Below are 49807 nucleotides of genomic sequence, written 5' to 3' on the forward strand. Positions count from 1 at the left end.
CGGATTGCTGAGCGCCGTGGAGGTACAGCCCCTGACCTATCTTCAGCTCGTATTAAGTGTCGCCGTCGCAACAATCTTCTTCGACGAGACCGTGACGTTGAACATGGCAATCGGCGCTGTCATCGTTGTCGGCGCCGGCCTGTTCACCGTCTGGCGAGAACATCGCCTCGGCATCCAGGAAGGTCGTTAAGTCCGCCCGGATGGATCGTACCAACGGCGGCAAAGGGCGATCAATGACCTGTCTTCACCCGGCTTGATTGTCTGAAATGAGCATTTCGATCGCCTTGACCGCGACCGGATAGCCCCTGGCACCGAGACCCGCCATGACGCAGGTTGCCGTCATCGAGACATAGGAACGATGATAGATCGGCTCGCGCCTGTGTACGTTCGAAATATGGAACTCGATGATCGGCCCCTTGAACATCTTCAGGGCGTCGAGCAGCGCAATCGAGGTGAAGGTGAAAGCGGCGGGATTGATGATGATTGCCGACCCTTCATCGATGGCCTCGTGGACCCACTCGATCAGCCGCTCCTCGCTGTTGGTCTGGCGAAACTCGACCGGCCGCTTTCCGGCCGCCTCGCGGCACCAGCCTTCTATTTCCGAAAGCGTGGTGTGCCCGTAGATTTCGGGCTCGCGCTTGCCCAGCCGGTTCAGGTTCGGACCATTGAGAATGTAGAGCGGCTTTTGGTCTGTCATCATGTTCTCGTTTCTCAGCCCTGGTATCCGAACAGTCTCGGCAACCAAAGGACCATGTCGGGTACAAAGGTGATGAGGAAAAGGCAGGCGACCATCCAGAAGAGGAAGGGCAGCGCGTCACGGATGATGTCCTTGACCGGAGCGCCCGAGATGTTCGTCATGATGAACAGCAGCAGGCCGTAGGGTGGGGTCACCAGCCCGAGCATGATGTTGACGACGACCATGACCCCGAAATGCACCATGTCGATGCCGAGCGCCTGGGCGGTCGGAATGAACACCGGCACGATGATGAGCAGGATTGCGGTGCCCTCGAGCACGCAGCCGAGCAAGAGCAGGATGACGTTGACGAGGATCAGGAAGCCGGTCGGCGACAGATCCCAGCTGGTCAGGATCACGCGCAGGCTGTCGGGAATGTTCTCGACGGTCACGACATAGTTGAAGACCAGCGATCCGGCGATCAGCATGCCGATGGAAGCCGTCGTCTTCGAACTCGCCTTCAGCGCATCGTAGAAGGCGGCGAACGAAATGCTGCGATAGATGACAACGGAAATCAGCAGCGCATAGGCCGCGGCCAGAGCGGCGGCCTCGGTCGGCGTGGTGATGCCCGAATAGATGCAGCCAAGCAGCACCACCGGCATCATCAGCGCCGGAAACGCCCGCCAGGTGATCATCGGGACATCGCGGAGCGGAACCGGCTCTTCGATGGGGAAGTTCTTGCGGCGTGCCGTGATTGCCACCTGCACCATCTGCATAGCGGCCATCAGCAGGCCGGGCACCATGCCGGCGAGGAAGAGATAGCCGATCGAGGCATCGGACACGAGCGCATAGATGACCATCGGGATCGACGGCGGGATGATCGGCCCGATCACGGCCGTCACGGCCGTCAGCGCTGCGGCATAGCTCGGCGTATAGCGGCCATCCCTGGTCATCATGTTCTGCATCATCTTGCCGCTGCCGGCCGCATCGGCGATGGCCGAGCCGGACATGCCGGCAAAAATGATGCTCTGCACGATGTTGACCTGCGCAAGCCCGCCGCGGAACCGGCCGACGAGCACGTTGCAGAAGGTCAGCAGCCGCTCGGTCATGGAGCCGATATTCATGAACTCGGCCGCCAGCACGAAGAGAGGCACGGCAAGGATGATGTAGTTCGAATACATGCCGTTCAGAAACTGCTCGGCGACCGTGCCCATGTCCGCGCCGGTCAGGAAGAGGTACAGGATGGAGCCGACCATCATCGAAAGGCCGATGGGCAGGCCGAGAAACGCCAGCGCCGTTATGGCAACGATGGCGAGCGAGAAAGGGCTGGTCAGGTTCATACGCCGGAGCCCGCCTTGGTGGGATCGAAGGCATCGGGCGCCTTGCCACGGATGGATTGTACGCCGAGCCACATATAGCGCACGATCATCGCCACGGCGAAAACCACGTAGATGGAATAGAGATAGTCGAAGCGGATCTTCAGATAGGCCGTCTTCTCGACCTTCATGAAGCTCACATAATCGATGACCGCCGGCAGCGAGACGCCGAACGCCACGATCAAGGCGGCAGCCATGATGATGGTCATGACCCGCCGCGACCGATCGGAGGCACTGGCCCAGAAGAAATCGAAGCGGATTTCCTCGCTTTCTCGCACGACGAAAGCCGAGCCGAAGAGCACGATCCAGATCCAGAGCGCGACGCTGACTTCATGCGTCCAGCCGATCGACAGGTTGAGGCCGTACCGGAAAAGAATCTGCAACAGGAACACCGCGAACATGCCGAAAAGCATGGCGGAAAGAATGTTCTCCGCCCGATTTCGCAGCCATTCGCCGAGCGCATTATATTTTCCGGACATGAATTCCTCCCCTGTTCGCACCGCCCGCCCGGCCGCCTAGGCGGTCGGACAGGTGCTTTATGATCATGCCCTGCCGTTCCTCAAGGCAGGGCATGGGACCGTATTAAAGGCCGGCAACCTTTTCGAGAATGCCCTCGGGCCAGGACTTGGCAAGATCGGAGGCCAGGTACTTTTCCTGCGCGTATTTGCGGAAGGCAGCGAGATCCGGCTCGTAGATTTCAAGGCCTGCAGCCTTGAATTCCTCCATCAGCGCCTTTTCCTGCGCAAGGTGCTGTTCCTGGCTCCAGGCCATCGCCTTGTCGGCGGCCGCCTGGAATTCCGTCTGCTGTTCCGGCGTCATCTCGTTCCAGACCTTGCTGGAAATCGTCAAAAGATCGTAGCCGATGAGATGCGACGTCAGCACGATCTGCGACATGACTTCATAGAACTTCATATTCTTGACGTTCGGAAGCGGATTGTCCTGCCCGTCGATCGCGCCGGTCTGGAGACCGGTATAGACTTCCGCATAGGCCATCGGCGTCGGGTTCGCGCCGAGTGCCGTGCCGAGGAACTGCCAGGCGTCGCCACCCGGCATGCGCAGCTTGATGCCGGCCATGTCTTCCGGCGTGGAAATCTTCTTGTCCGTCTTCAGGCCAACCTGTCGCGCACCGAAATAGGTCGGGCCGAGAATGTGCACGCCGAGCTGGTCTTCGGCCATCTTCTTGAATTCAGCGCCGGTCTCGCTGTCGAAGAAGGCGGTCACATGGGCGGCATCCCGGAAGAGATAGGCCGATGTCAGCACCGACCATTCCGGGATCTGGTTGGAAATATCCTGCGGCGCGATATTGCCCATCTGCAGATTGCCGCGCTGGAGCGCCACGAGTTCCGTGCCCTGCTTGAAGAGCGTTCCGCCGTAATAGGGCTCGAGCGTGAAATTGTCCTTGATCGCCTCGGCAAACGACTTGGTCATCTCCGCGCGGATGTCCTGCTCGGAGAACACCGCCGAGAATTTCAGCGTGGGTTTGTCCTGCGCGAAGGCCGGCAGGCCGAGCGTCATCGAGGCGATAACTGTCGCTCCCAAGAAAAATCGCCGTGTGAGTTCCAACGTCATGTGATTTCCTCCACTGAGCCGTCCGGACTTGCCGGCGGCGCTCCTCCAAAGACCGATTTCCCTCCCGGAACTCGGCATGCGAAATATTGTACGAAATGGTTCGTTTAGGTCAAACGAACGAATATCGGTGCTTTCTGCGCTGACTTTCTCTCGCCTGTAATGTCCTGTCAAATATCTTTTGTCATAGATTTTTTTCTTTATCGGATATAATTCACCTCGCAGGAGGAGCCATGTCCCGACACGAAACAGACCGGCTGGAAACGGCGGGAGAGCTCGCTTTCCGCCTCATACGCCAGGATATTATCGCCGGAACCCTTGCGCCCGGCCAGAAGCTGAAGCTCGACCAGTTGAAGGACCGCTATGCCGTCAGCGTCTCCACGCTGCGCGAAACGCTGTCGCGCCTCGCCTCCGAGAACCTCGTCACGGCCGAGGGGCAACGCGGCTTCGAGGTCGCGCCGGTCTCGGTCAAGGAACTGGAAAATCTCGGCGACCTCCGCCTTCTGCTCGAGAGCCACGCCGTCGGCCTGTCTTTCGCCGCCGGCGATCTTGATTGGGAGGCGCGCATCGTCGCCGCCCACCACAAGCTTTCCGCCGTCGAGCGCCATCTGCTGGAGGGTGACCTCCAGCGCACCGCCGATTGGGTGCGCTACGATTGGGAATTTCACCAGGCCCTCGTTTCCGCCTGCGATTCCGCCGTCCTCATGGGCGCCCTGTCGTCCACCTTCGATCGCTTCCTTCGCTATCATCTTCTGGCGCAGAGCTTTCGTGGCAAGCCGGTGACCGACGATCACCGGCATCTCTTCGAGCTGGCAATGCGGCGCGACGTGAATGGTGCCCGCGCCATGCTGCAGCAGCATGTCAGGAGCGGTATCGACCACGTCCTGAAGAGCGGCCGCATCCCTTGAAGCAGAAGCCGGCACGGCGCTGTCAAAGCGCATTGATGCGCTCCAGCATGCCATCAGGCCAGGCGGCCGAGAGCGGCGACTTCAGATACTGCTCCTGCGCATAAGCCCGGAAAGCAGCGACATCCGGCTCGTAGACCTCGAGCCCCTCTTCCTTGAAGAAGGCGACCAACTCCGCCTCCTGCTTCAGATATTCCTCCGCACTCCAGGCAAAACCCTTTTTCGCGGCATCCCGCATGCCCTGCTGTGCTTCGGGCGAAAGGCCTTCGAATATCTCGGAACCGACAAGTAGCAGGCCAAAGCCGATATTGTGCCCGGTCAGCACGATCTGGTCCGTCACTTCGTGGAACTTCATCAGCTTGTTGTTCGGCAGCGGATTGTCCTGTGCGTCGATCGCCCCGGTCTGCAGGCCGGTATAGGTTTCGGCATAATCCATCGCGATCGGGTTCGCGCCGATCGCCTGCCCGAGGAACTGCCAGCTTTCGCCGCCCGGCATGCGAAGCTTCACGCCCGCCAGATCTTCCGGCCTCATGATCTTCCGGTCGCCCTTCAGGTTCACGTGGCGGGCACCGTAGTAGGCGGGCGCAAGGATTTCGACACGCAGCTTCTCGCGGGCGATCCGGCGAAATTCCTCGCCGACATCGCTTTCGAAGATGGCGCTCAGATGCGCCGCGTCACGCACCACATAGGCCGCGCCGAGAATATCGAATTCGGGTGCCTGCTTGGCGAAGTCGGAAGGCGGCAACATCGCCATTTCAAGATTGCCGCGCTGCACGGCGACCAGTTCCGTGCCCTGCTTGAACAGCGTGGAATTGAAATAGGGCTGGAAGTCGTAGTCCGCGCCGATCTCCTTGGCGAAGATATTGACGAGCGCTAGGGAACGCGGAGCATCGGCCGTGGTCACGTCGGCAAAGCGCAGACGGGTCGCGGCGAAGGCGGACCGCTGCGATGCGCAAAGTGCCAGCGCGGCGGCGGAACCCGCCAGAAATTTCCGTTTCGTCAAAAGCATCGTCATCCTCCCAGATGGCGCGTCGCGCGCGCTTCCTCAATTCAGTGTCAGATCGCGAAACGGTTCTCCGCAACCCCCTGTGCGACGCCCTCGACGGCAAACAGCCCGCCCGCCAGCGGCTGGGCGGCACGTTGTTTCGGCGTCAGGAATTTGGCGGCGGTGGTGATGTAGAGGGTGCGGAAGTCCACTCCCCCGAAACAAACGCAGGTCGGATTGCTGACGGGCAGCCGAATGACTGTGTCGATACGCCCATCCGGTGCATAGCGGACCACGCGGCCGCCGGCGAAAAACGCAGTCCAGAGGCCGCCGTCGACGTCAAAGCAGGCGCCGTCCGGCCGTTCGCCCGTCGCCGAATAGTCTGCAAATAACCTCCGGTTCACAATCGCGCCATCGCTCGGGTCCATGTCGAAGACAAAGCTTTGATGCCGCCGCGTATCGGTGAAGTGGAACCGCCGCCCGTCTGGCGAAAAGGCAATCCCATTGCTGACGATGACGTCGCCAAAGATGCGCTCGACTCTCCGGTCGGGATCGATCCGATAGAGCGCGCCATTCGGCCGGTGCAATTGGTTGTCCATCGTCCCGATCCACAGCCGGCCCCAGGGATCGACGCGCCCGTCGTTCAGCCGGTTGTCCAGCCCGGTCTCGACCTCGGCGAAGGGCGCCAATGTCCCGTCCGGCGCGCGCAAGAGGAGCGAAAGATCGCGCGCCAAAATGTGCCCGCCGGACGCCGTCAACGCTTGGCTGCCGAGATAAGTCGCCTCGCGATCCGGAAAGATTTCGTGGAACCGCGCGGATGGATCGAAGCTCTGGAGCTTGGGTTTCTCGATATCGAGCCACCAGAGTTTTTGCGTGCGGTCGCACCACAAGGGAGTCTCGCCTAGTTGGTCGGCGGGGCGCAGGATGCACTCCACCTTTTCGCTGGCGATCGTCCTTGCCATCCTGCCATCCATTGATCAACTCCTCGGCAGGCCGGCGGGGCGCAGGTTCTTCTTCAGCGCCGCGATGCGGAAGATGGCGTTCGCAGCACCATAGCCGCGATAGTTGCGCCGCTCGACGATCTCGAAGAAGAAGCCTTCCCCATAGGTCGAACTGTAGAGCTGGAAATACTCGCCGTGCTCGTCCCGGTCATAGAGGATGTTCTCCGCCTTCAGCCGCTCGGTGAGGTCCGGATCGAGCCCGAATCGCGCCTCGACATCGTCGTAATAATTGGGGGAGATGTGAAGCGGCTGGAAACCGTTTGCCCTGAGCGCCGCGGCGGTCGCGAAAATGTCGTCCGTCGAAAAGGCGATGTGCTGGACGCCCGAGCCGAAATTCTCGGCGATGAAGTGGCCGGCAAGCGTGCGCCGGTTCTCCGCACCGTTCATGGTGATACGCAGCGATCCCTCGCCGTTCTGGATCACCTGGCTGCGCACGACGCCGGACGGGTCGATGATATCGACGACAGGCGATTTCTCCGCCTCGAAGATCGAGGTATAGAACAGCAGCCAGGTCAGCATCTCCTCATAGGCGACCGTCTGGGCGATGTGATCGACCCGGGAAAGCCCTGCCGGCGCGACGTCCCCGTCCACTTCGAGCGGCACGAAATCGATATCCCAGATGCGACCGAGATCGGCTTTGTCGTCGAGAAGATAAAGCAATCCGCCGCCGACCCCGCGGATCGCCGGCACATCCACCTCGCCGGCTCCGACCGGCTGGCTGAAAGGTTCGGCGCCGAGCGCCACGGCACGTGCCATCGCCTCGGCCGCATCCTCCACCACAAGCGCCATTGCATAGGCGGAGGTGCCGTGCACCGCATAAGCCGCGTTGGCAAAGCCGATATTCTCCGTGTTGACGAGAATACGTATGCCGCCCTGCTCGTAGAGATCGACCCGCTTGGAACGATGCCGCGCCGTGCGGCTGAAACCGAGCGTCCGCAAGAGCCTGGCGAGCTCGGCCGCGTCCTCCGCATTGGCCGAAAACTCGACGAAACCGATGCCCGACACGGCAACGCGTTCCGGCATCGGCGCCAGCGTCAGGCTGGAGGACGCCGGGCGGCGGCGCACCTGATCGCCTAGATAGACGAGCGACCGCTGACCATCGGCAGCGATCGCCTTTGCGGAGCCGCCGCGAAACTGGTCGTTGAATATCTCCAGCGAGAAATAGCCGTCATAGCCCGTCTCGGCGATCGCGGCTGTGAAGTCCGTTACGGCAAGATCGCCTTCGCCGGGCATATTGCGGAAGTGCCGGCTCCAATAGAGCAGGTCCATGTCGATCATCGGCGCGTCGGCGAGCTGGACGATGAAGATGCTTTCCTTGGGGATCGAGCGGATTGAATTGATATCGATCTTGCGGGCGAGCGAATGGAAACTGTCCAGGATAAGGCCGATATTAGGGTGCTGCGCTCGGCGCACGATCTCCCAGGCGTCACGGTGGTCGAAAATATGCCGCCCCCAGGCCAGCGCCTCGTAGCCGACCCTTAGGCCGCGCCGGGCGGCCCGCTCACCCAGTTCGTGGAAGTCGGCGGCGGCGCGGTCTATACCGCCGAGCGAGACCGGCGAGACGTTCGAGCACACCAGAACCAGATCGGTACCGAGCTGCTGCATGATATCGAACTTGCGTTCGGCGCGGTCGAAGGTGCGGGAGCGATGCGGCTCCGGCATGCCCTCGAAATCGCGGAACGGCTGGAACAGCGTGATCTCCAGCCCGTGGTCGCGTACCATCTTCCCGACGTCTGCCGGGCTGCCGTCGAAGGCAAGGAAATCGTTCTCGAAAATCTCGACGCCATCGAAACCGGCCGCTGCAATCGCCGCCAGCTTGTCGGGCAGTTCACCGCTGATCGAGACGGTCGCGATCGAGGTTTTCATCCCACAGCCCCCGGACGAATGTCGCCAGCCTCGCCGGTGCCGGTGAGCGCCATGAAATGGCGCATCATCCGCCCGGCATCCGCCTCGCAGCCCGTGAAGAGACCGAAGGCCCCGACCGCCTGAAACACCGCCATGCCGCCGCCGTCGACCACCCGGCAACCGCGACGCCGCGCCTCGGCGAGAAGTTCGGTCTCGAGCGGAAAATAGACGATCTCGGCAACCCATTGGCGGGCATTCAGGAGATCGGCATCCAGCGGCAGGCCGGGATAGTTCGCCATGCCCGTGGGGGTCGCGTGGATCAGCCCGGAAGCATCCGCCATCGCCGCCGCAAGATCGCTACCGGCGGAAATCCGCGCGGATGGAAAGCGTTTCTTCATGGCAGCGACAAGAACCGCGGCACGGCCTCCGTCGGGGTCGAAGATGGTCATGGCATCGGCCCCCAGCATCAGGATCGCATAGACCGTCGCAGCCCCCGCCCCGCCGGCACCAAGCTGCACGACGTGGCGAAGCTCGGCATCGGGCAGACGCCGGCGGAAGGCCTCGGCGAAACCCCACCAGTCGGTGTTATGGCCGTGGCGCTTGCCGTCCCGCAGCACCACGGTGTTGACGGCGCCGAGCGTCGCGGCATCCTCGGAAAGCGTGTCGAGCAGCGGAATGACAGCCTGCTTGCAGGGATGTGTGATGTTGAGCCCGACGAAGCCGTCTGCCTCCGCCCGCTTGATCAACGCGGAAAGACGCTCAGTCCCTCCACCGAGAAGATCGAGGTCGAGCAGGTCGTAGCGATAGGCAAAACCCTGGCTGCGCGCTTCCGCCATATGCATGGCAGGCGTCAGCGACGCCTGGATGCCGGAGCCGATAAGCCCGGCGCGCATGATCTTGGAAGTTTCCATCCTTGTCGCCGCACGCCATGCCGACAGCTCTCGCGCCGGCACCGCTTGCAGCCCTTCCCGTCTTTCCGGTCGAAACCGAAGCCTCACTCCATGGATCGGAATAATGTACTAACTAGTTCGTGTCAATTGCACACCGTTGAAACGATGCCCGGACCCGCCTATGAACGGTGGACAAGCCTGCATGCCGGGCCTGCATGCCCGGGAGGGTGAGCATGCAGGCCCCCGACTGGACGCCCATCTGGATAATATCGACATGCCGAGACAAGAGCGCAGTACGCGCAAGAACGACCCGGAAAAGACGAAAGAGGACATTCTGAGCGTCGCAACGGAAGAGTTTGCCGCCCATGGCCTGTCGGGCGGCCGGGTGGATGCGATCGCCGAGCGCACACGCACGTCCAAGCGGATGATCTATTATTATTTCGGCAGCAAGGAGGATCTTTATCTCGCGGTCCTAGAGAAGGCCTACCGCAAGATCCGCTCGCTGGAAGCCGATCTTGAACTCGGCGACATGACGCCAGTGGTAGCGCTGAAGACGCTCGTCGCCAGCACGTTCGACCATGACGAGCGCAACCCGGATTTCGTCCGGCTGGTCAGCATCGAGAACATCCACCAGGCCGCGCATATGCAACGGTCCGGCGAGATCAAGGATCTCAACGTCTCGATCATTCGCACGCTTGAGGGAATTCTCGAGCGCGGCAAGAAGGACGGCAGCTTCCGGCGCGACATCGACCCCATCGACCTGCACATGCTGATCAGCGCCTTCTGTTTCTTCCGCGTGTCGAACCGACACACCTTCGGCACCATCTTCCGCCGCGACCTCTCCGAGCCGGCGCTTTACGACCGGCACAAGCAGCTGATCTCGGACGCTGTCATCAGCTATCTGAGCACGCCGTAACCAGGCGGCATTCCCGAGGCCATGTCAAACGCCGGCGTCATCCGGGCTACCGCCGGACCGGCCATTGCCTATGCGCTGGGAGTGGCTGTTCCCCTGGCCATTGCCATTGCCATTGCCATTGCCGTGCCGATACGCCTGGAAACGGGGCGTGGTCGCTACAGCGTGACCGTCTGAACGGCCACCCTGTCCAGCAGCGCCAGATCATGGCTGATCGCCAAGATGCCAATGTCCCGCCGCGCCGAAATCTCTAACAAAGCGAGCCAGATTTCGCTTTGCGCAATAGGATCGAGCATGGATGTGATTTCGTCTGCGATCAGGAAGCGGGTTCCCGGTGTCAGGGAGCGCAGCAGCGCCACCCGCTGCAGCTCGCCACCGGATAATTCATGAGGATAGCGGTCGAGCCATTGGCGCCGGACACCCAGCGCCAGCATCAGCATTTCATCGGGCGGATTGGCTTCCGATACGATCCTGCCGATCTTCCATCGCGGATTGACGGCGAAGATGGCCGTCTGGTGTATCAGCTGAACGGGATTGAAGCCTGAGGAAGCCGGCGCGGCGCCGTCGATCAGCACCCTGCCCTTCGTCGGGAGAAGATGCCGGGCCAGGATCTTCCCCAGCGTCGACTTGCCCCGCCCCGATTTCCCCGTCAGCCCCAGTATCCGGCCGCTTTCGATCGCAAGATTGATCCCATCGAGGATAGGCACCCCGCGGCCAAAGCCAAAGCCGATGGCCGACGCCTCAAGCTTCATGGTGCCCTCGCGAAAAGCCGTTCTGCGGCAGTGCATTCCAGATCGCGCGGGCATAGGCGGCGCAAAGCGCTTCACCGTCACCGGCAAAGGCATTGGCCCTCTCCTGTGCGGCGACTTGCCCGTCGCGGAGAAGAACCACCCGGTCGGCGATCTCCAATGCCGCCGAAAGATCGTGGGAGATGACGATGACCGCTTTTCCCGCCTCGGCGAAGGATTTCAGGCACCGAAAGACCCGGGCCGTATTTTCGGCATCAAGTCCGTTGCTGGGCTCATCGGCAATCACGAGATCGGCGCCAGACACCGTCGTCATCGCCAGCATGACGCGGCGCGCCATGCCGCCCGACAGCGCATGCGGGAAGGTTGCGGCGACCGCGGGCGCAAGGTCGAACCGCGACAATGCCCCTTCCACCGCTCCCGGCACCGTCATCGGATGACCCGCGCGTCGGGCGGCCCAGCGAAGCTGCTGGCCGACCGTGGCAAGCGGATCGAGATGACCGATCGATTGCGGAATCAAAGCGATCCGGCTGCCGCGCAGCGCGGCCTGCGCCGGTGGGTCGAGAAGGCGCCCATCGAAACGCATGGCGCCTCCGGCGGTGGCGTTCGCCGGCAGCAGGCCCATGACCGCATGGGCAACCAGGCTTTTCCCCGCGCCCGAAGCCCCGAACAGCGCCAGCACCTCGCCACGTGCGACCGCAAGGGAGATGTCGCGGACGCAATCGACATTGACCCGGCGCAGCAGGCCGGCGCGGCGGTGGAACGAAACAGTCAGCCTTTCGATCTCGAGCAGGCTCATGGCCGTCCTGCCTTCGGATCCGTCAGGACGCGCAGCCCGTTGCCAATGATATCGAAGCACAGGACGGCGACCACCAGAAGCAGACCCGGGAACAGTCCGAGCCACCATTTGCCGGCCAGGAGGTAGCGCATCGATTCCGACAGCAGAATACCGATCGCAGGCTCGCCGGGCTCCAGCCCGAAGCCGAGAAAGGTCAGCCCCGCCTCGTGCAGGATGGCATGCGGAAAAAGCAGGACGAAGCCGACGATCATCTGGGGCACCAGATGCGGCAGGATGTGATGCCTGGCGATGAACCAGCGCGATTTGCCGAAATTGCGGGAGACGATGACGTATTCCGCATTGCGCAGCTGCAGGATTTCCGCACGCAGGATGCGCGTCAGCCGCGGCCAATGGGTCACCGCGACGGCGATGACGACGGCGGTCGTGCCCCCACCGAGCGCGAAGGAAATCAGGATCAGCAGGACGAGATGCGGCAATCCCATGGTCATGTCGATGAACAGCGACACAAGACTGTCTGCCAGACGCGAGCCGCTGGCAGACACGATGGCAAGGCAGGTGGCGATGACGACCGATATGCCGGCCGCCAGGAAACCGACACGGAGACTGAGCGCCAGCCCCTTGATCGTCCGTGCCAGCACATCGCGCCCGAACATATCGGTGCCGAAGAGATGCTGCCAGGACGGCGGCTGAAGCCGCGCCTGAAAGTCGCTCGCCAGGCCGGACGAGCCCAGGAGCCAGGCCGCAAGCAGAACCGCGGCGAGCAAAAGCACCGCGATCCCCGTCGCGACGAGCGCGGGGTTCGCCCTGTCGAGCGACGGTGTTTGCGGCGGCTTTTCGACTACCACCGTCATTCCGCAATCCCCTGCCAGGCTTCGCTTGCAGATGAAATCCGCGGGTCCGCCACATGGTAGAGGATGTCGGCAATCGTATTGCCGACCGAGACGAACAGGGTCGCCGTGAGAGTGATGGCGAGAAGCAGGGGCACGTCGCCGCGGATGCCCGCTTCGATCGTGGCACTTCCCAGCCCCGGATAGGAGAACACGGTTTCCGCGAGGATCGAGCCGCCGAAAAGCTCACCGAGCGAGGCGAAGAGAACGGTGATCGCCGGCAGGGCCGCATTCCGCGCGCCATGATGCAGGACGATGTCGAGCATCGTGGCGCCTTGCGCCCTTGCATAGAGCACGAAGTCGGACTGCATGATCTCGATCATCTTGACGCGCGTGTGGAGCGCGATCTGCGCGATGCCGAGGATCGACAGGGCGATCAGCGGTAGCAGGAGATGGTGGAGGCGTTGCAGCAGCGTGACGTCTTCAGGCAGCATTCCGATGGGCGCCGCGCAGCAGACGGGCGTCCAGCGCAGGCCGACGGAGAAGACGATCAGCAACAGGATCGCGATCCAGAATGTCGGCGTCGCCGCCAGGATATAGGCGTAGAGCCGGATGATGCGGTCGCTCCAGCTGCCGGGATTGGCACCGGCCCAGATGCCGAGCGAAAAGCCGATGAACCCGGAAAAGGCCCATGCCAGCCCCATGAGGACGATGGAGGAACGGAAACGCTCCGAAATGACATCGGCGACGGAAGCGTTGTAGGTGACGCTCCAGCCCAGATCGCCTGTCAGCATGCTTGAGAGCCACTTCACGAACTGGACTCCGGCGGGCTGGTCCAATCCCCATTTTTCCGTGATGAGCGCCCGCTGCTCGGGACCGACGCGCGCGATATCCGGCCCGAGATAGGCATCGATCGGATCGACCGGCGAGAGCTTAACCAGAACGAAGGCCACAACCGCTACGCCCGCCAGCACGAGAGCCAGACGGATAAGCCGGACGAGAACGAAAGCCTTCCAGGATCGCATTGTCGTTCCTTAATTGCAGGTCCAGGTCCAGCCCTGGATGCCCGCCGTGATCGGCCAGCCATGGCCATGCGGCTCTATCTGCGTCTCGCCGACGTCGAGGCATCTGTTGACGAAATAGATGTGATCGAGATTGACCAGCCAGGCCCAGCCGGCCTCGCCTTTCGTGCTGAAGCCGCGCGCGCCGTCCCATTCGGCCTTCTGCCATTCGGGATAGGACGCTTCGAGGCTCGATGCGTGCTGCGCCGCCTCGAAATGCCCATCGACCGTGGCGTCGGAAAAGAAGCCGGGATTGTAATACTCCACGCCGCCCCATGCGCTCTGATAGAGGCTGTAGACTTCGAGCGGGCTGTGGCTGCCCCACCCGAATGCCACCGGCTCGGAATGCATGACGCGCTCGATGCCTTCCCAGGTCGTGCCGCTCGGCGTTCCCTCGATGCCGAGCGGCTTCAGCAAGTCGGCAAGAACGACCGCGATGGCCTGTCGGGTGGAATCGGAGGCGGGATAGTTGATGGGAAATGCGGCGCGCAGGCCGTTCTTCTCCCGCACGCCATCCACGCCGGGCACCCAGCCGGCATCGTCCAGCAGGTGCTTGGCCGCGTCGAGATCGAATCTCACTACGGCCTGCGGATTGGACCAGGGCAAGCCGTCGGCCGGGCCATAGGCCGGCGTTCCGTGGCCCAAGAGGACAGTATCCACGATCTTCTGACGGTCGATGCCGATATTGATCGCCCGGCGGATGGCGAGATCGGCGGTCACGTTGTTGCCGATGGCATTGCCCTTGGAATCCTCCTTCCCTTCGGCAGGCGCCATCGGGAAGTGAATACCCCTGTTATCGACGGTATCGGCCACGACGACGTTGAAGCCGGACGGGACGGCATCGGCAAGTGCTGCCGGGACGGACACCATGTCGACTTGCCCGGCATGGGCGGCCGCCAGGCTTGTATCCTCTCCGGTGAACAGGAACGTCAGGCGGCGGAAGGGAGATTTCCGCCCGTAATAATTCGGATTGGCCTCCACGATCAATTGCTCGCCCTGCGTCCAGGAGACGAGCCTGTACGGTCCCGAGCCGACCGGCTTGCGCGCATAATCCGCGCCATATGTCGCTGCCGGCACGATGCCGAGCGAATAGAAGTTCTCCATGAAGGTAATCCATGGCTGCTTTAGCCTGATCACGACGGTCCTGTCGTCGGTCGCCTCGGCGGACACCATCGCGTTGAGATCGAGCGCCCCGCCGGCGGTGGCAGCCTTGGTGAAGGTGAAGGCGACATCCTTAGCGGTCAGCGGCGCGCCATCCGAAAAGGTCACGCCTTCGCGGATGATGATCGTCCAGGTCAGCTTGTCGTCGGAAAGCCTCCAGGCGCGCGCAAGATCGGGCTTCGTGGCAAGATCGGCGTCGCGGCTGAGCAGGGTGGACTGGAACAGGGGATGGCCGTAGCGCCCCCAACCCAGCAGGGGATCGTAGCCCGTATCCGGTTCCCCGCCGATGGCCAGCACCAGCTCGGTCTTCCCCGTCGCGAAGGCCGGGGTGCTCAGCAGGGAAAGAACGGAAGCCGCTGCAAGAGCGGACAGCTTCATCGTCTCCATCATCCGGACCCCCCAAGTTCGGTCACAATGCCACCAGCACGATAGAAACGAAGACGGTATGATGTCTATGGAAAAATCGCTTACACCCTTCTTCGACGCCAGCCGGGCCCCGGAAAGCAGTTGGAGCTTGCCTTGCCATGGGCTATCGATAGCGGGCTTTCGAAACCCGCCGGCAGCGCCAGTCAGGATTTTTCATGCAAAGAGTAACCGTCACCCTCGACGACGATCTGATGGAAGAGCTCGATCGCATGATCAAGGCGCGCGGCTACCAGAACCGTTCGGAAGCCATTCGCGACCTCGCGCGGGCCGGCTTGAAGCAGGCCTCACTGGAAGCCGGCTCTCTCAGCAATACCATCGGCGTGCTGAGCTATGTCTTCGACCACGAGGCTCGCGAACTGGCGAAACGCCTCACAAGCACGTTCCACAGCCATCACGATCTGACGGTCTCCAGCCTTCACGTCCATCTCGACGAGAAGAACTGCCTTGAGGTCAGTATCCTGAAGGGGCCGTCGGGCGATGTGCAGCACTTCGCCGAACATGTGATATCGGAGCGAGCCGTACGATACGGGCATCTCCACATCATGCCGCTGTCCTCGGAATCCTAAGGCATTTCCGGAAAACCGGAGTGTGGTGGCAGGGAAGATATCCGCTCGCCGCCGAGGTGCTCGACCTCATCGAACGGGTTATGGGGTGGACCGCACCAGCGTCCTCGCGACCGGCATCCTTGTGCAACGATGTGGCTGTCGTGGTCGGCTGCTTCCTTGGGGATCGCTTTCGCGCCGCGCTGCCGCTTGCCCGGCAACCGGCAATGTGGACGATCTTCGGTCTGAGCGACGACCATTTCGCCGCCGCCAGTCCTTATGCGCATCCGGCATCGAGCCGACGTCTTCTGGCGCATTAGACACAGCTACGCGAACGAGGCCCGGCGGGAGGGCAAAATGCTGGATTTACCGGCTGCAGGGGGCGTTCCGATTAACTCCCCACCGCGTTGCCGCACAGATGCGAGCCGAAATCACAAACCCTTACGGGCTTTTTTCCCTGTATCCCGCTGCGAATTCATCAACCCCGCTGCGTATCAGCAGGTGGGGCGGAATGCCGTCGGGCCGAACGCGATCCTTCGGCAACGGGGACACATATTTGCGGCCGGCCTTGCGGCGCTCGAAATCGGCCCGGGCGGCAGCGCGCAGGTCAGCATCGACGATCAGGTCGTAGCCGACGCCCGCCATCACGACAGCGGAGAGGATGGAGCTCTTGTCACCAATGCTGGTACCGCCGCAGGCCGTTACGGGCCAGGTGTGCAGCCCGACGCCGATCGGCATCGTGGCGATGGCGAAGAGGCCCGTCGGCGTGTTGTAGCTGACGTCGCCGACATCGGTGCTGCCGCCGGTCGTGACTTCCGGAAGGATGGGCATGACGATCGGCATCAGGCCCGCCTCCGGCAGCCCCATCTCGCGCTGGCAGGTCTTGGCGAAGACCTGCTCGGCCTCGGTCCATTCGAGCGGCAGCGCCGTCATGTGGTCGTGCAGGCGCTGGACGAGCGTCTCGTTCGGCAGAAGGTCATGCATGCCGAAGAAATGGTCGACGGCAACCGTCGTCTGGGTGGATGTCGCCGCACCGCTCGCGACGTCCCTTACCCAGGCCGTCACCTCGTCCACCTCCGTGCGATCCTGATCACGGATCATGATCAGAACCTCGGCAGTGTCGGGAATGACATTGGGCGCGCCGCCGCCGTCGGTGTAGGCGTAATGTAGCCGGGTCGTCGGCTTGAGATGCTCGCGCATGAACTGGACGCCGGTGCCGAAAAGCTCAGCACCCTTGAGCGCGCTGCGCCCTTCCCACGGATCGACGCCGGCATGGGCCGTGCGCCCGGTATAGCGCACGCGAAGCATGTTGACGGCCGCCGTGCGCAACAGCCCCGTGGCGTTCATCGGGCCGGGATGCCAGGCAAGGGCCGCGTCGAGATCGTCGAACAGGCCGTCACGAGCCATGTAGACCTTCGCGCCTTGCGTTTCCTCCGCCGCGCAACCATAGACCCGGATCGTCCCGGGATGACCGCCGTCGATCATCATCTTCTTGAGCGCCAGCGCCGCGCCGGTGCAGCCTGCGCCGAGCATGTTGTGGCCGCATCCATGACCGACCTCTACCCCGGCCGGTCCTGGCGTCTGGCGCGGTTCGGCCGCGTTGCCGAGGCCCGGAAGCGCGTCGTATTCCGGCAGGAAGCCGATCTTCGGGCCGCCCTCGCCCTGCGTCCATTCGGCAAGGAAGGCCGTGGGGATGCCCGACGTTCCCGTGCTGACGATCGTGAAGCCCGCCGCACGCAGCTCACGAAGATGGATTTCGGAAGAGTGCTCCTCGTGCAGGGACAATTCAGGCGTGTTCCAGACCTCGCGCGATATGCGCAGGATCGCCTCGCGAACCGTGTCCACGGCCTCGCGCGCGGTCTTTGCAGAGTCTGGTGTGGCGGCGTCCTGCGCCTTCGCCGCCAACGGCATCAGCGCCAAGACCGCCGTCGAGGCAAGCGAGCCGATCAGCAGTTTGCGGCGCAGACTGTCGACGGGCTGATAGGGGAATTCGAAGCTCATGGCACCCTCGCTATTCATTGGCCGACAATGGCGCATGATGGCACTCCCCGCCGGTACGATCCAGTCCCTAAATCATGCCGGTCCCGGCAGCCTGCTTGTCCACGACAGCCGGTCGCCCCGAGCACGACGCTCGACGGCGAAAGGGCGATCGGGCTCCTCCTCACCCGCTCTCTCGGACAGGGACCTGCACCGGTGGATACACGCCACGTCCCGTGACGAACAGGCAAGGTCCTCGATTGATCGAGAGCGTTTCGGCTTTTCCTCGAAGCGAGAAAGCTCGGTCTTCCTGTTCCCACGAAATTCCGGACGCAAACCGCTCAAGCATTTCTGCCGGATTTTCTCTCGTTGCCGGGCGCAGTATGGGAATCTTAAGATACTTTCCGGCGACATTGCCGACGGCAGCGTTTGCACATTGCAATCAGAGAGGAAATTTGCTTCCACTAGACGGATAGGAAATTCAATAGAGGAGGCGGAAATGTCTGATCTTGTTGCAATCGTCTATCCGAGCGAGGCAAAGGCGGAAGAAGTCCGCCAGCGTATCTTCGAACTTCAGAAGGAATATCTGATCACCGTCGGCGATGCCGTCATCGCCACGAAGTCCGCCGATGGCAAGATCAAGCTCAACCAGTTGTTCAACACGACGGCCGCCGGCGCCACCACGGGCAGCTTCTGGGGCTTGCTGATCGGCATCCTCTTCCTCAATCCGCTGCTCGGCGTTGCCGTCGGCGCGGCGTCCGGCGCCATCCGCGGAGCGCTGACGGATGTCGGCATCAACGATGCCTTCATGAAGGAGCTTGCCCACAAGCTCGAGGGGGGCAACGCCGCCCTCTTCGTGCTGGTGCGCAGCATGACGGCCGACAAGGTGCTGAAGGATATCTCGTCCCACGGCGGGGAGGTTCTGCAGACATCCCTCGACGAAGGCAAGGAACAGGTGCTGCGCAACGCGTTGCAGCAGGCACAGCAGGCTTCCGGTTGACCGGTCCTGCGCCGCTCTTTGACCAGGCGCTGGAGGTACGAGCCTCCCGCGCCTGGCTTTGCATGAAACATCTTCGAGGTTGATATGGTTCGCGCTGGCAATAGAGGCATGTTTGGCGCGATAGGCACCGGCATCCTCGTTCTCGCCCTTTTTCGCCTCGCGCAGCCGATCTTCGCGCCGCTCTTCTTTTCACTCCTCATCATCGCGCTCATGTGGCCATGCCAATTGGCCCTGCAGCGAAAGCTGCCACGCCTCGTCGCGCTGTTCATCACCCTGTCGTTGACGATGGCGGCCATCCTGGCGCTCGGCTCCTCAGTCGCCTGGGGCCTCACCCAGCTCGGCCACTGGCTGTTCCTCAACGCCGAGCGGCTACAGGCGATCTATACGGTCTGGGCGGACTGGCTGGAACAGCACGGCGTTCCCGTCATGGGCACCCTGTCGGACCGGTTCGACGTGCGCTGGCTCGTCGGCTTTATGCAGAGCATGGCCGGCCGGCTGAACAGTTTCGCGGGCTTTGCGATGCTCGTCCTGATCTTCGTGATGCTCGGCTTGCTGGAAGTGGACGAATTCGGCACACGTCTCGCCTCGCCCTCAGCGCAACCTCATGGCAGCCGCATTCTGGCCGCCAACCGCACCATCGCCGCCAAGCTCCGCCGCTTCATGATCGTACGCACAGCCGCCAGCGTGCTGACCGGCCTCGTCGTCTGGGTGTTCACGCTGGGCATGGGCCTGGAACTAGCCGCCGCCTGGGGCGCGATCGCCTTCGCCCTCAACTATATCCCGTTTATCGGCCCCTTGGTCGCCACCACCCTGCCGACGATCTTTGCGGTCGGCCATTTCGGATCATGGGAAATGGCCGTCGTGATCTTTGCCTGCCTCAATGTCATCCAGTTCGTGATCGGCAGCTACCTGGAGCCGCGGCTGACCGGCGCCTCGCTGGCGCTCTCCCCCTTCGCGGTAATCTTCGCCGTGTTCTTCTGGAGCTTCATGTGGGGCGTTTCGGGAGCCTTCATCGGCGTGCCGGTGCTGATCGCCTTCGTCGTCTATTGCGAAGGCTCACCTTCGGCAGGCTGGCTTGCGGCGATCCTGGCGAACAAGACGGCCGAGGTTCCGGATGCGTGAGGTCTCTCACCGAAGCCGCTCGGCCTTTCGCGCGATCCGCGTCCTCCTCGCCCTTGCCTGCCTGCTCCCGCCCTTGCCGGTGAGGGCACAGCAGGAAACCGGCGAATGCGCGGTCCTCATGCACGGACTTGCGCGCGGCAGCGGTTCGTTCTGGCTTGTCGAAACGATATTGACCGCAAAGGGCTACCACGTCGTCAACAGGGACCACCCCTCCACGAGAGACACCATCGCCGGGCTGTCCGTCCATGTCGGGGCGGCGGTCGCCGAATGCGGGACGCGCCGCGTGAACTTCGTCACCCATTCCATGGGCGGCATCCTCGTCCGGCATTGGCTTGCCGGCCACCGGCCCGAAAGGCTGGGGCGCGTGGTGATGCTCGCGCCACCCAACCACGGGTCTGAAATCGTCGATGTCTTCGGCGACCTCCCGCCCTTCCACTGGATCAACGGGCCGGCAGGTCTGGAACTGGGGACGGGTCGAAACGCCACGCCGGAAACCCTGCCGAAACCCGATTTCCCCCTCGGCATCATCGCCGGCGACATCTCCCTCAACCCGATCTACAATTCCATCCTCGAAGGGCCGAACGACGGCAAGGTCACGGTGGCGTCCACGCGCCTGGACGGTGCGGCCGACCACCTCGTGGTGCATGCCACACATACATTCATGATGTTCAATCCCGTCGTTGTCATGGAAACGCTGCGCTTTCTCGAAACGGGCGCCTTCGATCACGGCATGACCTGGTATGCGGCCGCCACGGCCTTGAGCGCCATCGTCCAATAGACCAGGACCATCTGTGTCGTCACGGCAAGTTGTTAAGAAATCGGGAAGTTCGTCACACCGAAAATCACGGAGGGCGAAAAATAACCTTGCCAAGCGAAGTGTTCACTGACCTCATCACGCCATGAGCCGGCGTCGCGGGCTCCAGCACAGGTCGAATTGGAGGAAAGCGCATGTTTCTGAAGAAAGTGCTCTCGATTGCCATCGTTTTCGGCGCAGTGGCGCTTGCGGGTATGGCCGAAGCCCAGGCTGCCTCGGCGGTCGTCACCAGCACAGTCCATCTTCGCTCGGGACCGGGCACCAACTTCCGGACGATCGGTCGCGTGCATGCCCGCGAGCGCGTGCGTGTGAACCGGTGCGACCGTTCACTGCGCTGGTGTCAGGTGCAGCCGCGCCGCGGACGCACCGGATGGGTCAGTTCCCGCTTCCTCGACCGCGTGTCGGGCAACCATCGCCCTGGCCCGGGCAGCATCTGCTTCCACGGTGCGCGCGGGCATATCTGCATCGGCAGATAAGACGCGACGGGGCCAGTGCGGCGGTTCCCGCCGCACTGCAAACCGACCGGATTGAGCCAGGAGGCGACATGAATTTCAGATATCGGGACTTTGCCGGAGCAACGGTGATGCTGCTCGCGGCCGCCGGAACGGCCTGGGCTCAAACGAGCGGGCCTGCCATCGTCGGAGCCTGGAAGCTCACCCGGATCGTCGGAAACGACGCGGTGCCGGGCGTGCTGGCAACCGTCGAGATCAGCCAGGACGGAAAGCTGACGGGCGACGCCGGCTGCAACCGCTTCGTCGGCACCATCAGCATCAAGGAAGATTCCGTGCAGGTGTCCCAGGTCGTCTCCACCCGCCGTTTGTGCCTCAATCCGGTGCAGGCGCAGGAAGATGCCCTACTGCGATCCCTCGAGACGATCACGCGGGCCGATATCGACGATACCGGCCACCTCGTGATGCGCAATGACCGGGAGGTCGTTCTCGAGGCAACCGCGCTTGCCGAACAGCCAAGGTGACCCCGTTTGCCCCGATCGGTCGATGCAAAGGCAGGCTGATGCCACGGCTGATCGCCCTTTGCGCCGCCATGATCCTGACCGCCTGCACGATGCAGCGCGCGCCGACTGGCCTGCAGCCCGCCGGCTTGCCCGCGGAGACGGGATCCGCGACGCCCGTCTTTCTTGCGACGAACAGGCAGAAGACCATGATCGCTGCCAGACCGTTTTCAGCCGACCGGTCATTGACGCTCAATTTCGCCCGTTTCGACGTCACCGCCCCAGCCCGCCGGCGTCTGGGCGAGGTTCCTGTCGGCGGAAACGATCCCCGGCATCATTTCACCGCGACATACCGTGACATAGACGGCCGCGCGCGGCTCATTGCCGAGATCAACGCCGCACTGGAGCGGCTTCCGTCACACAATCGGGAAATCTTCATTTTCGTCCACGGCTACAACAACAACATTTCGGAGAGCCTTTTCCGGACGGCGCAGATCGTCACCGACTTTGGAATCCAATCGGTGCCACTGCACTATGCCTGGCCGTCTGCCGGCTCGCTGCCGCTTTATGTGTTCGACCGCGACAGCGCGATCTTCGCCCGTGACGGGCTTGCCGAAACGATCGAACTGGCCGCGCAGACGAAAGCGAAGGACGTGGTTTTGGTCGCCCATTCGATGGGCGCCTTTGCGACGATGGAGGCGCTGCGAACACTGGCGCTTCGCGGGAAATCCGCCACGTTCAAGCGGTTCGGCGGCGTTGTCCTGGCTGCGCCCGATATCGATGTCGATGTCTTCGACAGCCAGCTCGCCGATATCGGCGCGCTGCCCGTCCCCTTCACCATTCTGGTCTCGCAGCGCGACCGCGCAATCGGCCTGTCGCGTTTCCTGGCCGGCGGACACCCGCGCGTTGGCAATGTCCACGACATCGCCCTTCTGCAAAGCAGCGGCATCACGGTCATCGATGTCTCGCGTGTGGACGGCGGCGGCCACACCGTATTCGCCCAGTCCGAGGCGATGACGAAACTTGTCGAAAACAGCCGGATGGCCCGCAACGCCCTCGTCAGCGGCAACACGACACTTTCCCCCGCCAGTCTCGCCGAGGCCGTGGCGACAAGCGCCGTGGCGCTTCCCTTGACCATTTTCCTGCCCGACGGAACTCTTTTCGGCGGCACGACCGGACAGAGGAGGCCCTGACAGGTCATCGACATCGAATGCAGCTGGAAAAAACAAGGCTCGTGCCGGACCGGTACCGTGTTCCCGCTTGAACTATACAACCAGAAAATGCTTCAATGCCTTTCGCTTACTTTCCAGGCGTGGCTGTTGAACGAACAAAATAGGAAGAAAGCTCATGGGGCTGTTTGGAATTTTGCTCGCGCTCGCCCTCCTGATGTGGTTTGCCTATCGCGGCTGGAGTGTGCTGCTTCTGGCGCCTGCCGCGGCGCTCATCGCCGCCCTCATCTCCGGCGAGCCCCTGTTGCCGCATTGGACCTCGACATTCATGAGCGGCACGGCACGCTTCGTGGCGCAATGGCTTCCCCTGTTCCTGCTGGGCGGTATTTTCGGCAAGATGATGGATGACAGTGGCTCCATCACGTCGATCGCCCGCTTCCTGACGGAGAAGCTGGGCGTCAAGCGGACCATGCTTTCGGTGGTTCTCGCCTCCGCCGTCGTTACCTATGGCGGCGTCAGCGTATTCGTGGCGTTCTTCGTGCTGGTTCCGATGGCGCGCGAAATGTTCAAGGCCGCCAATATCCCGACACGGCTGATGCCGGCGGCGATCGGGCTTGGCGCGTTCACCTTCACCATGTCGGCGATGCCGGGGACGCCCTCGACGAACAATGCCATCCCGATGCCCTATTTCGGCACGACGACCTTCGCCGCTCCCGGCCTCGGCATTATCGCGTCCATCATCACCCTCGCCTTCGGCCTGTGGTGGCTGGCACGCATCGAGGCGAAGGCGCGCGCAACCGGCGAAGGCTATGTCGATGACGAAGACGGTGCCGTCCTCATCAGCGAGAAGGTGCGCGAGCAGGCGACCGTTTCCGGGGACTTCGATCCGAACGAGCTGACGCACGGCCAGCGCAGCGACACGGCCCCGTCCTTCTTCTTTGCCGTCCTGCCCCTCGCCGTCGTCATCGCCGTCAACTTTCTCATGGCGCTGGTGGTGCTGCCGCGCATCGATTTCTCCGCCGCGGAAGCGGCCCTCGGCATCAACATCTCTTCCACGATCGGCGTCTGGGCGGTCCTGATCGCGCTGGCTGCGGCGATCGTCACCGCCATCGCGGTCAATTACGGGCGCCTCGGCAGCCTGCGCGAGAGCCTCGATGCCGGCGCGAACTCCGCAGTTCTGCCGATCATGACGGTGGCGAGCCTCGTCGGCTTCGGCGCGGTCGTCGCGGCGATGCCTGCCTTCGCCGTCGTCCGGGACGCGGTGCTGGAGATTCCCGGCGGTCCTCTCGTGTCGCTGGTCGTCGCGATGAACTCGCTGGCGGCCCTGACGGGAACGGCCTCGGGCGGCATGGCGATCGCGCTCGATGCGCTCGGCAGCGAATATATGCGGCTTGCCGGCGAGTATGGCATCAACCCCGAGCTGATGCACCGCCTGACGACCATCAGCGCCGGCACACTCGACGCCCTGCCCCATAACGGCACGGTGCTGCTGCTGCTCCAGATCAGCAAGCAGACCCATGCCGGCAGCTACTTCGACATGGTGATGACCGTGATCGTCAGCGTCATCATTTCACTCGTCGCCGTGTTCATCCTGGGCGCGACATTCGGCTCCTTTTGAGTTTCCCGCCGGTGCAGCACGCTCCAGATTCATCCGGCATCGCCGAGAGCGGCATTCCGATCCACCTGCTCCGGCTCGTCAGCCCGAGCCAGCCGGTCGGCGCGTTCTCCTATTCCCGCGCCCTGGAATGGGCCGTCCATGCCGGCACGGTGAACGACGAGGCGTCGGCAGCATCCTGGATTTTCGGCCTCATCGAGCATAGCTACGCAGCGCTCGACGGAGCCCTGTTCTGGCGCATGATGCAGGCCTTGCAGGCAGGCGACCAGACTGCTTTCCTGAAAGCCGACACCTGGCTTTCGTCGGCGCGCGAAAGCCGCGAGATCGAGCTTGAGGACCGGCGGATGGGTGAATCCCTGCTTCGCCTCCTCCAGGAACTCGACGTACCCGACGCCAAAACGCTCACGGAGCGGAAACTCGGCTTCCCCGCCGCCTTTGCGCTCGCCGCGACCCATTGGGAGATCGACCCGCAAGCCGCGCTGCGCGGTCTCCTGTGGAGCGTCATCGAGAACCAGGTGACGGCCGCCATCCGGCTCGTGCCGCTGGGGCATACGGCCGGCCAGCGCATTCTCGTCGCAAGCCCCCCGGTGATCGAGCGCGCAGCGCAAAAGGCGGCGTCCTTGAGCGATGAGGAGATCGGCAATGCCGCGCCGGCCATGGCCATGGCAAGCGCCTGGCACGAGACCCAGTACAGCCGCCTCTTCCGCTCCTGAGCGCCTAGCGGGACTTCACCAGCCCGGAAAAGCCGGCGACCGCCAGAAGGCCAAGCGCCCAGCCGATGACCGATTGGAAGAAATAGTAGCGCAGCGCGAAGGTGCCGCCCGGCTTCATCGAGTCCGGCCGCCAGAACTCCTTCTGTCCGATCGACAGGACGGGCAGGAGGACATCGAGCGAATACATGCCGGCATTGAACTCCGGATAGCTGGATGCCTCCGGTTGATCGAGGAAGCAAGCGAGCTGCGTTTGCCCGGCCCGGGCGCGACCGAGCATGGTCTGGCCGCTGGAGGGCATGTAACGCTGTTCCGTTTCAGGAAGGTTGCACATCGTCCATTCCAGCGAGCGCAGCATAACCGGGCTGTTGGGCTTCATTGCGCCGCTCTCGTAGGCGAAGAAGAAGACCCCGATGCCGGTGACCCAAAACAGAATGATCCAGATGAAGGCGTAGAGCGGCTGCCGGCCATAGCGCACGGTTATGTTCAGAATGCCATCGCGGAGCGTGAGGGCAAAGCGCAAGAGCCAACTGCGCGTGCGCGCCCGGCGGGCCCGACGCAGCAACCGCTCCTTGGCGATCAGCACCTCCCGCGTATCCTCGTCGTGCCCCATATCGGAAAAGACCGCCGACAGGTGTTCGTAGGGCTGCGGCCAGAAATCCGTGTCCCAGCGCACCGCGGTCTGTCGCGCCAGCCATTCAAGACGGCTCCCTGCATCGACGGGACCACCGATGAAGGCGCCGTACTGGCAGCGGTTCAGCAACAGATCACCTTTCTTCGGCCAGCTCTGCCGGTCGTCGTCGATCGCCCCGACGGTAGCGGCCGTCAGGTCCAGTACACCATCGACCACCGCCTCTTGTCGCAGCACGAATGCACCCGCGATCGCTGCGTGATTGAGCCGCAGCGCGAAATCCCCGGGCTGAGAAAGGCGTGCGGCGGTGCAGTTGACATCTCCTCCAACCCGGACGGCCACCAGACGGACCTCGCCGGAGACGCGTGCGCCACTCAGAATGAAATGGCCCTCCACCACGAGGGCATCGCCATTCAGCGCGACGGCATCCGGCCGTTCTATCCGAACGCCGGCCGCATTCACGCCCCCGCCCAGCTTTGCCGAGGAGAGATTGATGCCGCCTGTCACCTCGGCCCCGCGCAGCAGGACGCTGCCGCGCGCCTCGATTCCGCCGGCATCCAGCGCCGTCTCGCCGGGCAGGTCGAGACAGACCCCGTCGGCTTCCAGCGCCCCGCTGAGGCGCGCGCCGGCCAGCCTGACCGCCCCGGTGAAGACCGCGCTCTTCATCGATACGGACCCACGCGCCTCCAGCCGCTCCGCCCGCAGCCCCGGCAACCGGGAGCCGTCGAGAAACAGGCTGTCGATAATTGCCGAGCGCAGGACGGGAACAGATTCGAAATGGCAGTCCTTCAGGCCGATATCCCGGGGGATGCGGCAACCCTCGAGGTCGAGGACGCCCGTTATCCAGGCCCCGCCGAGCTTGAGACCCCTTCGTTGCCGGGATGAACCGCTGTCCTTGAGGATGAGAAAGCGCAGGAATTCGGCGCGCACGGAACGCTGGGGATCGGCCTCTTGCGGCCGAAGACCGTCGCCGATACGATCGAGGCCGGTGCCCTGCACATTGGCGACGATCTCGGCTTCCGCCGGGGAAAGCGGAAGAAAATCGTCAAGGCTGGCCTCGGAAACAGACGGCACGTTTATCTTCCCTGTTTCGTCGTCCATGTCCGGCCCCCGGCTTTCATCAGCAGTTACTTGCATGTCAAAGCTTACACAATATTGCTCTCTGCCCGGTATTTCGCGAAAATCGCTGAAATTTTCTTAAGGATGCTAAATATCGCTTATAGACTGTGACGCACGCAATGTTACGGTGCGACCGTCTACAACACAGATATAGGGTAATTCCATGAAAAGAACTTCCCTTCTTCTCCTCTTCCTCGGAATGCTTGCCGTCACGGGATGCACATCCACGGAGCGCGGCGCGGGCATCGGTGCTGCATCCGGTGCGGTGATCGGTGGAGCGGTCACCGGCAATGTGCGTGGCGCTGCTGTCGGTGCCGCGGTCGGCGGCGTTACAGGCGCCGTCATCGGCAACGTCGCAGGACAGCCCGGCCGGTGCTACTATCGCGACCGTCACGGCAGACGCTACATCGACGCCTGCCCCCGCTGAGGGCTGGCGACAGGCTTCTGCCTCTTCCGCTCACCCGTCCCGCCTCCCGCGCCTGCGCCTCGACAGTGCCAGCGCGGGGGGCCGTTTCCTTCCGGAGTGTTCTCATGAAGCCTTTTTCCGGTATGCCACGCATCTGCGGCGCCATCCTGCTCGCCGCAACGAGCCTCATGCCGGTCAGCCTGGCGGCACAGACGGCGGCCACGGTAGGCACCGTGACGGTCCAGGTGGACGACGTATCGCCAAATCATGAATTCGTCGGCCGGGTCGAGGCCATCGATACGGTCGATGTGCGCTCCCGCATCGAGGGCTTCATCGACAAGCGGCTGTTCGACGAAGGAGGTCCTGTCGAAGCCGGCCAGCCACTTTTCCTGATCGATGCCCGCGGACTTGAGATCGCCCTGGCCGAGGCGAAGGCCAATCTGGCGAGCGCGAAAGCCACGCTTGACGACGCCACCCGCCGTTTTGAGCGCAACCGCACCTTGAGCCAAACAGTTTCACGGGCGGTGCAGGAGGAAAGCCAGGCGGCACGCGACACCGCGCAGGCGGCCCTGCTTTCGGCCGAGGCCAGGGTAAGCCAGGCCGAACTCAACCTCAGCTACAGCAGGATAACTTCTCCCCTGAAAGGCCGCATCGGCGCGGCATCTCTTTCTGCGGGCAGCTTCGTCAATGCCTCCTCGCCGGCCTTGGTCAGGGTCGTGCAGACCGATCCTATCCGCGTGGTCTTCTCCGTGAGCGACCGGACGGTTCTGGATTTGCGCGCGGCGGCAGGCGGGATCAGCACGGACGCGCTCGCCCAACGCTTCGAACCGAAGCTGCGCCTTTCGAACGGGCAGCAATACGACCAGGCAGGCAGGATCGAGTTCTTGGGAAACGAAATTGACGAGCGGACCGGTACGTTGGCGGTCCGCGCGCAGTTCGCCAATCCGAACTTCCTGCTCGTACCGGGCCAGTTCGTGACGGTCGTGATCACCGAGGCCGAGCGCAAGATGCGTCCCGTGGTTCCCATTGGCGCCGTACAACAGGACCGCGAGGGCAAATACGTGCTTCTCGTCGACCCGGACGGCAAGGCGGCCCTGCGCCGCATCACGGTTTCTGAACAGGCGAACGGCAACTGGACGGTCGATAGCGGCCTCGACGGAGGAGAAACGCTGATCGTCGAAGGCCTCGCCAACGTCGCCGAAGGATCGCCCGTCACCGCCCAACCGATATCGGACGGCGACGGCACCGCAACGGCCTCGCAGCCGGATGCCGTACAATGAATATTTCCGCTCCCTTCATCGGCCGACCGCGACTTGCGATGGTCATCGCGGTCATCATGCTGATCGCCGGCACCGTCGCGCTTCTGCAGATACCCGTCGCCCAGTTCCCGCAGATCACGCCGCCCGAAGTGCAGGTGTCGGCGAGTTATCCGGGCGCCAATGCCAGCGTCATGACCGACAGCGTCGGCGCGCCGATCGAGGATCAGGTGAATGGCGTCGAGGACATGCTCTACATGTCCTCCTCCAGCACCAACAACGGCACCTACAGCCTGACAATAACCTTCGCGCCGGGAACCGATCCCGCCATCGCGCAGGTCAATGTGCAGAACCGCGTCTCGATGGCGACCCCCCGCCTACCAGCCGCGGTCACCCAGACGGGCGTTTCCGTGCGAAGCCGCTCGTCCAGCATGCTGATGGGCCTTGCGATCTATTCGCCGAAGGGCACGCACGACAACGTCTTCCTCAGCAACTACGCGACGGTCAACATCCGCGATGCCATCTCCCGTCTGCCGGGTGTGGGCGAGGCGAGTGTGTTCGGCCCGACCTACGCCATGCGGATCTGGATGAACCCGGACCGCATGCAGGCGCTCGGCGTCACCGCGGCGGACTTGACCGCGACCATTCGGGCGCAGAACGCGCAGGCTTCCGCGGGCCAGATCGGCGCGCCGCCCTCCGCGTCCGGCCAGGAGTTGCAACTGACCGTGCAGGCCCAGGGGCGGCTTGCCGACGAGAGGGAATTCGGCAACATCATCGTGCGCACGAACCGCGACGGCGCGATCGTGCGCCTTCGCGACGTCGCGCGCGTCGAGCTCGGCGCCCAGTCCTACGACACCACATCGACGCTCAACGGCCTGCCGAGCGCCACCCTCGTCGTCTACCAGTCCTCCGACGCCAACGCGCTTTCGGTTTCTAACGCTGTCGTCAGCGAGCTTGAAACGTTATCCCAGCAATTCCCGGACGACATCGCCTATACGGTGGTCTTCGACACGACCAGCTTCGTCAAGGAAACCATCCGCGAGATTTTCATAACGCTGGCGGTCACCTTCGCCCTCGTCGTCGCCGTGGTCTTCGCTTTCCTTCAGGACTGGCGGGCGACGGTCATCCCGACCCTGACGATCCCGGTGTCGCTCATCGGTGGCTTCGCCATTCTGTTCGTGCTCGGCTATTCCGCCAACACGATCACGCTCTTCGCGGTTATCCTCGCCATCTCTCTCGTGGTCGACGATGCGATCATCGTCGTCGAGAACGTCCAGCGCATCATGGACGAGACCGGGGCGAATGTGCGGGATGCAACCTTACGAACCATGGAGCAGGTCACGGGTCCGATCGTGGCCACGACGCTGGTGCTCGCCGCCCTTTTCGTGCCGGTGGCCTTTCTTGCCGGCATCACCGGCGAACTCTACCGCCAGTTCGCCGTGACGATCCTCATCACGATCGTCTTTTCGACGATCAACGCGCTGACCCTCAGCCCGGCCTTGTGCGTTCTGATGCTCCGCCCCTCGCCCAAGCGCCGTCACGGCCTGTTCGAGAAACTGAACGGCGGCCTCGATGCTTCCCGGCGCTTCTACCTGAAACTGCTGCTCGCCTTCGCGCGGCGGTTCGTGCTGGCCTCGTTCATCCTCGTCGCCGTCGTCGGTGGCATCTATGGCCTCTTCCGTGTCCTGCCGACCGGCTTCGTGCCTGCCGAGGACCAGGGCTACCTGTTCATGAACGTCCAGCTGCCGAATGCCGCATCGCTGGAGCGCACGGAACAGACGATCGCCGAGGTCAGCGCGCTTCTTCAGCGCACGCCCGGCATCGCCAACACGATCGGAATTGCCGGCATGAGCATGATCGGCGGCGGCGGCTCGAATTCCGGCATGATCATCTCGGCGCTTGACCCGTGGAGCGAACGGGGGCCGGACCAAAGCGTCTTCGCGCTGATGGGACGGCTGCGTGCAGAGTTCGCGACAATCTCGTCGGCATCGGTCATCCCCTTCAACCCGCCGGCCATTCCCGGCCTCGGCACGACGGGCGGCTTCGACTTTCGCCTTCAGGCACGCGCCGGGCAGAGCCAGGGCGAGCTTGCCGAGGTCATGCGCAGCCTCATCATCCGCGCGAACCAGACGCCGGGCCTTGCCGCCGTCTTCAGCACCTTCTCGGCCGATGTGCCGCAGCTTTATCTCGACATCGACCGCGAGCGCGCGGAGCTCTTCGGCGTCTCCCCCGCCACGATCTTCAGCACGCTTCAGGCGCATCTGGGCTCGGCCTATGTGGATGATTTCAACATCCTCTCGCGTGTCTTCCAGATTCGCATTCAGGACGAACCCCGGTTCCGCAGCCGGATCGAGGATATCCAGCGGCTGAGGGTGCGCAGCGGGACGGGCGACCTCGTGCCGCTTCAAGGCCTGCTGTCCATCTCCACGGTCTACGGCCCGAATTCGATCAATCGCTACAACCTCTTCCCTTCCGCCTCGATTAATGGGCAGGCAGGCCCCGGCACCAGCACCGGCGCCGCGCTGAACGCCATGGAGGCGCTGGCGGCGGAAGCCCTGCCGGCCGGATTCGGATACGAATGGACGGGTCTTGCCCTGCAGGAAAAGCAATCCGGCAACGAGACGGTGATAATCCTGATCGCCGGCATCGTGTTCACCTACCTCTTCCTTGTCGCGCAATATGAAAGCTGGAGCGTACCCGTCGCGGTGATGATGTCCGTGACGGTGGCCGTACTGGGCGCTCTGGGGGCACTCGTCGTCGGCGGCATCGACCTCAACATCTATGCCCAGATCGGCCTTCTCCTGCTCATAGGCCTGGCGGCGAAGAACGCCATCCTGATCGTGGAATTCGCCAAGGAGCGGCGCGAAGAGGGAATGAGCATCCTGGAGGCGGCAACGGAAGGAACCTCGCAGCGCTTCCGGCCGGTGCTGATGACCGCGATGGCCTCCGTGCTCGGCGTCGTGCCGCTCGTCCTCGCCACCGGCGCGGGCGCCGGCAGCCGTCAGGCGATCGGCGCAACCGTTCTCGGTGGCCTTCTCGTCGGCACCGTGTTCGGGCTGGTGATCATCCCGCTGCTCTACATTCTCGTGCAGACATTCCGGGAAGCGGCCAAGCGCCGGCTCTTCGGCTCGTCCGGCAGCCCGGACGAGAGCAAGGCCTCATCAATCCCAACGCCTTCCAACTGAAGCCAGGAGAAACAGCGCATGGTATCCCTCTTCAGCGGCCTTCGCTACGTTCTCATCCTCGCCGCCACCGCCGTGCTCTTCGGCGCCTTTCTCATGTTCTGGGAGGCGATCCTGATGCTGCTGGAGGGCTTCAGCATGGCCCGGCTGGATCCGGATTTGTCGGTCATCGTCGCCGTTCTGCGCGCAACCGACAAAATCCTGCTCGGGATCGTGTTGATGGTGGTCGGCTGCGGCATCGCGCTCGGCTTCGCCCTGGACATCCCCCCGGAACAGAGATCGAAGCTTCCACAATGGATGATCATCGACACGGTGGCGGAGTTGAAGAACCTGTTCTTCCAGATGATCATTCTTTACCTGGTGGTGCATTTCGCCGCCCAGGTCGGGGAAACGCAGGCCCCTCTGGAGTGGAACGCGCTCGTTTTGCCCGTCTCCGCGCTGCTTCTCGGCGGGGCCATGAAACTGGCGGCCAGTTCCTCGCACCTGTCGGAACAGGAGCGCAAGAACCGGAATGACGGCCCACCGGGAACACGGGACTGAGCCCGGAGGCGGCCCCGGCGCCGTCCTCCCGGTTACCCGCGGACGCCCTGTGCAGCCTCCAGTCCGCCATTTTCAACGATATAGGCGATGACCGCGTCGAGGCCCTGGCCCCGCGGCAGGTCCGTGAAGCCGAAGGGACGGCCAGCCCGCATGCGCTCGGCATCCGCCTGCATGACGTCGAGGTTCACGTTCACATGGGGGGCGAGGTCCGATTTGTTGATGACGAGGAAATCGGAGCGCGTGATGCCCGGCCCGCCTTTGCGCGGAATTTCCTCCCCCTGGCAGACCGAAATGACATAAAGCGTGAGATCGGCGAGATCGGGCGAGAAGGTCGCCGCCAGGTTATCGCCGCCCGACTCGATGAAGACGATGTCGAGATCCGGGAACTTCCGGTTCATCTCGGCGATGGCCTGGAGGTTGATCGAGGCGTCCTCGCGGATTGCGGTATGCGGGCACCCGCCGGTCTCCACGCCCATGATCCGGTCTTCCGGCAGCGCTTGCTGGCGCGCCAGGATCATCGCATCCTCCTTGGTGTAGATATCGTTGGTGATCACCGCGATCGAGAACCGGCCCCGCAGCGACTTGCAGAGCTTTTCCGTCAGCGTGGTCTTACCCGATCCGACCGGACCGCCGATGCCCACGCGTAAGGGACCATTCTTTGATGCCATTTTCATCGCCTCGAAACTTTGGGGACGACGCCGCATCGTACCCTCGCACAATTCAACCTTGAATATGAATTTTTGTCGAGACAACATTCGGTAGAATGGGATAAATGTGATCTACTCTGAACGACATCTATATCGGGCGGACGAGGCAAGCCGCCTATCTGGGAGGCCTTCGCGTATGGCAAATGGCTGGCATGCCGAGCTTGAGCTGTGGTTTGCGAATGCGCACGGCAAGACACGGCTGATGCGCCGCCGCCATTGCGGCCCGCTCGCCGTTCAGCGCGCATTTCACCCGGAGGCGGACGGTTCGGCCCATGTCTATCTCCTGCATCCCCCAGGGGGCGTCGCGGGCGGCGATCAGCTGGACATCACTTGTCATCTCGCCCCGGAGGCCCGCGCCGTCATCACGACGCCGGGCGCCACCAAGTTCTACCGCAGTGAAAACGGCACGAGTGTGCAGCGCATCTCGATCGACATCGGCGCGGGCGGTATTTGCGAAAATCTGCCGCAGGAGACGATCCTGTTCGAGGGCGCCGATGCCTCGATCGCCACGCGCGTCACCCTTGCCGCCGACGCCGCCTATATCGGCTGGGATCTCGTCAGTCTGGGCCGGCCGGCCATCGGGGAGCGGTTCCTGACCGGCCGCCTTCGCCAGCGTGTCGAAATCTTCCGCGAGGGCGAACCGATCTGGTTCGAGCGGATGGCACTTTCCGGCGCGGCGGGCGCGCTCGACATGTCGTTCGCCCTGGCCGGACGGCCTATCGTCGGAACGATGGTCTATGCCGGGCCGGCGCTCGAAAACACCACCGAGCGCATCCGTGACAGCCTCGGCGACGCCGCGCAAGGCGTCTTCTCGGTAAGCCAGCTCGAACGGGTCATCGTGTGCCGTTATCTCGGCGAACGCATGTCGGAGGGAAAAGCGCTCTTTCTCCAAGCGTGGAGGGTTCTCCGCGAAGGTGGGCTGCGCAAGGCCGCGGTGGCGCCGCGCATCTGGGCAACGTGATTTGAAACAACGAGGATCGATCGATGGAACTATTACCGCGTGAGAAAGACAAGCTCCTGATCTTCACCGCAGGCCTGCTTGCCGAACGCCGCAAGGCGAAAGGCCTGAAGCTGAACTATCCCGAGGTCGTGGCCTACATTTCGGCGGCGCTGCTGGAAGGCGCCCGCGAGGGACGGACCGTGGCCGATCTCATGTCCTACGGGGCGACGCTCCTGACGCGCGACGACGTGATGGAAGGCGTGCCGGAGATGCTCTACAACGTCCAGGTCGAGGCGACGTTCCCCGACGGCACCAAGCTCGTCACAGTCCACAACCCCGTTCCGTAAGGAGGCCACGATGATTCCCGGCGAATATTTTATCGAGGATGGCTCCATCGAGCTGAACAAGGGGCGGCAGACGATCGCCCTCGACGTCGCCAATTCGGGAGATCGCCCGATCCAGGTCGGCTCGCACTACCATTTCTACGAAACCAACACTGCCCTGCTGTTCGACCGCGAAGTGGCGCGCGGTTTCCGCCTCAACATTCCCGCGGGAACGGCGGTCCGTTTCGAGCCGGGCCAGGAGCGCACGGTGGAACTCGTCGCGCTCGACGGCAACCGCGAGGTTTACGGTTTCAACGCCAAAATCATGGGCAAGCTGTAGGAGGCACGGATGGCAACGATCACACGGCAGACCTATGCCGATCTCTACGGCCCCACCAAGGGCGACAGGATACGGCTGGCCGATACGGAACTGGTCATCGAAATCGAGGAAGACCGCACCGTCTACGGCGAGGAAGTGACCTTCGGCGGCGGCAAGGTAATCCGCGACGGCATGGGCCAGGGCCAACGACCGGCGTCGGAGGTGGCCGACGTGGTCATCACCAATGTCATCATCCTCGACCACGGGGGTATCATCAAGGCCGATATCGGCATCAAGAACGGTCGCATCTCCGGCATCGGCAAGGCCGGTAATCCGGATATCCAGCCGGGCGTCACCATTCTCATCGGCGGCGGCACGGATATCATCGCGGGCGAAGGCATGATCGTCACGGCGGGCGCGATCGACACGCATATCCACTTCATCGCCCCGCAGCAGGCGGAAGAGGCGCTGGCGAACGGAACGACGACGCTCGTCGGCGGCGGCATGGGTCCGACCGTCGGCACGCTTGCGACAACCGTCACCGCCGGCCCCTGGGCGATCCATCGCATGCTGGAAGCTGTCGAGGCGCTCCCGATCAATGTCGGGCTGCTCGGCAAGGGCAATGTCAGCCTGCCCGATCCGCTGCGCGAGCAGGTCCGGGCGGGTGTCGTCGGCCTCAAGCTGCACGAGGATTGGGGCACGACGCCCGCGGCGATCGACAATTGCCTCACCGTCGCCGACGAGATGGACATCCAGGTCGCGCTCCACAGCGACACGCTCAACGAGAGCGGCTTCGTGCGCGACACGTTCGCGGCCATGAAGGGACGCACTATCCACAGCTTCCACACCGAGGGTGCGGGCGGCGGCCACGCCCCCGATATCATTACGGCGGCAGGGGAGGAGAACGTCCTGCCGGCATCGACGAACCCGACCCGGCCCTATACGATCAACACCGTCGATGAACATCTCGACATGCTGATGATCTGCCACCACTTGAGTCCGAGCATCCCGGAGGACGTTGCCTTCGCCGAATCGCGCATCCGCCGCGAGACGATCGCCGCAGAAGATATCCTGCACGATCTCGGCGTCTTCTCCATGATGTCGTCGGACTCGCAGGCCATGGGTCGCATCGGCGAGACGACGCTGCGCTGCTGGCAGACGGCGCACAAGATGAAGGTGCAGCGCGGCCCGCTGCCGGAAGACAGCAGCCGGAACGACAATTTCCGCGTCAAGCGCTACGTCGCCAAATACACCATAAATCCGGCCCTGACCCATGGCTTCGCCCACGAGGTCGGCTCCATCCAGGTCGGCAAGCGTGCTGACCTCGTCCTGTACAAACCCGCCTTCTTCGGCGTGAAGCCGCAATTGGTGATGATCGGTGGCATGATCGCGATGGCACCGATGGGCGATCCCAATGCATCGATTTCGACGCCCCAGCCGGTGCATTACCGCCCAATGTACGGCGTTCTGGGCCGTGCACTCGGTTCGACCGGCGTCACCTTCGTGTCGCAGGCCGCACTCGACGACGGGATCGGCGAGAAGCTGAAGCTCCAGAAGCAGCTCGTCGCCGTAAGCGGCACCCGGACCGTGCGCAAGAAGGACATGATCCACAACAACCGTACGCCGAAGCTGGAAGTCGATCCGCAGAACTACAATGTTCGCGTCGATGGTGAACTGATCACCTGCGAACCGGCGGACGTCCTGCCGATGGCGCAGCGTTACTTCCTGTTCTGACACCTTTTGCAAACGGCGCCGGGCGCGATTCTGCGTCCGGTCCCGTCCCTTCGAGCGGGAGCACGGCGCATGCAGACAAACCGTTTTCAGGACCATCCCTCTCTCTCCTTCGCCGACTGGTGCCTGCGGGGCATCGGACAGGTCGTGTTCCAGAACAATCCGCTCTCCGGCCTCGTGATCCTTGCCGCACTGGCGCTGAATTCGTGGATTTATGCGGCGATCTGTGTCGCGGGCGTCGTGGCGGCGACAGGCACGGCCGTGCTCTTGAAGGCCGACAGGGCGCTCATGCGCGACGGCCTGTTCGGCTTCAACGGCGCACTGGTGGGCCTCGCGCTCATTGCCTTCACCAGTGAAAATTTCCGCACCGGCGCCGTGCCGTCACCGGCGATGCTGGTCTATCTCCTCTGCGCGGCAGCGCTGAGCACCATCGCCTTTGCCAGCTTTTCCGCGATTCTTGCACCCTACAGGACGGCGGCACTGACGGCGCCCTTCGTTCTCGTCGGCTGGCTCTTCCTCTTCGCCGTGCTGAAATTCGACGCGATCGACGCCGGGCCGATGGCCAAGCCGATCTCGCCGGAACAATTTTCCGAAACGGTGCCCTATGTCCTCTCGACCTGGTACGAGGGGATAGGCACCTCGATCGGCCAGATCTTCTTCCAGGACAACTGGATTTCCGGCTACCTCATCCTCGTCGGCATTGCCTTGAATTCCCGCATTGGCGCGGCGATGGCCCTTCTGGGCGCGATTGTCGGCACGGCTGTCGCAGCGCTTTATGGCGGCCCGGAGGGTGCGGTGCGCGACGGGTTGTTCGGTTACAACTCGGCTCTGACAGCCATGGCGCTCGGCGGCGTCTTCCTCGTCTTCACTTGGCGAAGCCTGCTCTACGCCCTCTTCGGCGCTGTGGTCGCGAGCTGGCTCTGGGCTTCGATCGCGATCTTCCTGAAACCGATCGGAATGCCGGTCTTGACCTCCACCTTCGTTCTCGTCACCTGGCTGATGCTGCTGGGACAAGGCGCATTCAAGGCTCTCCTGCCGGTGCCTCCGGCGGAATCGACGACACCGGAGGAAAACCGCGCCCGCGCCCTGAACGAACCATCCTGACCCGTCGTCCGAATATCAATCTGAAACGAGGCCATCTTTGCCCTATCGCTCAACGGAAATCCTGCCGAATGACAGCAGCGCAAGCCGCACGCCCATCGACATCGTCGTGCTCGCACACGACCAGCGCCATGTGCGCCGCAAGCTCCTGCACATGCGGCATGACGATGTCGTCATGCTCGACCTCAAGGAGCCCGTGCAACTCGCCCACGGTGATCTTCTCCTGACGGAGACTGGCGAAACGATCGAGGTGATCGCCGCCGACGAGGCGCTCTACGAAGTGACGCCGAAGAACCGCCTGCACCTCGTGGAACTCGCCTGGCATCTCGGCAATCGCCACCTGCCTGCGCAGATCGAGGAGTCACGCATCCTCATCCTGCGCGACCACGTCATCCACGACATGCTGATCGGGCTCGGCGCTTCGGTGCGCGAGATATCCGCACCATTCCATCCCGTACGCGGCGCCTATCATGGCTCGGGCCACGGCCACCACCATCACAGCCATGACTGATCTTCTCAACCGCCTTTCCTCGCCATGCTGACATTCGTGAAACAGCAGATCCTGATCGGCATTGTCCTGCGGTTCCTGCGATCCTTGTCTGCGGGCGGCGTCGTGCTGGGAACGATCTTCTTTGCCGCCTCCCTGACGCCGACGCTCATCCCGCGGACCTTCCTCCTGCAAGGCGCCCTTTCCGGCGCGTGTTTCGCGGTCGGCTATGCGATGGGCGTCGGATGGCGATGGCTCTGGCGCTACATGCAACTGCCCGAGCCACGTGGCCGCCTGGAGCGATGGCTCAAGGCGGCGGTGCTGGGCCTCTGCCTCGTTCTGGCCGTCGTGTTCCTCTGGAAGACGACCGAATGGCAGAACTCGATCCGCGCGTTGATGGAGATGGAACCCGTCGGCAGCGCCCATCCGATCGAGGTCAGCCTGATCGCAATTCTGACCTTCTTGGCCCTGGTGCTGCTGACCCGCCTGTTCATCCTCGTCATCGACCTCATATCGAAAGGCGCGGACCGCCTCATGCCGCCGCGGGTTTCGCGCGTGGTCGGCTTTGCGGTCGGGATCGTGCTCTTCTGGTCCCTCGCGAACGGCCTGCTGGTTCGCTACGTCCTGCATGTGGCGGATTCGTCCTTCGCCGCCCTCGACGCGCTATTCGAACAGGACCGGGAGCGGCCCACCTCCCCGTTGAAGACCGGCAGTGCCGCCTCGCTTCTCGCCTGGGAAGAGCTTGGAAGAACCGGTCGGCGCTTCGTTTCCTCCAGCCCTGGCGTCGAGGAGATCGCGACCGTCACAGGCAAGCCGGCGCTGGAGCCCATCCGCGTCTATGCAAGCCTGCGCGCCGGCGATACGGCCGGCGAGCGGGCGAAGCTCGCTCTTGAGGAATTGAAACGTGTCGGCGGGTTCGACCGCTCGGTCCTCGTCGTGATCACACCGACCGGAACGGGCTGGATCGATCCTGCGGCGATCGACACGGTCGAGTATCTCCATCACGGCGATATCGCCAGCGTGGCGCTGCAATATTCCTATCTCTCCAGCCCGCTCTCGCTGCTGGTCGAGCCCGACTACGGCATGGAAGCAGCCCAGGCTCTTTTTGCCGAAGTCTATGGCTACTGGACGAGCCTGCCACCCGACCACCGGCCGAAACTCTACCTGCACGGCCTCAGCCTCGGCGCCCTGAATTCCGAGCGCTCCACGGATGTTTTCGAAATCCTCGGCGACCCGATCGACGGGGCCCTCTGGAGCGGGCCGCCCTTCGCCAGCCGAATCTGGCGCCAGGTGACGCAAGCGCGCAACGCCGGCTCGCCCGCCTGGCTACCGGAATTCCGCAACGGCGCGACCTTCCGCTTCATGAACCAGAACGGACCGACGGTGCCCACCGAAACACCCTGGGGGCGCATGCGCATCGTCTATCTGCAATATGCCAGCGACGCGATCACCTTCTTCGACTACCACGACCTCTACCGCCAGCCCGACTGGATGAATGCGCCGCGCGGCCCGGACGTGTCTCCGCACCTGCGATGGTTTCCCATCGTGACCATGCTGCAGCTTGCCGTCGACATGGCGGTCGCCAATGGCACGCCCATGGGTTACGGCCATGTCTTCGCCCCGGAACACTATCTCAAGGCCTGGCTGGCCGTCACCGACCCACCGGGCTGGACGCCAGAGAACATCGACAGGCTCGCGCGTCATCTGGCGAAGCGCGACCGATAGGCAAACGGCCATGCCGTTTATCAGCTTCCGAACAGCATCCACGCGCCTGATGCCGCCGCGCGGCGTGACGCCGGTGAAGGATCGACATGCAGCGCCGTTTGCCCCAGGCAATTTGACTGATTGGCGCGATGACAAGAATTACATCCCGTCGCGCAGTGCGCCCTTGAACGCAAAACCCCTGCCTATGGCAAGGCAGGGGTTTACAATTATTGTTGGTTGCGGCGGCGAGCGCCGCCTATGAATTCAACCTTCAAGTGTGTGTGATCTTCGTGCCAAGCACATTCATGCACTCGCGCATGAAGGCACCCAGCCCCGTCCAGCCCTTTGCGGACACCATGTTGCCGTCGACATAGGCTTCGTTCGGCTTGACGTCGATGTAGATGCCGCCAACCGCCGTCACTTCCGGTTCACAGGCGCCGAGGCCAGCAACTTTCCGGCCTTTCAGGACCCCCGGCACGGCCATGAGAATTTGAACTCCGTGGCAGATGGTGAAGATCGGCTTGCCGGTTTCATGGAAATGACGAACCATGGCCTGAACACGCTTGTCCGTCCGGATATATTCCGGACCACGGCCACCTGCCGCATAAACGGCGTCATACTCCTCCACCTTCACCTCGGAGAAGGTCTTGTTGATATCGGCATAGTGGCCGAGCTTTTCGGTATAGGTCTGATCGCCTTCGAAATCGTGTAGCGAAGTCTTGATGCGATCTCCCGCATTCTTGTCAGGGCAAACGACGTGGACCGTGTGGCCCACCGCCTCCATCCCCTGCTGGTACACGTAGATTTCGTACTCTTCGGTAAATTCGCCGGTGAGCATGAGGATCTTCTTGCCGCTCATATCATGTCTCCTGTTGTCTCAGTCGCCGGATGACGCCCGGCCGAGGCCGGGCGTCATCCGAAAGGGTCAAAACGGGGAATCCGGGAAGTAGAACTGATCTGCATTCTCCGGTGTAATCAGTGGTGCATCCAGAAGGAAAGAGCCGCGCATGGGTGCCTGCCCGGTGAACTGACCGGCGGTCATGTAGATCGCTGACTTGATCATCGAAGGCGGATAGGGCGTGGAGATGGGCGTCCGCTGGTCGCCCGCCTTCACCATCTCGATAACCTGCTTCATGCCATTGCCGCCGAGCGCATATTTGATGTCCTTGCGGCCGGCGCGATCGACGGCTTCGATCACCCCGAGCAGCATGTCGTCGTCGTTCGCCCAGACCGCATCGATCTTCGGATATTTGGCAAGATAATCCTGCATCAGTTTGAATGCTTCGTCCTGGTTCCAGTTGGCATACTGGATATCAAGGATCTTGATCTTGGACTGTGCGATCACGTCCGAGAAACCCTTGATGCGCTCATCATCGATGACCGTGGGGATGCCACGGAGCACGACGATCTCGCCTTCACCGCCAAGCTTGTCCACCAGCCAGTGCGCCGTGTTTGCACCAACGGCGATGTTGTCACCGGCAACGTAGAGATCCTGGACGGATTTGTCCGTCAGTCCTCGGTCAACCACGGCAATGAAGGTGCCCTTTGACTTCACCTGCTCGACCGGCCCTGTCAGCTCCTCCGAGGTGAAGGGAAGGATGACGAGTGCATCGAGAGCCTGCGTGGCGGAGAGGTCTTCGAGAGCCGAGACCTGCGCGGTGGCAGACGGAGCCGTTGAGACAATTACGTCGATGTTCGGAAACGCTGCCTCGATTTCCTTCTCGGCCTGTTCCGCATGGTAAACGACGCCGCCTGTCCAGCCATGAGTTGCCGCAGGGATGGAAACCGCAATGGTAACGTCTCGTTCCTGGGCTTGGACAAGACCAAGCGGCATCGCGAGAGCGATGGCTGCAGTGGATAGTAACAACTTTGCCTTCAGGGTAATGGACTTCATCTTCTCCTCCTTTTGAAGTCAGTGCAGTGATCAGCGATTGGTGGTTAAGCGATGCGCAAGCATGGCGATGATGATGATTGCGCCTTGAACAGCCGCGACGAGGTATTCCGAGACCATGTCCGAAAGGACCATGACATTGGCAATGACCTCGAGAATGAGAGCGCCGGCGATGGTTCCTCCGATCCGTCCCCTGCCTCCTCGCAGGAGCGTGCCGCCGATCACGACCGCAGTGATGACCTGCAATTCCCAGAGCTGTCCCGTCGTAGGCGTTGCGGCGCCGAGCCGCGGGACGTAGCAGATGGCAGCCACCGCCACGCAGATGCCCTGGATCACGTAGGCCCAGGTGCGGACCCCGCCGACATTGACGCCGGAAAACCGCGCCACTTCGACATTCGATCCGGCCGAGGTCAGGCGACGGCCAAACTTCGTGCGGTAGAGCAGGAAGGCACCCAGAAGCGCGACCACGAAGGTGATGAGGACTGGGTAAGGAATTCCGAAAAGATCTCCGAAATATACCGGACGATAATCGTCACGCAGGCCACGGTCGATCGGCAGCGAGCCGCCATTGGTCATGAAGGTGATGAAGGCCCGGAAGATACCCATCGTGCCAAGCGTCACGATGAAGGGTTCTATGCGGCCAACGGTGACGATAAGACCGTTGAACAAGCCGCAAAGCGCGCCGACCACGACGGCCAGTCCTGCGCCCATAGGGATCGCCCAACTGCCGAACTGCGGCGCAAGGTAGTTCATCAGCATGATCATGATGCCGGTCACGAAGGCCATCATGGATCCGACTGACAGGTCGAGCCCGCCAGAAGCGATCACAAAGGTGGCACCGACAGCAATGATCGCAACGAACGAACTGCGCGTGATGACATTCATCACATTGGCGGAGGATGTGAAATTGGAATTGATCAGCGCTCCGAAGAGCACGATTACCGCAAGCGCGATGAACGGCGCGAAATCCGCCCAGCGGATGCGGCTTCCCTCGTCATCGACCGGCACCGTAATTGTCGCCGTGTTCATGTGTATCCTCCCCACTATTCCCCCGCCCGCCGGTTGTTGCGGCATAGACGACGTTCTCCTCGTTGATCTCGTCGCCTGTAAGCTCAGCGACGATCCTCCCGGCCCGCATGACAAGAACCCGGTCCGCAAGGCCGACGAGTTCCTGCATTTCCGACGAAATGACGATGCAGGCTTTGCCGGCCCGAACCATTGCGTCGATAAATTCGTAGATCTGGCTCTTGTTGCCGATATCGATGCCGCGAGTCGGCTCGTCGATGATGACCACTGACGGGTCCGACATCATCACCTTTGCCAGAAGCAGCTTCTGCTGATTGCCGCCGGACAGTTGGCCCGCATCGAGCCTCAACGACCGCACGCGGATATCGTAGTCGGACACGGTTCTCTGGAGGATCGAAAACTCGCCGCGCTTGTCCAAAAAGGCGCCCGGGTTGACGCTGTCCAGTGCCTGCAGGGTCAGATTGGGCGCAAGCTTTTCGTCCAGCAACAGCCCCTTGCCCTTGCGGTCTTCGGTCAGGTAGACGAGGCCCAGATTCATCAGCGTGCGGACGGTTCTGGTGCCGACCTCCTTGCCGTTGAGAGTGACCCGTGCCGCGTGTGACGGGCGCAGGCCCATCAGACCTTCCACCAGTTCCGTGCGTCCCGCACCGATCATGCCGCCGATCCCCAGGACCTCACCCGGCTTGACGTTGAACGATACCTTGTCCGGCCCGTGATCAACCGACAGATCGGCAACAGACAGAACAGGTTCGGCCACGGCCGGAGGACGCTTGTGCGGGTAGAGCATCTCGAGCTCCCGCCCGACCATTAATTCAGCCATCTCACGCTGGCCGAGACTGGCAGCGGGCCACGTCCCAATCATTTTCCCGTCACGCAAGACGGTGATCCGGTCAGCAAGTGCCTGCACCTCATCAAGGCGATGAGAGATATAGAGGACCGCGACACCGTGGTCGCGCAGGCTGCGGACAATATCCAGCAAAGCTGCGACCTCGTCGTTTGCCAGCACGGCCGTCGGCTCGTCGAGGATCACGACCTTGCGGTCATCCAGAAGCGCCCGGGCAATTTGTACCAATTGCCGCTGCGCAAGCGGGAGTTCCCCGACCCTGTTCCGAGGCCGGGCGGTGGAGCCAACGCGAGCGAGGAGCTCCGCGGTCCGCCGGTTCATGGCTTTGTCATCCACCATCGGCCCCGGCCCGAGCTCCCTACCCAGGAACAGGTTTTCGGCCACGGTCAAATCAGCCGCCAGCAGTATTTCCTGATGCACGAGGACAATGCCCGCAGCCTCGGCCTCGACGGCATTGCGAAACTGGATCCGATGTCCATTCATGCTGATCTGCCCAGCCGTCGGCGCGACATGCCCCGAGAGGAGCTTCATCAGTGTGGATTTGCCAGCACCGTTTTCACCGATGATGGCGTGTACCTCACCCGCGCGAACATCCAGCGTGACATCCGTCAGCACCGTGATCGGTCCGTAGGTCTTTCCCAGTTCCGTAGTTTGCAGCGCTATCGCCGGAGGAACGACTGCTTCGGCGGCAAGATTGGAAGAAATCGCGTTCATTCGAAAGCCGAGAGCAGCCGGTCGCGCGACCGTTCAATATGGACATACATAGCGTCATAGGCGCCTTGCGGATCGCCCGCCCGGAAGGCAGCCAGCAGCTTCTCGTGCTCTTCCAGGGCCTCCTGCGTGACCCGTGTATGAAACATCAGCCGGAAAATGTGCAGGTGGACGTGCTGATTGAAGAGCGTACTGCGGATGACCTCATTGCCGGCAATCTTCAGCAGCGCATCGTGAAAAAGGGCATCGGCGCGGGCGAAGCGCGAATAGCGCGTGTTACGGTCGACCGGGGTCTCGCCATGCCCCATATCAGCGGCCGATCGCTCCAGTTCCTGCAGCGCCTCCGGCGTCATGTTTCGAGCAGCCAGCCTCGCCCCCTCCGGCTCCAGAAGCAGGCGAAAAATGTACAAATCCTCGAATTGCTTGCGCGTCCACTGGGGAGCGGCGCTGTAACCGATTAAATGCTCCTTGCGCACCAGCCCTTCCCGCTCAAGGCGACTCAGGGCCTCTCGAACGGGAGTCTGAGACACGTTGAGTTCCCGTGCCAGGACATCCATCGGCATGCGCGCGCCGGGGGCGATTTCGAGCGACATCAGGCGGTGGTAGATTTCGTCATAGACGCCATCAACAACGCTGTTGGGTCTGATGCTGGCAGATCTGCTGTCACGTTGCGATGCGAATGCCACTCTCTTCTCCGGAAACTCGTCTTGACAGGATGCAGTTTGTTGCAAATAAGATATCCTATGTCAAATACAATATCGTATATGATCTGATATAGGATTTAACGACGATGAAGCTCTCGGTGGAACGGCTTCGGAGAATGGCGGTCGGCCTGCTTGAAAAGCGGGGCGCATCGCCAAGGAATGCCTGGCTGCAGGCCGACCTACTCATTGAAGCGGAGCTGCGCGGTCTTTCGTCTCACGGCCTGCAACGCCTGCCGCTGCTTCTTGGCCGTATCGAGAAGGGGCTCGCCAATCCGACTGCAACCGGGACCGCATGCTGGACCCGTCAAGCGTTTCTCAGTGTCGACGGTGAGCGCGGCCTGGGGCCTGTAGTGATGATGGATGCGATGAGGACAATGCAGGAGATTACCGCCTCATCGGGCTTGGCCATCGCGGCCATCCATAATTCCAATCATATCGGAATGCTCGCCTACTACGCCGAGGCCGCGGCGAAAGAAGGCCTGATCGGCGTCATCCTCTCTACCAGCGAAGCACTCGTCCATCCCCATGGCGGGACGGAAGCAATGCTTGGAACGAACCCGATCGCAATCGGCATTCCTGCCGGCGATGACCCCTTTGTTCTCGATCTCGCCACCAGCATTGTCTCGATGGGCAAGATCAACAATCACGCCCTGCGAAATGTCCCCATCCCGCCCGGCTGGGCGGTCGATGCCGGCGGCCGCCCGACGACGGATGCTCGCGCAGCCGGAAACGGAGCGATCGCGCCCTTTGGCGATGCGAAAGGCTACGGCCTGGGACTCGCAGTCGAGCTTCTCGTCGCCATGCTGGCGGGTTCAAATTTTGCTCCCGAGGTGCGCGGCACGCTCGACGACACCCAGCCTGCGACCAAAGGCGACATCGTGATTCTCATCGACCCGGATGCCGGGACCGGTGATGCGTCTGGTTTGGTTGCCTACCTTGATCGCCTCCGCAACTCGCGCGCGGCTAATCCCGGCCGGCCGGTTGCGGTTCCCGGCGACGGATCGCGTGCGCGCAGGGCCGGGATTCTGGCTGAGGGCATCGAGCTGCCGCAGCCACTTCTGGACACCCTATTGGCGCTCGAGGCCGCCTGACACATCATTGGAGGAAATTCGACATGAACTTATTCGGCACGATCAGGGCGCCGCGCGAGCTGATCTTCGGCTCCGGCCAGCGGCACGCCCTCGGCCGCATCGCCAGCACGCTCGGCAAACGCGCACTCCTGATCACGGACATGCGGCTGGCGGCAGACGCCGACTTCCTTGCAATGGTCGAAGCCCTGAAAGAGGCAGGACTGGCGGTGCGGGTGGACAGCTCCACCCTGCCAGACGTTCCCGTGGAATCCGCAGTTACGAGCGCGGCTGACGCACGGGATTTCACGCCCGATCTCGTGATCGGGATCGGTGGCGGTTCATGCCTCGATATGGCCAAATGCGTCGCCATCCTGCTCACACATGGGGGCAAGCCACAGGACTACTACGGCGAGCACAATGTCCCAGGCCCGGTTATGCCGCTCATCGCCATTCCCACGACGGCCGGCACCGGATCGGAAGTAACGCCGGTTGCAGTGCTGTCCGATGCCGAACGCAGCCTCAAGGTTGGCATCTCCAGCCCCTACCTTGTTCCAACCGTCTCCATATGCGACCCCGATCTGACACTTACATGCCCAACGGGCTTGACTGCGATCGCCGGTGCCGATGCCCTGACCCATGCAATTGAAGCCTTCACCGCCATCCGCCGCGATCCCGTGCCCGGGATTGCGCAGGATCGTGTGTTCGTGGGCAAGAATGCACTGTCCGACCATTTCGCCTTGCGCGCCATCTCTCTCCTCTGGCAGGGCCTCGAAGGAGCCTGCAAGGACGGCACGGATCGGGCGGCAAGGGAAAAGGTCATGATGGGGGCAACCCTGGCCGGGCTTGCCTTTGGCGTCGCGGGCACTGCAGCCGCACACGCCATACAATATCCGGTGGGTGCATTGACCCATACCGCCCATGGCCTCGGCGTCGCCTGCCTCATGCCCTATGTGATGAACTGGAACGCGCCCGTTATCCAAAGCGAGCTCCAGGACATTGCTCTCGCCGCGGGCTTGTCTCACGGCGATGAGGTCATCCCTGCGCTTACGGCATTATTTGAGACAATCGGCATCCCGCCGACCCTTCGCGAGCTGGGGCTTCCGGAGGATCGGATCGACTGGGTTGCAGAGCAAAGCTGCGGGATCACGCGCCTTATCCAGAACAATCCCCGCCCACTTCCGCTCCCTGACATGCGCCATCTCGTTGCTGCCGCCTATGTGGGTGATCGCACCGCGTTGAACCGATAAATCGAAGGATTACCTTGCCATGACTTTCCAAGGACAAATCTCCGGCTATGCAGACCCCGCCCTGCACGCACAAGGGCTTTATATCGGCGGCAGATGGGAAGCTGGTACCGGCATTCCGGTCTACAATCCAGCGACGGGCGATATTCTGGCCGAAGTGCCGGACGCCGCCGTCGACGATGCGCTCCGCGCGGTGGATGCTGCCGCGGCCGCCGCGGCGAAATGGCGGGCAACCCCGCCTCGCCAGCGCTCCGAAATCCTGCGCCGCTGGTATCAGTTGATGGCTGAGCATGCCGAGGAACTGGCCATGCTCATTGCACTCGAGAACGGCAAGGCACTGCCGGATGCGCGCGGCGAGGTCGCCTATGCCGCCGAGTTCTTTCGCTGGTATGCCGAGGAGGCTACCCGTATTCCCGGCGAATTCCGACATACGCCCTCCGGCTCTCACCAGATTCTCGTTGATCACGAGCCGATCGGCATTTCGGTTCTGATCACCCCTTGGAACTTTCCAGCCGCGATGGCGACGCGCAAGATCGGTCCGGCACTTGCCGCCGGGTGCACCGTCATCCTGAAGCCCGCTTCTGAAACCCCGCTCACAGCCTATGCCATGGCGCGCCTCGGTGAAGAAGCAGGTGTTCCGGCTGGTGTCGTCAACGTGTTGACGACACGCAACCCGGCGGCGGTTACCAACGCCATGCTGGCCGATCCGCGCGTGCGCAAACTCTCCTTTACCGGCTCGACCGGCGTTGGCCGGGGTCTCCTAGCGGAAGCGGCGAAGACAGTCGTGAGCTGCTCGATGGAGCTGGGCGGCAACGCACCCTTCCTCGTCTTCGATGATGCGGATCTCAATGCTGCCCTTGACGGGGCTATGGTCGCCAAGATGCGCAATGCCGGCGAGGCCTGCACCGCGGCCAACCGCTTTTATGTCCAGGCAGGAATCCATGATGCCTTCGTAAAGGGGCTGACCGAGCGGATGGCAAACCTGAAGATGGGCCCGGGTTACGACGCGGCGACGCAATGCGGTCCGATGATCACCCAGAAGGCTGTGCGCAAGATCGATCAATTGGTCACCGACGCCATCAAGCTTGGCGCCCGCGCAACAACAGGTGGCGCACCGTTGGAAGGCACAGGATATTTCTACCCGCCGACGGTGCTTGAAAACGTGCCTGTTGACGCAGCGATAGCGGCCGAAGAGATTTTCGGCCCGGTCGCGCCGGTCTACCGGTTCGAAACCGAAGCGGAGGCCATTCAACTTGCAAACGATACGGAATACGGCTTGGCCGCTTATATCTACACAGCGGATCTGAAGCGCGCGATGCGGGTCGGCAAAGGTATCGAGACCGGCATGTTGGGCATCAATCGCGGCCTGATGTCCGATCCGGCTGCGCCCTTCGGCGGCGTAAAGCAGAGCGGGCTCGGCCGCGAAGGAGGCGTGACCGGCATCCTGGAATTCATGGAGGCGAAATATTACGCCGTGGAATTTTGACGGGCCAAGGAAGGAGACGCAGATGACGGAACCGGATCTCTATCGCATCCGCGATTTCGTGCCGGACTTTGACGCAATCGCTGCCGAATTTACCGAACGCAGCCGCGCTCTGACGGCACGGGCAAATGTGAGGGCTGACATTGCCTATGGAGCCCGCCCGCGCGAAACGCTGGACCTGATCTTTCCAGACAATCCCGCCCCCGAAGCACCGCTGCATATCTTCATCCACGGCGGCTACTGGCGATCGGGGGAGAAGGAAAGCTACCGCCTGGTTGCCGAACCGGTGCTGGCGGCCGGCGGCGTCACCGCCTTGATTGAGTACGACCTTATGCCCGGCCAACGGCTACCGACCCTGGTCAATCAGGTCCGCCGCGCCGTGGACTGGCTTCAGGGTCATGCCCGCAGCTTCGGGGCTGACCCTGCCCGGCTCACCGTAAGCGGCCATTCCGCCGGCGCCCACCTCGCCTCCTTTCTGGCAGCCACCGGAGGGGAAGAGAGCGATCCGCCGTTCCTGCCCGCCGTCAATGGCCTCCTTCTGGTGAGTGGCATCTATGACCTTTCGGAAATACCGGACAGCTTTCTCCGTGACGAGGCCAAGATGACGCGGGGGGAGGCTGCCGCTTGGTCGCCTCTTGCATCCAATCAGCGTCAGGGCCCGTCGCGTATCATCGCTTATGGAGCGCAGGAAACAGCTCCCTTTCGTGAACAGGCGCAAGAACTTGAAGCGAGGCTGCGTTCTGCGGAGAACGCCGTCGAACTGCTGCAAGTTCCAGACCTCAATCACATGAGTGTGGTCCTCGATCTGGCGGATAAGGAGGGGGTTCTTGGACGAAAACTCCGCGAACTTGTGGAGCGGCAACCCACACGTCCTTGACGGCTTTTCCGCAAAACCGGCGACCATAGATTCAAATCAAGTCACATCCATTGGCGCAGATGTTGCGGTTCAACGTCAACAACGGGCATCGTGACCAGTTCTGCCTCTTCGACGTCAACGAGAGCTCATGACCTGAGCCCCTGAACTTCCTCCAAATTTTGGTAGAGTCCGTCACACTGAGGAGACGGACAGGATGAAGCATTCACGGTTCACGGACGAGCAGATCATCGGGATATTGAAAGAGGAGGAGAGCGGCCTGAGGACGGCCGATGTTTGCCGCAAGCACGGAATATCCGAAGCGACCTTCTACAAATACAAGGCCAAGTTTGGCGGTATGGAGGTTTCCGATGCTCGCAAGCTGAAGGCTTTGGAAGACGAGAACGCCAAGCTGAAGAAGCTGCTGGCCGAGACCATGCTGGACAACGCCATTTTGAAGGAC

52 protein-coding genes (1 of these 52 running past the window's edge) are annotated in these 49807 nt (G+C 62.7%); 31 read left to right on the forward strand and 21 right to left on the reverse strand.

Annotation, left to right across the window (positions count from 1 at the left end; all coding sequences use genetic code 11):
* Positions 1–190, forward strand: the 3' end of a protein-coding gene (locus tag ASD31_RS24765) for a DMT family transporter (protein WP_056340523.1). The gene continues 686 nt to the left of window position 1, outside the view; 190 of the gene's 876 nt are visible here — the last part of the coding sequence; its start codon lies off the left edge, out of view; the stop codon is at positions 188–190.
* A gap of 54 nt (positions 191–244) precedes the next feature.
* Here ASD31_RS24765 and ASD31_RS24770 read toward each other — a convergent pair whose 3' ends face one another.
* The 4 genes from ASD31_RS24770 to dctP (ASD31_RS24785) all read right to left on the reverse strand — a co-directional run bounded on the left by ASD31_RS24770 (position 245) and on the right by dctP (ASD31_RS24785) (position 3618).
* Positions 245–697 (reverse strand): type II 3-dehydroquinate dehydratase, encoded by a 453-nt coding sequence (locus ASD31_RS24770; protein ID WP_056340767.1) that lies wholly within the window; start codon positions 695–697, stop codon positions 245–247.
* Between the two features lie 14 nt (positions 698–711).
* Positions 712–2013: a TRAP transporter large permease gene (locus ASD31_RS24775; RefSeq protein WP_056340526.1), complete on the reverse strand. Its 1302-nt coding sequence runs from the start codon at positions 2011–2013 to the stop codon at positions 712–714.
* The gene (locus tag ASD31_RS24780; RefSeq protein WP_056340529.1) at positions 2010–2528 is read right to left on the reverse strand and encodes a TRAP transporter small permease; all 519 of its coding nucleotides are present in this window, start codon (positions 2526–2528) and stop codon (positions 2010–2012) included. The genes ASD31_RS24775 and ASD31_RS24780 overlap by 4 nt, the downstream gene beginning before the upstream one ends.
* A gap of 103 nt (positions 2529–2631) precedes the next feature.
* Positions 2632–3618 (reverse strand): TRAP transporter substrate-binding protein DctP, encoded by a 987-nt coding sequence (gene dctP / locus ASD31_RS24785; RefSeq protein ID WP_056340531.1) that lies wholly within the window; start codon positions 3616–3618, stop codon positions 2632–2634.
* 230 nt (positions 3619–3848) lie between these two features.
* Here dctP (ASD31_RS24785) and ASD31_RS24790 point away from each other — a divergent pair, with 230 nt between their 5' ends.
* Entirely contained in the window at positions 3849–4523 is a 675-nt protein-coding gene (locus tag ASD31_RS24790) for a GntR family transcriptional regulator (protein ID WP_056340535.1), read from the forward strand.
* Positions 4524–4545: 22 nt separating this feature from the next.
* Here the strand turns inward: ASD31_RS24790 and dctP (ASD31_RS24795) are convergent, their stop codons facing one another.
* From dctP (ASD31_RS24795) to ASD31_RS24810, 4 genes are read right to left on the reverse strand one after another with little or no spacing between them, the layout of a single operon-like run.
* Entirely contained in the window at positions 4546–5529 is a 984-nt protein-coding gene (dctP, locus tag ASD31_RS24795) for a TRAP transporter substrate-binding protein DctP (RefSeq protein WP_244483953.1), read from the reverse strand.
* A 47-nt stretch (positions 5530–5576) separates the two neighbouring features.
* On the reverse strand, positions 5577–6440 hold the full coding sequence (locus ASD31_RS24800) for an SMP-30/gluconolactonase/LRE family protein (RefSeq protein WP_320409417.1): 864 nt from the start codon (positions 6438–6440) through the stop codon (positions 5577–5579).
* 42 nt (positions 6441–6482) lie between these two features.
* Positions 6483–8372, reverse strand: a complete 1890-nt coding sequence (locus tag ASD31_RS24805; protein ID WP_056340542.1) for a bifunctional sugar phosphate isomerase/epimerase/4-hydroxyphenylpyruvate dioxygenase family protein — start codon at positions 8370–8372, stop codon at positions 6483–6485.
* Positions 8369–9262 carry a shikimate dehydrogenase gene (locus ASD31_RS24810; RefSeq protein ID WP_056340546.1) on the reverse strand — a complete coding sequence of 298 codons (894 nt, stop codon included), beginning with the start codon at positions 9260–9262 and terminating at the stop codon, positions 8369–8371. The genes ASD31_RS24805 and ASD31_RS24810 overlap by 4 nt, the downstream gene beginning before the upstream one ends.
* A gap of 253 nt (positions 9263–9515) precedes the next feature.
* On the opposite strand from ASD31_RS24810, the gene ASD31_RS24815 reads away from it, so the two are divergent.
* Together ASD31_RS24815 and ASD31_RS26155 are read left to right on the forward strand one after the other, a co-directional pair.
* A complete protein-coding gene (locus ASD31_RS24815) occupies positions 9516–10157 on the forward strand; it encodes a TetR/AcrR family transcriptional regulator (RefSeq protein ID WP_056340773.1) in 642 nt (213 codons plus the stop codon).
* A 21-nt stretch (positions 10158–10178) separates the two neighbouring features.
* The gene (locus ASD31_RS26155) at positions 10179–10331 is read left to right on the forward strand and encodes a hypothetical protein (protein WP_156392796.1); all 153 of its coding nucleotides are present in this window, start codon (positions 10179–10181) and stop codon (positions 10329–10331) included.
* On the opposite strand, the gene ASD31_RS24820 is transcribed toward ASD31_RS26155, so the two are convergent.
* From ASD31_RS24820 to ASD31_RS24840, 5 genes are read right to left on the reverse strand one after another with little or no spacing between them, the layout of a single operon-like run.
* Positions 10313–10987 carry an ATP-binding cassette domain-containing protein gene (locus tag ASD31_RS24820; RefSeq protein ID WP_244483964.1) on the reverse strand — a complete coding sequence of 225 codons (675 nt, stop codon included), beginning with the start codon at positions 10985–10987 and terminating at the stop codon, positions 10313–10315. The genes ASD31_RS26155 and ASD31_RS24820 overlap by 19 nt on opposite strands.
* A complete protein-coding gene (locus ASD31_RS24825) occupies positions 10896–11699 on the reverse strand; it encodes an ATP-binding cassette domain-containing protein (RefSeq protein WP_056340554.1) in 804 nt (267 codons plus the stop codon). Before ASD31_RS24825 ends, ASD31_RS24820 begins: the two co-directional genes overlap by 92 nt.
* Positions 11696–12550: an ABC transporter permease gene (locus ASD31_RS24830; RefSeq protein WP_056340557.1), complete on the reverse strand. Its 855-nt coding sequence runs from the start codon at positions 12548–12550 to the stop codon at positions 11696–11698. Before ASD31_RS24830 ends, ASD31_RS24825 begins: the two co-directional genes overlap by 4 nt.
* Complete coding sequence (locus ASD31_RS24835) at positions 12547–13551, reverse strand: ABC transporter permease (RefSeq protein ID WP_056340559.1); 1005 nt, start codon at positions 13549–13551, stop codon at positions 12547–12549. The genes ASD31_RS24830 and ASD31_RS24835 overlap by 4 nt, the downstream gene beginning before the upstream one ends.
* Before the next feature lie 9 nt (positions 13552–13560).
* On the reverse strand, positions 13561–15138 hold the full coding sequence (locus tag ASD31_RS24840; protein ID WP_244483954.1) for an ABC transporter substrate-binding protein: 1578 nt from the start codon (positions 15136–15138) through the stop codon (positions 13561–13563).
* A gap of 191 nt (positions 15139–15329) precedes the next feature.
* On the opposite strand from ASD31_RS24840, the gene nikR reads away from it, so the two are divergent.
* Together nikR and ASD31_RS24850 are read left to right on the forward strand one after the other, a co-directional pair.
* Entirely contained in the window at positions 15330–15740 is a 411-nt protein-coding gene (gene nikR / locus ASD31_RS24845; RefSeq protein WP_056340567.1) for a nickel-responsive transcriptional regulator NikR, read from the forward strand.
* Between the two features lie 20 nt (positions 15741–15760).
* Positions 15761–16036, forward strand: a complete 276-nt coding sequence (locus tag ASD31_RS24850) for a hypothetical protein (protein WP_056340569.1) — start codon at positions 15761–15763, stop codon at positions 16034–16036.
* Between the two features lie 121 nt (positions 16037–16157).
* Here ASD31_RS24850 and ASD31_RS24855 read toward each other — a convergent pair whose 3' ends face one another.
* A complete protein-coding gene (locus tag ASD31_RS24855; RefSeq protein WP_056340572.1) occupies positions 16158–17717 on the reverse strand; it encodes an amidohydrolase in 1560 nt (519 codons plus the stop codon).
* Positions 17718–18192: 475 nt separating this feature from the next.
* Between ASD31_RS24855 and ASD31_RS24860 the strand changes: the two genes are divergently transcribed.
* The 8 genes from ASD31_RS24860 (at position 18193) to ASD31_RS24895 (ending at position 25075) form a co-directional block, all read left to right on the forward strand.
* On the forward strand, positions 18193–18693 hold the full coding sequence (locus ASD31_RS24860) for a DUF1269 domain-containing protein (protein ID WP_056340574.1): 501 nt from the start codon (positions 18193–18195) through the stop codon (positions 18691–18693).
* Positions 18694–18801: 108 nt separating this feature from the next.
* Positions 18802–19815 carry an AI-2E family transporter gene (locus tag ASD31_RS24865; protein WP_156392797.1) on the forward strand — a complete coding sequence of 338 codons (1014 nt, stop codon included), beginning with the start codon at positions 18802–18804 and terminating at the stop codon, positions 19813–19815.
* Positions 19808–20593 (forward strand): alpha/beta hydrolase, encoded by a 786-nt coding sequence (locus tag ASD31_RS24870; RefSeq protein WP_244483955.1) that lies wholly within the window; start codon positions 19808–19810, stop codon positions 20591–20593. The genes ASD31_RS24865 and ASD31_RS24870 overlap by 8 nt, the downstream gene beginning before the upstream one ends.
* Before the next feature lie 170 nt (positions 20594–20763).
* Positions 20764–21105 (forward strand): SH3 domain-containing protein, encoded by a 342-nt coding sequence (locus tag ASD31_RS24875; RefSeq protein WP_056340580.1) that lies wholly within the window; start codon positions 20764–20766, stop codon positions 21103–21105.
* A 68-nt stretch (positions 21106–21173) separates the two neighbouring features.
* Positions 21174–21602 (forward strand): META domain-containing protein, encoded by a 429-nt coding sequence (locus ASD31_RS24880; RefSeq protein WP_056340583.1) that lies wholly within the window; start codon positions 21174–21176, stop codon positions 21600–21602.
* Positions 21603–21640: 38 nt separating this feature from the next.
* Entirely contained in the window at positions 21641–22771 is a 1131-nt protein-coding gene (locus ASD31_RS24885; protein ID WP_244483956.1) for an alpha/beta hydrolase, read from the forward strand.
* Between the two features lie 154 nt (positions 22772–22925).
* Positions 22926–24365 carry a GntP family permease gene (locus ASD31_RS24890; RefSeq protein WP_056340587.1) on the forward strand — a complete coding sequence of 480 codons (1440 nt, stop codon included), beginning with the start codon at positions 22926–22928 and terminating at the stop codon, positions 24363–24365.
* Positions 24366–24376: 11 nt separating this feature from the next.
* The gene (locus tag ASD31_RS24895; RefSeq protein WP_244483957.1) at positions 24377–25075 is read left to right on the forward strand and encodes an urease accessory protein UreF; all 699 of its coding nucleotides are present in this window, start codon (positions 24377–24379) and stop codon (positions 25073–25075) included.
* A 4-nt stretch (positions 25076–25079) separates the two neighbouring features.
* On the opposite strand, the gene ASD31_RS24900 is transcribed toward ASD31_RS24895, so the two are convergent.
* A complete protein-coding gene (locus ASD31_RS24900; RefSeq protein ID WP_056340591.1) occupies positions 25080–26804 on the reverse strand; it encodes a hypothetical protein in 1725 nt (574 codons plus the stop codon).
* Between the two features lie 181 nt (positions 26805–26985).
* Between ASD31_RS24900 and ASD31_RS24905 the strand changes: the two genes are divergently transcribed.
* From ASD31_RS24905 to ASD31_RS24920, 4 genes are all read left to right on the forward strand, one after another.
* Positions 26986–27249, forward strand: a complete 264-nt coding sequence (locus ASD31_RS24905) for a YMGG-like glycine zipper-containing protein (protein WP_056340594.1) — start codon at positions 26986–26988, stop codon at positions 27247–27249.
* Between the two features lie 167 nt (positions 27250–27416).
* Positions 27417–28508, forward strand: a complete 1092-nt coding sequence (locus ASD31_RS24910; protein WP_244483965.1) for an efflux RND transporter periplasmic adaptor subunit — start codon at positions 27417–27419, stop codon at positions 28506–28508.
* On the forward strand, positions 28505–31669 hold the full coding sequence (locus tag ASD31_RS24915) for an efflux RND transporter permease subunit (protein ID WP_056340599.1): 3165 nt from the start codon (positions 28505–28507) through the stop codon (positions 31667–31669). The genes ASD31_RS24910 and ASD31_RS24915 overlap by 4 nt, the downstream gene beginning before the upstream one ends.
* An 18-nt stretch (positions 31670–31687) precedes the next feature.
* Positions 31688–32206, forward strand: coding sequence for a YqhA family protein (locus ASD31_RS24920; protein ID WP_056340602.1), 519 nt, complete (start codon positions 31688–31690; stop codon positions 32204–32206).
* Between the two features lie 32 nt (positions 32207–32238).
* On the opposite strand, the gene ureG is transcribed toward ASD31_RS24920, so the two are convergent.
* On the reverse strand, positions 32239–32874 hold the full coding sequence (ureG, locus tag ASD31_RS24925) for an urease accessory protein UreG (protein ID WP_056340605.1): 636 nt from the start codon (positions 32872–32874) through the stop codon (positions 32239–32241).
* 175 nt (positions 32875–33049) lie between these two features.
* Between ureG and ASD31_RS24930 the strand changes: the two genes are divergently transcribed.
* From ASD31_RS24930 to ASD31_RS26160, 8 genes are all read left to right on the forward strand, one after another.
* A complete protein-coding gene (locus tag ASD31_RS24930) occupies positions 33050–33874 on the forward strand; it encodes an urease accessory protein UreD (protein ID WP_056340608.1) in 825 nt (274 codons plus the stop codon).
* A 23-nt stretch (positions 33875–33897) separates the two neighbouring features.
* Positions 33898–34200: an urease subunit gamma gene (ureA, locus tag ASD31_RS24935; protein ID WP_056340611.1), complete on the forward strand. Its 303-nt coding sequence runs from the start codon at positions 33898–33900 to the stop codon at positions 34198–34200.
* Between the two features lie 10 nt (positions 34201–34210).
* Positions 34211–34516 carry an urease subunit beta gene (locus tag ASD31_RS24940; protein ID WP_056340613.1) on the forward strand — a complete coding sequence of 102 codons (306 nt, stop codon included), beginning with the start codon at positions 34211–34213 and terminating at the stop codon, positions 34514–34516.
* Between the two features lie 9 nt (positions 34517–34525).
* A complete protein-coding gene (gene ureC / locus ASD31_RS24945) occupies positions 34526–36229 on the forward strand; it encodes an urease subunit alpha (protein ID WP_056340616.1) in 1704 nt (567 codons plus the stop codon).
* Between the two features lie 69 nt (positions 36230–36298).
* Positions 36299–37330: an urea transporter gene (locus ASD31_RS24950; RefSeq protein ID WP_056340618.1), complete on the forward strand. Its 1032-nt coding sequence runs from the start codon at positions 36299–36301 to the stop codon at positions 37328–37330.
* Positions 37331–37367: 37 nt separating this feature from the next.
* Positions 37368–37838 carry an urease accessory protein UreE gene (gene ureE / locus ASD31_RS24955; RefSeq protein WP_082520693.1) on the forward strand — a complete coding sequence of 157 codons (471 nt, stop codon included), beginning with the start codon at positions 37368–37370 and terminating at the stop codon, positions 37836–37838.
* 36 nt (positions 37839–37874) lie between these two features.
* Positions 37875–39539 carry an alpha/beta hydrolase gene (locus tag ASD31_RS24960; RefSeq protein WP_244483958.1) on the forward strand — a complete coding sequence of 555 codons (1665 nt, stop codon included), beginning with the start codon at positions 37875–37877 and terminating at the stop codon, positions 39537–39539.
* Between the two features lie 10 nt (positions 39540–39549).
* On the forward strand, positions 39550–39780 hold the full coding sequence (locus ASD31_RS26160; protein ID WP_156392798.1) for a hypothetical protein: 231 nt from the start codon (positions 39550–39552) through the stop codon (positions 39778–39780).
* Positions 39781–39789: 9 nt separating this feature from the next.
* Here ASD31_RS26160 and ASD31_RS24965 read toward each other — a convergent pair whose 3' ends face one another.
* The 5 genes from ASD31_RS24965 to ASD31_RS24985 all read right to left on the reverse strand — a co-directional run bounded on the left by ASD31_RS24965 (position 39790) and on the right by ASD31_RS24985 (position 44676).
* Positions 39790–40377: a DJ-1/PfpI family protein gene (locus ASD31_RS24965; RefSeq protein ID WP_056340624.1), complete on the reverse strand. Its 588-nt coding sequence runs from the start codon at positions 40375–40377 to the stop codon at positions 39790–39792.
* A 66-nt stretch (positions 40378–40443) separates the two neighbouring features.
* Complete coding sequence (locus tag ASD31_RS24970; protein ID WP_156392799.1) at positions 40444–41412, reverse strand: substrate-binding domain-containing protein; 969 nt, start codon at positions 41410–41412, stop codon at positions 40444–40446.
* Between the two features lie 30 nt (positions 41413–41442).
* The gene (locus ASD31_RS24975) at positions 41443–42438 is read right to left on the reverse strand and encodes an ABC transporter permease (RefSeq protein WP_056340627.1); all 996 of its coding nucleotides are present in this window, start codon (positions 42436–42438) and stop codon (positions 41443–41445) included.
* Positions 42404–43993, reverse strand: a complete 1590-nt coding sequence (locus ASD31_RS24980; protein ID WP_056340630.1) for a sugar ABC transporter ATP-binding protein — start codon at positions 43991–43993, stop codon at positions 42404–42406. The genes ASD31_RS24975 and ASD31_RS24980 overlap by 35 nt, the downstream gene beginning before the upstream one ends.
* Positions 43990–44676: a GntR family transcriptional regulator gene (locus ASD31_RS24985; RefSeq protein WP_056340633.1), complete on the reverse strand. Its 687-nt coding sequence runs from the start codon at positions 44674–44676 to the stop codon at positions 43990–43992. The genes ASD31_RS24980 and ASD31_RS24985 overlap by 4 nt, the downstream gene beginning before the upstream one ends.
* Before the next feature lie 104 nt (positions 44677–44780).
* Between ASD31_RS24985 and ASD31_RS24990 the strand changes: the two genes are divergently transcribed.
* From ASD31_RS24990 to ASD31_RS25010, 5 genes are all read left to right on the forward strand, one after another.
* Positions 44781–45785, forward strand: a complete 1005-nt coding sequence (locus ASD31_RS24990) for an Ldh family oxidoreductase (protein WP_056340637.1) — start codon at positions 44781–44783, stop codon at positions 45783–45785.
* A gap of 23 nt (positions 45786–45808) precedes the next feature.
* Entirely contained in the window at positions 45809–47011 is a 1203-nt protein-coding gene (locus ASD31_RS24995) for an iron-containing alcohol dehydrogenase (RefSeq protein WP_056340639.1), read from the forward strand.
* A 19-nt stretch (positions 47012–47030) separates the two neighbouring features.
* The gene (locus ASD31_RS25000) at positions 47031–48494 is read left to right on the forward strand and encodes an NAD-dependent succinate-semialdehyde dehydrogenase (protein WP_056340642.1); all 1464 of its coding nucleotides are present in this window, start codon (positions 47031–47033) and stop codon (positions 48492–48494) included.
* Positions 48495–48516: 22 nt separating this feature from the next.
* Positions 48517–49368, forward strand: a complete 852-nt coding sequence (locus tag ASD31_RS25005; RefSeq protein WP_056340645.1) for an alpha/beta hydrolase — start codon at positions 48517–48519, stop codon at positions 49366–49368.
* Between the two features lie 193 nt (positions 49369–49561).
* The coding region (locus ASD31_RS25010) for a transposase (RefSeq protein ID WP_056340649.1) at positions 49562–49807 on the forward strand (246 nt) is incomplete at its 3' end.

This window comes from Rhizobium sp. Root482 (assembly GCF_001426565.1).
GTDB lineage: Bacteria > Pseudomonadota > Alphaproteobacteria > Rhizobiales > Rhizobiaceae > Pararhizobium.

Bases quoted from the DNA above. Each gene is read 5' to 3' on its own strand.
- ASD31_RS24770 (WP_056340767.1), bottom strand. From the start codon at position 697: ATGACAGACCAAAAGCCGCTCTACATTCTCAATGGTCCGAACCTGAAC.
- ASD31_RS24775 (WP_056340526.1), bottom strand. From the start codon at position 2,013: ATGAACCTGACCAGCCCTTTCTCGCTCGCCATCGTTGCCATAACGGCG.
- ASD31_RS24780 (WP_056340529.1), bottom strand. From the start codon at position 2,528: ATGTCCGGAAAATATAATGCGCTCGGCGAATGGCTGCGAAATCGGGCG.
- dctP (WP_056340531.1), bottom strand. From the start codon at position 3,618: ATGACGTTGGAACTCACACGGCGATTTTTCTTGGGAGCGACAGTTATC.
- ASD31_RS24790 (WP_056340535.1), top strand. From the start codon at position 3,849: ATGTCCCGACACGAAACAGACCGGCTGGAAACGGCGGGAGAGCTCGCT.
- dctP (WP_244483953.1), bottom strand. From the start codon at position 5,529: ATGCTTTTGACGAAACGGAAATTTCTGGCGGGTTCCGCCGCCGCGCTG.
- ASD31_RS24805 (WP_056340542.1), bottom strand. From the start codon at position 8,372: ATGAAAACCTCGATCGCGACCGTCTCGATCAGCGGTGAACTGCCCGAC.
- ASD31_RS24810 (WP_056340546.1), bottom strand. From the start codon at position 9,262: ATGGAAACTTCCAAGATCATGCGCGCCGGGCTTATCGGCTCCGGCATC.
- ASD31_RS24815 (WP_056340773.1), top strand. From the start codon at position 9,516: ATGCCGAGACAAGAGCGCAGTACGCGCAAGAACGACCCGGAAAAGACG.
- ASD31_RS26155 (WP_156392796.1), top strand. From the start codon at position 10,179: ATGTCAAACGCCGGCGTCATCCGGGCTACCGCCGGACCGGCCATTGCC.
- ASD31_RS24825 (WP_056340554.1), bottom strand. From the start codon at position 11,699: ATGAGCCTGCTCGAGATCGAAAGGCTGACTGTTTCGTTCCACCGCCGC.
- ASD31_RS24830 (WP_056340557.1), bottom strand. From the start codon at position 12,550: ATGACGGTGGTAGTCGAAAAGCCGCCGCAAACACCGTCGCTCGACAGG.
- ASD31_RS24835 (WP_056340559.1), bottom strand. From the start codon at position 13,551: ATGCGATCCTGGAAGGCTTTCGTTCTCGTCCGGCTTATCCGTCTGGCT.
- ASD31_RS24840 (WP_244483954.1), bottom strand. From the start codon at position 15,138: ATGATGGAGACGATGAAGCTGTCCGCTCTTGCAGCGGCTTCCGTTCTT.
- nikR (WP_056340567.1), top strand. From the start codon at position 15,330: ATGCAAAGAGTAACCGTCACCCTCGACGACGATCTGATGGAAGAGCTC.
- ASD31_RS24855 (WP_056340572.1), bottom strand. From the start codon at position 17,717: ATGAGCTTCGAATTCCCCTATCAGCCCGTCGACAGTCTGCGCCGCAAA.
- ASD31_RS24860 (WP_056340574.1), top strand. From the start codon at position 18,193: ATGTCTGATCTTGTTGCAATCGTCTATCCGAGCGAGGCAAAGGCGGAA.
- ASD31_RS24865 (WP_156392797.1), top strand. From the start codon at position 18,802: ATGTTTGGCGCGATAGGCACCGGCATCCTCGTTCTCGCCCTTTTTCGC.
- ASD31_RS24870 (WP_244483955.1), top strand. From the start codon at position 19,808: ATGCGTGAGGTCTCTCACCGAAGCCGCTCGGCCTTTCGCGCGATCCGC.
- ASD31_RS24875 (WP_056340580.1), top strand. From the start codon at position 20,764: ATGTTTCTGAAGAAAGTGCTCTCGATTGCCATCGTTTTCGGCGCAGTG.
- ASD31_RS24880 (WP_056340583.1), top strand. From the start codon at position 21,174: ATGAATTTCAGATATCGGGACTTTGCCGGAGCAACGGTGATGCTGCTC.
- ASD31_RS24885 (WP_244483956.1), top strand. From the start codon at position 21,641: ATGCCACGGCTGATCGCCCTTTGCGCCGCCATGATCCTGACCGCCTGC.
- ASD31_RS24890 (WP_056340587.1), top strand. From the start codon at position 22,926: ATGGGGCTGTTTGGAATTTTGCTCGCGCTCGCCCTCCTGATGTGGTTT.
- ASD31_RS24900 (WP_056340591.1), bottom strand. From the start codon at position 26,804: ATGGACGACGAAACAGGGAAGATAAACGTGCCGTCTGTTTCCGAGGCC.
- ASD31_RS24905 (WP_056340594.1), top strand. From the start codon at position 26,986: ATGAAAAGAACTTCCCTTCTTCTCCTCTTCCTCGGAATGCTTGCCGTC.
- ASD31_RS24910 (WP_244483965.1), top strand. From the start codon at position 27,417: ATGCCGGTCAGCCTGGCGGCACAGACGGCGGCCACGGTAGGCACCGTG.
- ASD31_RS24915 (WP_056340599.1), top strand. From the start codon at position 28,505: ATGAATATTTCCGCTCCCTTCATCGGCCGACCGCGACTTGCGATGGTC.
- ASD31_RS24920 (WP_056340602.1), top strand. From the start codon at position 31,688: ATGGTATCCCTCTTCAGCGGCCTTCGCTACGTTCTCATCCTCGCCGCC.
- ureG (WP_056340605.1), bottom strand. From the start codon at position 32,874: ATGGCATCAAAGAATGGTCCCTTACGCGTGGGCATCGGCGGTCCGGTC.
- ASD31_RS24930 (WP_056340608.1), top strand. From the start codon at position 33,050: ATGGCAAATGGCTGGCATGCCGAGCTTGAGCTGTGGTTTGCGAATGCG.
- ureA (WP_056340611.1), top strand. From the start codon at position 33,898: ATGGAACTATTACCGCGTGAGAAAGACAAGCTCCTGATCTTCACCGCA.
- ASD31_RS24940 (WP_056340613.1), top strand. From the start codon at position 34,211: ATGATTCCCGGCGAATATTTTATCGAGGATGGCTCCATCGAGCTGAAC.
- ureC (WP_056340616.1), top strand. From the start codon at position 34,526: ATGGCAACGATCACACGGCAGACCTATGCCGATCTCTACGGCCCCACC.
- ASD31_RS24950 (WP_056340618.1), top strand. From the start codon at position 36,299: ATGCAGACAAACCGTTTTCAGGACCATCCCTCTCTCTCCTTCGCCGAC.
- ASD31_RS26160 (WP_156392798.1), top strand. From the start codon at position 39,550: ATGCCGTTTATCAGCTTCCGAACAGCATCCACGCGCCTGATGCCGCCG.
- ASD31_RS24965 (WP_056340624.1), bottom strand. From the start codon at position 40,377: ATGAGCGGCAAGAAGATCCTCATGCTCACCGGCGAATTTACCGAAGAG.
- ASD31_RS24970 (WP_156392799.1), bottom strand. From the start codon at position 41,412: ATGAAGTCCATTACCCTGAAGGCAAAGTTGTTACTATCCACTGCAGCC.
- ASD31_RS24975 (WP_056340627.1), bottom strand. From the start codon at position 42,438: ATGAACACGGCGACAATTACGGTGCCGGTCGATGACGAGGGAAGCCGC.
- ASD31_RS24980 (WP_056340630.1), bottom strand. From the start codon at position 43,993: ATGAACGCGATTTCTTCCAATCTTGCCGCCGAAGCAGTCGTTCCTCCG.
- ASD31_RS24990 (WP_056340637.1), top strand. From the start codon at position 44,781: ATGAAGCTCTCGGTGGAACGGCTTCGGAGAATGGCGGTCGGCCTGCTT.
- ASD31_RS24995 (WP_056340639.1), top strand. From the start codon at position 45,809: ATGAACTTATTCGGCACGATCAGGGCGCCGCGCGAGCTGATCTTCGGC.
- ASD31_RS25000 (WP_056340642.1), top strand. From the start codon at position 47,031: ATGACTTTCCAAGGACAAATCTCCGGCTATGCAGACCCCGCCCTGCAC.
- ASD31_RS25005 (WP_056340645.1), top strand. From the start codon at position 48,517: ATGACGGAACCGGATCTCTATCGCATCCGCGATTTCGTGCCGGACTTT.